Origin of the sequence: Mesorhizobium sp. M0410 (assembly GCF_040321435.1) — a bacterium.
In the GTDB taxonomy this organism is placed as follows: Bacteria; Pseudomonadota; Alphaproteobacteria; order Rhizobiales; family Rhizobiaceae; genus Mesorhizobium.
Genome location: NZ_JAMYRN010000022.1, coordinates 1 through 57,224 on the forward strand (window position 1 = coordinate 1; position 57,224 = coordinate 57,224).

At 60.8% G+C, this 57,224-nt stretch carries 51 protein-coding genes and 4 pseudogenes (1 of these 55 running past the window's edge); 21 read left to right on the forward strand and 34 right to left on the reverse strand.

What is annotated here, in order from left to right; all coding sequences use genetic code 11:
* Positions 1-86: 86 nt before the first annotated feature.
* A pseudogene (locus tag NKI63_RS24865) lies at positions 87-173 on the reverse strand (transposase); the annotation flags it as partial.
* Positions 174-350: 177 nt separating this feature from the next.
* Between NKI63_RS24865 and NKI63_RS24870 the strand changes: the two are divergent.
* Positions 351-557, forward strand: a pseudogene (locus NKI63_RS24870) (type II toxin-antitoxin system VapC family toxin); the annotation flags it as partial.
* 40 nt (positions 558-597) lie between these two features.
* Here the strand turns inward: NKI63_RS24870 and NKI63_RS24875 are convergent.
* The 14 genes and pseudogenes from NKI63_RS24875 to NKI63_RS24940 all read right to left on the reverse strand — a co-directional run bounded on the left by NKI63_RS24875 (position 598) and on the right by NKI63_RS24940 (position 18,491).
* Positions 598-1,428: a BtpA/SgcQ family protein gene (locus NKI63_RS24875; RefSeq protein WP_352823730.1), complete on the reverse strand. Its 831-nt coding sequence runs from the start codon at positions 1,426-1,428 to the stop codon at positions 598-600.
* Complete coding sequence (locus NKI63_RS24880) at positions 1,425-2,333, reverse strand: ribokinase (protein ID WP_352739420.1); 909 nt, start codon at positions 2,331-2,333, stop codon at positions 1,425-1,427. Before NKI63_RS24880 ends, NKI63_RS24875 begins: the two co-directional genes overlap by 4 nt.
* Before the next feature lie 3 nt (positions 2,334-2,336).
* Positions 2,337-3,107 (reverse strand): glutamine amidotransferase, encoded by a 771-nt coding sequence (locus tag NKI63_RS24885; protein ID WP_352823732.1) that lies wholly within the window; start codon positions 3,105-3,107, stop codon positions 2,337-2,339.
* A 27-nt stretch (positions 3,108-3,134) separates the two neighbouring features.
* Positions 3,135-4,222 (reverse strand): annotated as a pseudogene (locus tag NKI63_RS24890) (phosphotriesterase family protein).
* 4 nt (positions 4,223-4,226) lie between these two features.
* Positions 4,227-5,231 carry an ABC transporter permease gene (locus NKI63_RS24895; RefSeq protein ID WP_254819827.1) on the reverse strand — a complete coding sequence of 335 codons (1,005 nt, stop codon included), beginning with the start codon at positions 5,229-5,231 and terminating at the stop codon, positions 4,227-4,229.
* A complete protein-coding gene (locus tag NKI63_RS24900; RefSeq protein ID WP_352778857.1) occupies positions 5,228-6,025 on the reverse strand; it encodes an ATP-binding cassette domain-containing protein in 798 nt (265 codons plus the stop codon). Before NKI63_RS24900 ends, NKI63_RS24895 begins: the two co-directional genes overlap by 4 nt.
* A 74-nt stretch (positions 6,026-6,099) precedes the next feature.
* Positions 6,100-7,038: an ABC transporter substrate-binding protein gene (locus NKI63_RS24905; protein WP_352483917.1), complete on the reverse strand. Its 939-nt coding sequence runs from the start codon at positions 7,036-7,038 to the stop codon at positions 6,100-6,102.
* 116 nt (positions 7,039-7,154) lie between these two features.
* Complete coding sequence (locus tag NKI63_RS24910) at positions 7,155-7,766, reverse strand: cupin domain-containing protein (protein ID WP_352778856.1); 612 nt, start codon at positions 7,764-7,766, stop codon at positions 7,155-7,157.
* A 1,379-nt stretch (positions 7,767-9,145) separates the two neighbouring features.
* The gene (locus NKI63_RS24915) at positions 9,146-12,349 is read right to left on the reverse strand and encodes an efflux RND transporter permease subunit (RefSeq protein ID WP_352823737.1); all 3,204 of its coding nucleotides are present in this window, start codon (positions 12,347-12,349) and stop codon (positions 9,146-9,148) included.
* On the reverse strand, positions 12,346-13,449 hold the full coding sequence (locus tag NKI63_RS24920) for an efflux RND transporter periplasmic adaptor subunit (RefSeq protein WP_352650761.1): 1,104 nt from the start codon (positions 13,447-13,449) through the stop codon (positions 12,346-12,348). Before NKI63_RS24920 ends, NKI63_RS24915 begins: the two co-directional genes overlap by 4 nt.
* A 475-nt stretch (positions 13,450-13,924) precedes the next feature.
* A complete protein-coding gene (locus tag NKI63_RS24925; protein ID WP_352778852.1) occupies positions 13,925-15,124 on the reverse strand; it encodes a mandelate racemase/muconate lactonizing enzyme family protein in 1,200 nt (399 codons plus the stop codon).
* A gap of 17 nt (positions 15,125-15,141) precedes the next feature.
* Positions 15,142-16,503: a mandelate racemase/muconate lactonizing enzyme family protein gene (locus tag NKI63_RS24930; RefSeq protein ID WP_352778850.1), complete on the reverse strand. Its 1,362-nt coding sequence runs from the start codon at positions 16,501-16,503 to the stop codon at positions 15,142-15,144.
* A gap of 55 nt (positions 16,504-16,558) precedes the next feature.
* Positions 16,559-17,725, reverse strand: coding sequence for a mandelate racemase/muconate lactonizing enzyme family protein (locus NKI63_RS24935; RefSeq protein WP_352706358.1), 1,167 nt, complete (start codon positions 17,723-17,725; stop codon positions 16,559-16,561).
* A 55-nt stretch (positions 17,726-17,780) separates the two neighbouring features.
* Positions 17,781-18,491 carry a GntR family transcriptional regulator gene (locus tag NKI63_RS24940; RefSeq protein ID WP_352509048.1) on the reverse strand — a complete coding sequence of 237 codons (711 nt, stop codon included), beginning with the start codon at positions 18,489-18,491 and terminating at the stop codon, positions 17,781-17,783.
* A gap of 208 nt (positions 18,492-18,699) precedes the next feature.
* On the opposite strand from NKI63_RS24940, the gene NKI63_RS24945 reads away from it, so the two are divergent.
* The 6 genes from NKI63_RS24945 (at position 18,700) to NKI63_RS24970 (ending at position 25,168) form a co-directional block, all read left to right on the forward strand.
* Entirely contained in the window at positions 18,700-20,178 is a 1,479-nt protein-coding gene (locus NKI63_RS24945) for an ABC transporter substrate-binding protein (protein WP_254819841.1), read from the forward strand.
* Positions 20,179-20,244: 66 nt separating this feature from the next.
* Positions 20,245-21,204: a carbohydrate ABC transporter permease gene (locus NKI63_RS24950; protein ID WP_352509049.1), complete on the forward strand. Its 960-nt coding sequence runs from the start codon at positions 20,245-20,247 to the stop codon at positions 21,202-21,204.
* Complete coding sequence (locus NKI63_RS24955; RefSeq protein ID WP_352509050.1) at positions 21,201-22,091, forward strand: carbohydrate ABC transporter permease; 891 nt, start codon at positions 21,201-21,203, stop codon at positions 22,089-22,091. Before NKI63_RS24950 ends, NKI63_RS24955 begins: the two co-directional genes overlap by 4 nt.
* Positions 22,092-22,101: 10 nt before the next feature.
* Complete coding sequence (locus NKI63_RS24960) at positions 22,102-23,199, forward strand: ABC transporter ATP-binding protein (RefSeq protein ID WP_352509051.1); 1,098 nt, start codon at positions 22,102-22,104, stop codon at positions 23,197-23,199.
* A 33-nt stretch (positions 23,200-23,232) separates the two neighbouring features.
* Entirely contained in the window at positions 23,233-24,396 is a 1,164-nt protein-coding gene (locus tag NKI63_RS24965) for a mandelate racemase/muconate lactonizing enzyme family protein (protein WP_352509052.1), read from the forward strand.
* Positions 24,397-24,418: 22 nt separating this feature from the next.
* Positions 24,419-25,168 (forward strand): ribonuclease activity regulator RraA, encoded by a 750-nt coding sequence (locus NKI63_RS24970; RefSeq protein WP_352509053.1) that lies wholly within the window; start codon positions 24,419-24,421, stop codon positions 25,166-25,168.
* Here the strand turns inward: NKI63_RS24970 and NKI63_RS24975 are convergent, their stop codons facing one another.
* Genes NKI63_RS24975 through NKI63_RS24985 form a run of 3 tightly spaced genes read right to left on the reverse strand, consistent with a single transcriptional unit; the run spans position 25,169 to position 28,731 of the window.
* Positions 25,169-25,990 carry an alpha/beta hydrolase gene (locus NKI63_RS24975; protein ID WP_352706352.1) on the reverse strand — a complete coding sequence of 274 codons (822 nt, stop codon included), beginning with the start codon at positions 25,988-25,990 and terminating at the stop codon, positions 25,169-25,171.
* 8 nt (positions 25,991-25,998) lie between these two features.
* A complete protein-coding gene (locus NKI63_RS24980; RefSeq protein WP_352778848.1) occupies positions 25,999-27,486 on the reverse strand; it encodes an NAD-dependent succinate-semialdehyde dehydrogenase in 1,488 nt (495 codons plus the stop codon).
* Between the two features lie 18 nt (positions 27,487-27,504).
* Positions 27,505-28,731, reverse strand: coding sequence for an iron-containing alcohol dehydrogenase (locus tag NKI63_RS24985; protein WP_352778846.1), 1,227 nt, complete (start codon positions 28,729-28,731; stop codon positions 27,505-27,507).
* A 187-nt stretch (positions 28,732-28,918) separates the two neighbouring features.
* On the opposite strand from NKI63_RS24985, the gene NKI63_RS24990 reads away from it, so the two are divergent.
* The 4 genes from NKI63_RS24990 to NKI63_RS25005 all read left to right on the forward strand — a co-directional run bounded on the left by NKI63_RS24990 (position 28,919) and on the right by NKI63_RS25005 (position 31,330).
* Positions 28,919-29,620 (forward strand): GntR family transcriptional regulator, encoded by a 702-nt coding sequence (locus NKI63_RS24990; protein WP_352739437.1) that lies wholly within the window; start codon positions 28,919-28,921, stop codon positions 29,618-29,620.
* A gap of 153 nt (positions 29,621-29,773) precedes the next feature.
* Positions 29,774-30,367, forward strand: coding sequence for a DJ-1/PfpI family protein (locus NKI63_RS24995; protein WP_254819857.1), 594 nt, complete (start codon positions 29,774-29,776; stop codon positions 30,365-30,367).
* Between the two features lie 301 nt (positions 30,368-30,668).
* Complete coding sequence (locus tag NKI63_RS25000) at positions 30,669-30,896, forward strand: CopG family transcriptional regulator (protein WP_352479447.1); 228 nt, start codon at positions 30,669-30,671, stop codon at positions 30,894-30,896.
* Complete coding sequence (locus NKI63_RS25005; RefSeq protein ID WP_352706342.1) at positions 30,893-31,330, forward strand: TA system VapC family ribonuclease toxin; 438 nt, start codon at positions 30,893-30,895, stop codon at positions 31,328-31,330. The genes NKI63_RS25000 and NKI63_RS25005 overlap by 4 nt, the downstream gene beginning before the upstream one ends.
* 712 nt (positions 31,331-32,042) lie before the next feature.
* On the opposite strand, the gene NKI63_RS25010 is transcribed toward NKI63_RS25005, so the two are convergent.
* The 4 genes from NKI63_RS25010 to NKI63_RS25025 all read right to left on the reverse strand — a co-directional run bounded on the left by NKI63_RS25010 (position 32,043) and on the right by NKI63_RS25025 (position 35,344).
* A complete protein-coding gene (locus tag NKI63_RS25010; RefSeq protein ID WP_352823746.1) occupies positions 32,043-32,498 on the reverse strand; it encodes a type II toxin-antitoxin system VapC family toxin in 456 nt (151 codons plus the stop codon).
* Positions 32,479-32,721: a type II toxin-antitoxin system Phd/YefM family antitoxin gene (locus NKI63_RS25015; RefSeq protein ID WP_292653697.1), complete on the reverse strand. Its 243-nt coding sequence runs from the start codon at positions 32,719-32,721 to the stop codon at positions 32,479-32,481. Before NKI63_RS25015 ends, NKI63_RS25010 begins: the two co-directional genes overlap by 20 nt.
* A 430-nt stretch (positions 32,722-33,151) precedes the next feature.
* Entirely contained in the window at positions 33,152-34,279 is a 1,128-nt protein-coding gene (locus NKI63_RS25020) for an NAD(P)/FAD-dependent oxidoreductase (RefSeq protein WP_352509061.1), read from the reverse strand.
* 63 nt (positions 34,280-34,342) lie between these two features.
* Positions 34,343-35,344 (reverse strand): SIS domain-containing protein, encoded by a 1,002-nt coding sequence (locus NKI63_RS25025; RefSeq protein WP_352823749.1) that lies wholly within the window; start codon positions 35,342-35,344, stop codon positions 34,343-34,345.
* Positions 35,345-35,446: 102 nt separating this feature from the next.
* On the opposite strand from NKI63_RS25025, the gene NKI63_RS25030 reads away from it, so the two are divergent.
* From NKI63_RS25030 to NKI63_RS25050, 5 genes and pseudogenes are all read left to right on the forward strand, one after another.
* Positions 35,447-36,313, forward strand: coding sequence for a PfkB family carbohydrate kinase (locus NKI63_RS25030; protein WP_352823752.1), 867 nt, complete (start codon positions 35,447-35,449; stop codon positions 36,311-36,313).
* Between the two features lie 157 nt (positions 36,314-36,470).
* Positions 36,471-37,307: an ABC transporter substrate-binding protein gene (locus NKI63_RS25035; RefSeq protein WP_352753134.1), complete on the forward strand. Its 837-nt coding sequence runs from the start codon at positions 36,471-36,473 to the stop codon at positions 37,305-37,307.
* Positions 37,308-37,383: 76 nt separating this feature from the next.
* Positions 37,384-38,913 carry an amino acid ABC transporter permease/ATP-binding protein gene (locus NKI63_RS25040; RefSeq protein ID WP_352753132.1) on the forward strand — a complete coding sequence of 510 codons (1,530 nt, stop codon included), beginning with the start codon at positions 37,384-37,386 and terminating at the stop codon, positions 38,911-38,913.
* A 78-nt stretch (positions 38,914-38,991) separates the two neighbouring features.
* Entirely contained in the window at positions 38,992-40,131 is a 1,140-nt protein-coding gene (locus NKI63_RS25045; RefSeq protein ID WP_352823756.1) for a LacI family DNA-binding transcriptional regulator, read from the forward strand.
* 390 nt (positions 40,132-40,521) lie between these two features.
* Positions 40,522-41,723 (forward strand): annotated as a pseudogene (locus NKI63_RS25050) (IS256 family transposase).
* 989 nt (positions 41,724-42,712) lie between these two features.
* On the opposite strand, the gene NKI63_RS25055 reads toward NKI63_RS25050, so the two are convergent.
* The 12 genes from NKI63_RS25055 to NKI63_RS25110 all read right to left on the reverse strand — a co-directional run bounded on the left by NKI63_RS25055 (position 42,713) and on the right by NKI63_RS25110 (position 52,303).
* Complete coding sequence (locus tag NKI63_RS25055) at positions 42,713-43,006, reverse strand: hypothetical protein (protein ID WP_352823759.1); 294 nt, start codon at positions 43,004-43,006, stop codon at positions 42,713-42,715.
* A gap of 339 nt (positions 43,007-43,345) precedes the next feature.
* Positions 43,346-43,981, reverse strand: coding sequence for a ribbon-helix-helix domain-containing protein (locus NKI63_RS25060; protein ID WP_502900508.1), 636 nt, complete (start codon positions 43,979-43,981; stop codon positions 43,346-43,348).
* 214 nt (positions 43,982-44,195) lie between these two features.
* The gene (locus NKI63_RS25065; RefSeq protein ID WP_352508007.1) at positions 44,196-44,789 is read right to left on the reverse strand and encodes a hypothetical protein; all 594 of its coding nucleotides are present in this window, start codon (positions 44,787-44,789) and stop codon (positions 44,196-44,198) included.
* Positions 44,786-45,367: a L,D-transpeptidase gene (locus NKI63_RS25070; protein ID WP_352508005.1), complete on the reverse strand. Its 582-nt coding sequence runs from the start codon at positions 45,365-45,367 to the stop codon at positions 44,786-44,788. The genes NKI63_RS25065 and NKI63_RS25070 overlap by 4 nt, the downstream gene beginning before the upstream one ends.
* Positions 45,351-46,514, reverse strand: a complete 1,164-nt coding sequence (locus NKI63_RS25075) for a CpaE/TadZ family protein (RefSeq protein ID WP_352823764.1) — start codon at positions 46,512-46,514, stop codon at positions 45,351-45,353. The genes NKI63_RS25070 and NKI63_RS25075 overlap by 17 nt, the downstream gene beginning before the upstream one ends.
* On the reverse strand, positions 46,511-47,146 hold the full coding sequence (locus tag NKI63_RS25080) for a TadE/TadG family type IV pilus assembly protein (protein ID WP_352823766.1): 636 nt from the start codon (positions 47,144-47,146) through the stop codon (positions 46,511-46,513). The genes NKI63_RS25075 and NKI63_RS25080 overlap by 4 nt, the downstream gene beginning before the upstream one ends.
* Before the next feature lie 2 nt (positions 47,147-47,148).
* Entirely contained in the window at positions 47,149-47,682 is a 534-nt protein-coding gene (locus tag NKI63_RS25085; RefSeq protein WP_352685437.1) for a TadE/TadG family type IV pilus assembly protein, read from the reverse strand.
* Positions 47,682-49,166, reverse strand: a complete 1,485-nt coding sequence (locus NKI63_RS25090) for a TadE/TadG family type IV pilus assembly protein (protein WP_352823769.1) — start codon at positions 49,164-49,166, stop codon at positions 47,682-47,684. The genes NKI63_RS25085 and NKI63_RS25090 overlap by 1 nt, the downstream gene beginning before the upstream one ends.
* Positions 49,167-49,229: 63 nt before the next feature.
* Positions 49,230-49,496, reverse strand: coding sequence for a hypothetical protein (locus tag NKI63_RS25095; RefSeq protein WP_352508001.1), 267 nt, complete (start codon positions 49,494-49,496; stop codon positions 49,230-49,232).
* 10 nt (positions 49,497-49,506) lie between these two features.
* On the reverse strand, positions 49,507-50,952 hold the full coding sequence (locus NKI63_RS25100; RefSeq protein ID WP_352823773.1) for a type II and III secretion system protein family protein: 1,446 nt from the start codon (positions 50,950-50,952) through the stop codon (positions 49,507-49,509).
* Between the two features lie 55 nt (positions 50,953-51,007).
* Positions 51,008-52,045 (reverse strand): Flp pilus assembly protein CpaB, encoded by a 1,038-nt coding sequence (gene cpaB, locus NKI63_RS25105; RefSeq protein WP_352823776.1) that lies wholly within the window; start codon positions 52,043-52,045, stop codon positions 51,008-51,010.
* Positions 52,046-52,129: 84 nt separating this feature from the next.
* The gene (locus NKI63_RS25110) at positions 52,130-52,303 is read right to left on the reverse strand and encodes a Flp family type IVb pilin (RefSeq protein WP_352507998.1); all 174 of its coding nucleotides are present in this window, start codon (positions 52,301-52,303) and stop codon (positions 52,130-52,132) included.
* Positions 52,304-52,846: 543 nt separating this feature from the next.
* On the opposite strand from NKI63_RS25110, the gene NKI63_RS25115 reads away from it, so the two are divergent.
* The 5 genes in view from NKI63_RS25115 to NKI63_RS25135 are tightly spaced (at most 54 nt apart) and all read left to right on the forward strand, a layout consistent with a single transcriptional unit that may run on beyond the window.
* Positions 52,847-54,229, forward strand: coding sequence for a TadA family conjugal transfer-associated ATPase (locus tag NKI63_RS25115; protein WP_352823779.1), 1,383 nt, complete (start codon positions 52,847-52,849; stop codon positions 54,227-54,229).
* On the forward strand, positions 54,229-55,200 hold the full coding sequence (locus tag NKI63_RS25120) for a type II secretion system F family protein (protein ID WP_352542681.1): 972 nt from the start codon (positions 54,229-54,231) through the stop codon (positions 55,198-55,200). Before NKI63_RS25115 ends, NKI63_RS25120 begins: the two co-directional genes overlap by 1 nt.
* 21 nt (positions 55,201-55,221) lie before the next feature.
* Positions 55,222-56,163: a type II secretion system F family protein gene (locus NKI63_RS25125; protein ID WP_502899860.1), complete on the forward strand. Its 942-nt coding sequence runs from the start codon at positions 55,222-55,224 to the stop codon at positions 56,161-56,163.
* 54 nt (positions 56,164-56,217) lie between these two features.
* Complete coding sequence (locus NKI63_RS25130) at positions 56,218-56,769, forward strand: tetratricopeptide repeat protein (RefSeq protein WP_502896167.1); 552 nt, start codon at positions 56,218-56,220, stop codon at positions 56,767-56,769.
* 9 nt (positions 56,770-56,778) lie between these two features.
* On the forward strand, positions 56,779-57,224 hold the 5' portion of the coding sequence (locus NKI63_RS25135; protein ID WP_352823784.1) for a prepilin peptidase. Its footprint extends 61 nt past the window's final position; the window shows 446 of its 507 coding nt (coding positions 1-446); the start codon lies at positions 56,779-56,781; its stop codon lies beyond the right edge, outside the window.

Consider the following 57,224-nt stretch of genomic DNA (forward strand, 5'->3'; position numbering starts at 1 on the left):
GACTATATCGCCACCTGGACGGCCAAAAGATCCGGCGCGTTGCCGGCCTAGTAGCCGCTCGACCATCATCGATCGAGCCGGGCGAAGCCGCCCGGCACGATCACGTGCAGGTGCGGACGGTGGGTCATCGCGGAGCCTTGCCTGTGAAGGACGGCGGTGATGCCGATACGGGGCGCCGAGAGCGTAGGCCTCGACGCCCCAGTTTTCAGGCATTGCCCATTTCAATCGCCTCGACTGCGCCATTGGCCTGCGCCCAGCGCGAAGATCGGCCACGGCTTTTGGTCGAGGGAATGGGCAATTGGATCCCATCCTATCGGCGGAGAGATAGACACTCGAAGATCGGGCCCATTAGACTAAGTTTTATGGGCCTGATAGACAATGGTTATCATGAGCTGCCAATGACCGGCGAGCATGCCATTGCGGTGGAGGGGCTTCCACCCATCCACAAGGACCCCTTCGATCGGATCCTGATTGCTCAATCGATTGTGGAAGGCATCCGATTGCTGACCGTCGACGATCTGGTCGCGCAGTATCCTGGGCCTGTCCGTCGTCTCTGACGGAGGGGGCCGGAGCGGTGGGCTAGGCGGTTGAAGTCAGCTATCGCTTCAGACCACCCATGAACGCCTTTACCCGAGCAGAGTCGACCTGGTTCCACCAGACGCCGTCGTGCTTCAGCGCGCTGGCGATGATGACCCCGTCGACAATGGCGAGGATATCGTTGGCATTGTCCGGCGTCACGCCGCTTCCGACCAGCGTCGGCAGGCCGGCGGCCTGCTTGATCATGCTTATGTAGCCTAAATCCGCGGCGTGGCCGGTGCGCTGGCCGGTGGCGATGATGGCATCGGCATCGAAGAAGACCAGGTCCTTGACCAGTTCCTCCACCGGACGGTCGGCGACGATGGCATGTGCGCCGTGTTTGACATGGGCATCGGCGAAGATGCGGATGCCGTTGGCGCGCAGCCTGGCGCGGTAGCGCGCTGCGCGGCCCGACTCGCCCTCGACAAAACCCTCATTGGCGACATAGGCGTTCGCCCATTGATTGACGCGGACGAAACCGGCGCCGGCAGCGCTGGCGATCGCCAAGGCCGGGATCGCGGCATTGGCCAGCACGTTGATGCCGACCGGCCTGCCGAGCTCGCGGCGGATGCGGTCGGAAACGACCCCCATATAGGCCGCCGTCTCCGGCCCGATATCATCAGGCTTGGCGAAAGGGATGTCGCCATGGTTCTCGACGATGACGCCGTCGCAGCCGCCGTCGAGATAGGCTTTGGCGTCATCGAGCCCACGCTGGTAGATCACCTCCACTGCCTCGCCGTCATAGCGCGGCGCGCCGGGCAGGGGCGCCAGGTGAACGACGCCGATCACTACCTTGGTGCGGCCGAAAAGGTGCAAGAGTGCGTCGCCGCCGGATTGGCCGATCTGGGTCATGAGAGCTCCATTTGATCGATGAGCACCGCCATCTCGGAGGCGGAAGGACAGGATGCCAGCGTGCCCGGCCGTGTCACGGCAATTGCGGCGGCCGCCAGCGCAAGCTCCAGCGCCGAGGTGACCAACATGCCCCGCGCAAGCCCGCCGGCGAGACAGCCGCAGAACACATCGCCGGCGCCGCTGGTGTCGAGCGCCTCGACCTGCGGCGCCGGCAAACGAAGCGGCTCTTCCTGACCCGGGCCAAGCACGAGACAGCCTGCGGCGCCGAGCGTGATGATGACGGTGCCTGCACCTTTGGCCACCAGCGCGCCGGCGGCTGCTGTCATGTCATCGCGGCCGGTCAGGGTTTTCGCCTCGGATTGGTTGACAACCAAAAACTCCGCCAGGCCAAGATCGGGAACGGATGCCGCATCGATCGGGCTGGCGTTGAGAACGGTGCGTGCGCCGTTTTCCTTTGCTGCTCTGAGGCTGGCATCGGTCGCGGCGGCACGCAAATTTCCCTGGCAGACGAGGATGTCGCCGGGAGCGATCCAGCGGACAAGTGCTGTTTGCGCCACCGGATCGAACGCTTCGCTGCAGGCAACGCCGCTGACAATGAAATTCTCGCCGCCTCGATCGACGACGATGGTCGAGCGGTCGCTCGGCAGCTCGAATTCGCTGACCTCGAGGTCTGACAGTTCGCTGTTGAGGCGGCTCCTGATCCATGTGCCTTCGCGGTCCTTGCCGAGCGCCGTCCAGAACGTCACCTCTGCACCAGTCCGCGTTGCTGCGACCGCTTGGTTGGCACCCTTGCCGCCGAGCCCGTCGGCATAGCTCACGGCATTCAAAGTCTCGCCCGCGGCAGGGAGGCGGCCGACGCGAAACATGGTATCGATGCAGGCATTGCCGACGACGTGGACATGCATGGCTCAGCTCTCGCCGGTCGCCCAACCCAGCATCTGTTCGAACAGGGTCTTGTAGCCTGGCCAGGCGATGAACTGCGGCGGCAGCCAATGCGGCCCGACATCGGATGTCCAGGCCACGGTGCGGCCCTTGCCGTAATGGCCGGTGACAAGCAGCGGCAGCGAACCATAATCCGACGATACGCTGGCCAGAACTTCCACCTCGTCCTTCAGTGTCACCTCGTTGAAGCCGAGCAGGATCGGCCAGTCCGAACCGAGGCCCCTGAGGATAGGATGTGTCGACCCTGGTTTCGGCACCGGGGCAAAGCCTTCGGGAACCTCGACGCGGTCGTCGTAGGCCAGGCAGTTCACCGGCAGCACGTCCTCGATCGGCGTCTTGCGGTAGCGCGCGCCGCCATTGATGCCCTGGAAGCTGTAATAACCGCCGAACATCAACAGACCGCCGCCGTCGCTGACGTAATCGCGGAGCAGGCGCAGGCGGTTCGGCGTCGGCTTGGAGTGGACCCAGGTGTCGGGATGCAGCAGCAGGGTGTTGGCGCCAATGTCGGAGAGCACGACCGCGTCATAGGCCGACAGCGCCTCCATCGTCTGAGGAAAGCCACGCTGCGCCTCATGCGCCGGCATGAAGGTGACGTCGAAATCGGTCGCCTTGAGCGCGCCCAGCAATTCGTCGGCGCCGGTGTGATAGGTGACAGTCGGGAACTGGTCGAAACCCTTGATGTGGGTCGCGGTCGACACCCAGGATTCGCCGGCAAGCAGGATCTTCTTCTTGGACATTTGAACTCCCGTGTAGTTCCAGGCCGCTTAGAGCCGCGCGAACACGCTCTTCGGATTGGCGATCAGCATGCGGTCGATGGCCGCCTGCTCGACGCCGTGGCGTTTCAGACGCGGTATGAAATGCTTCAGGATATAGCCATAGCCGAAGCCGCCGAAGCGCGTCAGCATGATCTTGAGGAACACATCCTGCGACAATAGCAGGCGGTCGCCGAAGCGGCCTCGACAAGGGCGGCGATGGCGCGTGCGTTCTCCTCGTCGGAGGGCGATTGCGCGTCCGGGTCGGCATAATAATAGTCCATGCCGATCATGTCGTATTCGAGGAACGCGCCGCGCCGGGCGAGGCTTTTCTGGTAATCGGGATCGTCGTGGCTCGGGTTCATGTGGCAGAGCACGGTGTGGCGGAGATCGGCGCCCTCGGCCTCGACGATATCGAGCACGTCGTGCGCCAGCCGCTCCCAGCCAGGCAGATGGATCGACAGCGGCACGCCGGTGATGCGCGAAGCGCGCGCCGAAGCTCGCAGCGACTTGCGTTCCTCGGAGCTGAAATCCCCGCTGACGCCGACCTCGCCGATCAGCCCGGCCATGATCGGCGGCTGCGTCTCGCCGCCGCCGACATCGTTGACGATGAACTCGGTCACGGCGTCGACATCCATGGCCTTCAGCCATTCGGGATGGGTATGCTCGAGATAGAAACCGGTGCCCATGACGATCTTGAGGCCGGACATGCGGCTGATGCGGGCGAGCTTTTCGGGGTCACGGCCGATGCCGATATTGGTGGCGTCGACGACGGTGTGGCCGCCCAGCGCGCGATAGCGCTGCAGTTCCGACAGCGCCAGGTCGGCGTCGTCGAGCGAGACATTGTCGCGGTTGACGTAAGGGTTCATGCGCAATTCGCCGATGATCTCGATGTTCACCGGCTGCTCGGCGATCGCCATGTCATCGGGATGGCAGGGGCATTTCCAGCTGCGCGCGCCGTCGAGCAATATGTGCTCGTGCATCAGCGTTATCCCCATCTCCTCGACCGGAACCGGGCCGAGCACGGTCATCACTTGGCCGGTTTCGACCCCGATTGGCAACCGCTGCCTGGGCGCTGCGTCATCGAACAGACCACTCATCGGCTCAACGGCTCCGCACGGCGCCGCGGAACAGGCGGAAGTTCAGCCAGATGGCGATCAGGATGATCGTTCCGGTGACGATCGGCGTCAGGAAGGGCGACAGATGCGCCAGGATCAGGCCGTTGCCGATGACGGCGACGGTCAGCGCGCCGAGCACCGTGCCGATGATCGTTCCACGGCCGCCGAACAGGCTGGTGCCGCCGAGCACGACGGCGGCGATGACTTCCAGCTCGAAACCCTGTCCGGCATTTGAAGATCCCGATCCGAGCCGGGCAGCAATGATGATGCCGGCAAGGGCCGCCGCGGTGGCGGAAATCACATAGACGAAGAGCGTCGTCTGCCGCGTGTTGACGCCGGCACGCCGCACCGCCTCGGCGTTGGCGCCGATGCCGGTGACATAGCGGCCGAACGGCGTCTCGTTGAAGGCGAGATAGGCGATCGCCAGGATCGCCAGCGCGATCAGCGCCGGCACCGGCACGCCAAGGAACCAGGCGCGGCCCAGCACGGTGAAAGCGCTTCCGGGCTCGATCGGGATGGAATAGCCGCCGGTGATCAGCAGCGCCACGCCCCGGATCACCGAAAGCCCGGCAAGCGTGACGATGAAGGACGGGATGCCCTCATAGGCGACGAAATAGCCCTGCACCGCGCCAAGCAGGGCACCGAGCGCGAGCATGACGAGGATAACGACTGGCCACGGCAGGCCAAACTGCAAAAGTGTCGCCGACAGCGTCGCCACCAGCGCCAGCACGGAGCCGACCGAAAGATCGATGCCGCCGGTGGTGATGACGAAAGTCATTGCCGCGGCAACGATCAGCAGCGGCGCCGACTGCCGCAGGATGTTCAACAGATTGGGCGATGTCAGAAACGCGTCGGTCGCAACCGAGAAGATGATGCAGACGACCAGAAAGAACAGCGCGATCGAGACGACACTGCCATTGGCGAGGAGCGCATCGCGCCAGGTGCCCTTGCGTACACGTGAGGGCTGGGCGGCGTGGATCGCGTCGCTCATGCCGGCGCTCCACCGCGGTAGCCGTTGGTGGCGGAACGCGCATTGAACTTGCGGCCGACGATCAGATTGACCACGTCCTCGATGTTGGTCTCGCCGATCAGCCGCTCGGCTACGTTGCGCCCTTCGTACATGACCTGGATGCGGTCGCAGACGAGGAACAGATCCTGGAGCCGGTGGGTGATCAGGATGACGCTGACACCGCGCGCACTGACCGCGCGGATCAGTTCGAGCACCGCTTCGACTTCGGCCACGGCAAGCGCTGCCGTCGGCTCGTCCATGATCAGCACGGCCGGCTCGAACGAGGCGGCACGGCCGATCGCGATCGACTGGCGCTGCCCGCCGGAGAGGTTTTCGACCTTGAGTCGCGTGTCGGCAATGACGATGCCGAGCCGATCGAGCATCTGGCGCGTCTCGTCATGCATGCGCTTTTTGTCGAGAAAGGAAATGCCTGCGATGCGGCGGCGCGGCTCGCGGCCGAGAAACAGATTGCCGGCGACGTCGACCGTGTCGCACAGCGACAGGTCCTGGTAGACCATCTCGACGCGCGCCGCACGTGCGTCCGCCGGCGAGCTGAAGATCACCGGCTTGCCGTCGATTTCGATGGTGCCGGCGTCGGGAACCACTGCCCCCGACAGCACCTTGCTCAATGTCGACTTGCCGGCGCCATTGTCGCCGACCAGCCCCAGCACCTCGCCCGGCTTCAGCGTCAGCGATACGTCATCGAGCGTCTGGATGGCGTTGTAGCGCTTTGAGATGCCGCTCATCCGCACCCGATAGGTCTGGCCACTGCTCATCTGGGATTCCACGCGATTGCAAGGTGCCCGCGGCGCAGCCCCAGGCGGCGCCGCGGCCCGGTCGCCGACGCAGTTTACTTGAACATCGCGCGGTATTGGTCGACATTCTTCTTGGTCACGATCGTCACCGGGATATTGATGATCGGATCGATTTTCTCGCCCTTCTTGAGCTTGCCCAGCGCTTCGACCGCAGCCTTGCCTTCGCCGGCTGGATCCTGCTGCACGACCGCGACCACCCAGCCGTCGTCGATGCCCTGAACGGCCTGCTTGGTCAGATCCCAGCCGAACACCTTGACGTCGCCGGTGCGGCCCTGGCTGGTCACGGCCGAAACTGCGCCGAGCAAGGCCGGCTCTCCGGTTGCATAGAGCGAGTTCATGTCCGGATTGGCGGTCATCAGGTTTTCCGAAGCGCTCAACGCGGTCTCCTGAACGTTCTGGCCGTCGACCGTGTCGAGGAAGGTGACGGCCTGGCCGCTTTCGGTCACCGCCTTCTTGAAGCCGTCGAGCCGCTGGTTCTGGATGAATGAATTGAGTGCGCCGACGATACCGATCTTGGCCTTGCCGCCCATCTCGGTCTTCACATAGTCGGCGTAGAATTTGCCGATGTCCTCGCCGGCCTTGGTGTTGTCGACGCCGATGAACGAAACATTGTCGCCGTCGGGGATCTGCGCGTCGATGGCTATGACGGGAATGCCGGCCGCCTTGGCTGCGGTGATCGCAGGCTTGACGCCGTTGACGTCGATGGCGACTAGAATGATGCCATCGACTTTCTGCGTGATGTAGTTCTCGATCGCGTCGTTCTGCGCGCTCGGCACATTATTGGCGTTGAAAATGACCAGCTTGGCGCCAGCGGCGTCGGCTGCCTTTTGCGCGCCCTCGTTGATCTGGTTGAAGAACAGGGCCTGCTGGTTGATGTTGACGAGAGCGAACGTATCGGCAAGCGCCGAGCCCATGGCTGCCGAGCCCATGGCAATGGCGGCGGCACAGCCGGCGAGAAGTTTGAACAGACGCATTTCGGTTCCCCTTGCTTGCGGACCAGACCTCGGCTGGTCCCGTTGGTGCTACAGGCACGAGGCAACCATTCAAGAGACTTGAATATTTGTCAATCCAAATGAACGCCGAGCGTTGCTCAGAAAGTCGCCGGCGTATTGACCCAGAAAATGCTGGCGCGTTCCTCGCCGATGTTGCGGTAATGATGCGGCAGCTCCGACCTGAACACGAAGGCATCACCCGTGGCGAGAGCATGGCTCTTGCCGTCGACGATCAACTCGATCCGGCCGGCGAGCACATAACCAACTTCCTCGCCGGAATGCTGGATCGGACCTTCGCTCGAGCCCTCCGCCTCGATGTGATGAATGTTGCATTGTAAGAGGTGGCCAGGCGAATATGGAATGATGCGTTCGAGCGAAATGCCTTCGCCGCGCCGTAGCGCGTCGAGCGCAATCAAAGGCCTTGCGCCCGCCCGGAATACGATCGCCTCGTCGTCGTCGACTTGCTCGAACATCCAGCCGATGTTGGTGTCGAGAACCTCGACCAGACGGTGAAGCATGGGCAGGGACGGCGAAGCCTTACCGTTCTCGATCTTGGACAGCAGGCTTTCCGAGCAATTCGCAGCCGCGGCCAGCGTCTTCAGCGTCATGCCGTGTGTTTGGCGGGCGAGGCGCAGCCGAGTTCCAAGTCTCGCGGCATTTGCGGTGGCGTCCGTTTCTGACTCTGGCCGCCGTCGATCGATCTTGTTCATCTGTTCGCCAACCATTCAACGGTCAAGGGCAACTATCGCGCGAGCAAAAGACCTCGGCTGACGATTTGCAAGTGCTGATGCGTCAAATTCGAGACTTCAGCCGCAGCTGCCGCATCCGGCGAATGCCGCTCCCGCATGAACCGTGCTGATGATCCCGCGCCAGTTATCCCCTGTCGCTTGGCTGTCCCTCGTGGTCGAAATCGCCAGCCGTTACCGCGTTTGCGTCACGTGGCGAGTGGACTTGGAACGACAATGCGGCAAGGCGGGCCACGTAGCCAATCTACACAACCACGGCCGCGCCGACACGATAAAATCTGGACTGTCCGAATTCGCGGAGTCGCCAGAAGTCACCCGCGGCCGGGCCCAATAGAGTTACACCCAGGGCGGGCAGGCTCTCGATAGCCGCGGCGTAGTCATAAAATCCCTGGGGCAGTCGCGCACGGCTTGAGCTTCGACAATTTTGAAGAAAGTCCAACAGAATTAATGGACTAACACCTTGCGGAAGTGAATTGCGGAAGCGGCGACCGATTAATGCTTTAGAAGTATAGATACATCTACACGAGGTGCGAAGAAGCAACGCCAATACAGCTGATTGGTTACAGCATATTTATTTTCGCATATGTGGTATTGACCGTCCGGGGATTCCTGAACACGGTCCCGTGGGATGGTGAAATTATGCGGCAAATAAGTGTACCCGCCGTCTACCCTGGACCGCACCGAAGACCGAGGTATGGCGCGGCAATCTGAACCGCCGCAGCACTTGAATTTGGTCTGCGGGTCAATCTTGTCTTCGTACCAATCATGGGCGTTAGCGGCTGTTGCGGCGGCGATACACATCGCCGTGAAGATGAGCCTTCGCATGGCATTCCTCAAGTATCTGGCAGGCGCTGCTCGTTGGGGTTTCCATGTATATTAGCGTTCCATTGAAAATACCATTGGCCGCCGACCGACTTAACGCAGCTCCAGCCAGCGGCGCTCGCAACGGAAGACCGCGTTGCGTCACGTCAGGACGACACTTGCGCCGAACAAAGGTCTGCTCTTGTCGCTCCGGGTTTGAAAGCCGACCGTCTGCTCTGCGCCGCAATCTCGGCCGCAGAGATCAGCTTCTCCGCCTCCTGAAAACAGACATCGCAAGCGAGGACTCCGGAGGTCGCGGTTGCGCCCTTAAGCCCCGCCTGGCCGACCAGAAGATCGCACTGGCCTCGCCGCCCGGCATCGTCTCGCTGAACTAGATGCGGCTGTTGGGCTGGATTGCTGGCTCAGACCGAGCAGGGTCTCCGCCGCACCTCGACGCCGAGGTCGCGCAGATCGTGGCCGTTGCCGCGCCGCGCCGATTTTTTTGAGTGATAAGCCGCGCCCGACGCGGCGAATTCGTAACCCTACTCGGCGGCCGTCTCCGCTGGCGCCCCTGCCGGCCGCGAAGGCTCGGCCTCGGCACGGGGCTTGCGCCGCGAAAACAGCGACCTGAGCGTGACGTAGAACACCGGCGTCAGGAAAAGGCCGACGAAGGTGACGCCGAGCATGCCGGAGAATACCGCGGTGCCGAGCGACTGGCGCATTTCTGCGCCCGGGCCCGTTGCGATCATCAGCGGCACGACGCCGAGGATGAACGAGAAGGCGGTCATCAGGATCGGCCGCAGCCTGAGCCGGCAGGCTTCGACGGCAGCTTCGGCGGCGGACAGCCCGCGTTCCTGCGCCTGCCGCGCGAATTCGACGATCAGGATCGCGTTCTTGGCGGCAAGCCCGATTAGCACGATGAGGCCGATCTGCACGAGGATGTTGTTGTCCAGCCCTCGGAACGACACGCCGAGCAACGCCGCGAGCACGCCGAGCGGCACCACCAGCACAATGGCGAACGGCAGCACCAAGCTTTCATATTGCGCCGCCAGCGCCAGGAACACGAACAGCACCGAAAGTCCGAAGATATAGAGTGCGGCATTGCCGGTGTTGCGCTCCTGATAGGCGAGCTCGGTCCATTCATAGGAGGTACCGGCCGGCAGCGTCTTTGCCGTGATCCCTTCCATCAATGCCAGCGCGTCGCCTGTGGAAACGCCGGGCGCGGCGTTGCCCTGCAGCGGCACCGAGACGTACATGTTGTAGCGCTGGACCAGCGCCGGGCCGGTGGCGTCGCGGATCTCGACCAACGTGCCGAGCGGAACCAGCGCGCCGGTCGCCGAGCGCACCTTCAGTTTCAAGATGTCGGCGCGATCTAGGCGGAACGCCTGGTCGGCCTGCGCCCGCACCTGGTAGACGCGCCCGAAAGCGTTGAAGTCGTTGACGTAGGCGGTGCCCAAATTGATCGACAGCGTCTCGAAGATGTTGGGGATCGGCACGTTCAGGATGCGCGCCTTGTCGCGATCGATCGCCAGGAAGAATTGCGGGCTCGACACGGAGAAGGTGGTGAACACGCCCGTCAGCCCCGGCGTCTTGTTGGCCTTGCCGGCGATTTCGTAGGCAAGCGCCAGGATCTGCCGCATATCGGCGCTGTTGCGCTCCTGGATCTGCAGCTTGAAGCCGCCGGCATTTCCGACGCCGCGGATCGGCGGCGGCGGCAGTGCGATAATGAAGGCTTCCTTGATGCTTTGCAGGCTGCCGAACAGATTGCCGATGACCTGGGTCGCCGACTGGTTGACTTTCAGTCGCTCGTCAAACGGCTTGAACCTGGCGAAGATCACGCCCGCATTGCTGGCGTTGGTGAAGGTCGCGCCGGAGAAGCCGGCGAAGGCGACTGCGTAGTCGACGCCGGGCGTTTTCTGGATGATCTGCGACGCCTGCTGGATGACCGCATCGGTCCTCGACAACGAAGCGCCGTCCGGCAACTGGACGACGACGATCGCATAGCCCTGGTCAAGCGACGGAATGAAACCGCGCGGCACCGCCTGCACCATGTAGACCGTGGCGTAGATGAGGCCCGCGAAAACGGCCAGCATGGCGGCGATCGTTATCCACGAGCCGATCAGCACGCGGATGATGCTCGAATACCAGTGGGCGACCCTGTCGAAGCCGCGATTGAAGCCGTCGGCGAGCGCCCGTCCGAACCGCGCCAGGAAAAAGCGCGGCGGCGCCGCCGCGGCGTGGTGCGGCTTGAACAGCAGTGCGGCCAGCGCCGGCGAAAGCGTCAGCGAATTGAATGCCGAGATCGCCGTCGACACCGCGATGGTGATCGCAAACTGCAAGTAGAACTGCCCAGAAATGCCGGGGATGAAGGCTGTCGGTACGAACACGGCTATCAGCACCAGCGAGATCGCGATGACCGCGGTTCCGACTTCGTCCATGGTCAGGTGCGACGCCGGATTGGGCGCCAGCCCTCTGGCGATATTGCGCTCGACGTTCTCGACCACGACGATCGCATCGTCGACGACGATGCCGATCGCCAGAACGAGGCCGAACAGCGTCAGCATGTTGAGCGAGAAGCCGGCGGCGTAAAGCACCGCCAGCGTGCCGATCAGCGACACGGGGATCGCCACGATCGGCACGATCGCCATGCGCCACGATTGCAGGAAGACGATGATGACGATGATGACCAGCAGCATCGCCTCCAGGATTGTCTTGTAGACCTCCCGGATCGACTCGGCGACGAACTCGGTCGGATTGTAGACGATGTCGTAGCTCAACCCCTTCGGGAAGTCGCGGGAAAGCTCCTTCATCTTGTCCTGGATTTCCGCCGCTGCGGCAAGCGCATTGGTGCCCGGCCGCTGGAAGATGGCGAGCGCCACCGCCGGTTTGCCGTTGAGATAGGAGTTGGTGACGTAATCCTTGGCGCCGAGCTCGATGCGCGCCACGTCCTGCAGCGAGATCAGGCGGCCGTCGTCGGTCGATTTGACGATCACGTATCGGAAGTCGCGTGCGTCGTTGAAGCGGCCTTGCGTGGTGACCGTGTACTGGAACGCCGTGCCGGTGCTGGTCGGCGGCGCGCCGATCGCGCCACCCGACACCTGGACGTTCTGGTCGCGCAGCGCCTGCACCACATCGCCCGAGGTCATCCCCAGGGCGGACAGTTTTTCCGGATCGAGCCAAATGCGCAGCGAATATTCGCGTTCGCCGAAGATGATGAGGTCGCCGACGCCGTCGAGTCTGAGCAGTATGTCGCGCACCCGCGAGCGGGCGTAGTTCGAGACGTAGAGCTGGTCGTAGGTATTGTCGGGCGACAGCATGTGCACGACCATCATCAGGTCGGGCGAGCTCTTGGTGGTCGTTATGCCGAGGCGGCGGACTTCTTCGGGCAGGCGCGGCTCGGCGACCGATACGCGGTTCTGCACCAGCACCTGCGCCTGGTCGAGATCGGTGCCCAGCTTGAATGTGATGGTCAGCGCCATCGCCCCGTCGCCCGACGAATAGGACGACATGTAGAGCATGCCCTCGACGCCGTTGATCTCCTGCTCGATCGGCGTTGCCACCGTCGCTGCGACCGTCTCGGCGTCGGCGCCCGGATACTGCGCGCGAACGACGATGGTCGGCGGCGCGATCTCGGGATATTGCGCGACCGGCAGCTGGGTATAAGCAATCCCGCCGAGGATCAGCAGGATGACCGAAACGACCGATGCGAAGATCGGACGGTCGACGAAGAAATGTGCGAACCTCATTGCTGCAACTCGGCGATCTCGGCCTTGGGCGGCAACGTCACCATCTCGACCTTCACCTTGGTGCCGGGCCTGGCGTGCATCAGCCCGTTGACGATGATCGTCTCGTTGCCGGTCAGGCCCCCGCGGATCACCCGGTAGCCGTCGAGAAGCGGGCCGGTGCGCACGGGCTTCGCCGACACCATCCCGGCCTCATCCACCAGGAACACGATGCGGCGATCCTGATCGGCGCCGATCGCCTCGTCGGGCACCAGCACGCCGCTATGCGGCAGCGACCCCGGCACGTTGATGCGCCCGAACATGCCTGGCTGGAGAATGCCGTCGGTGTTGGGAAACCTTGCACGCACCCGCATGGTGCCGGTCGCGTTGTCGATCCGGTTCTCGGCAAAATCGAGCTTGCCTTTGAATACCGCCTCCGTGCGGTCGGCGACGCGAACCACTACCTCGAGCCCGCCGGCGCCTTCCTGCATGCTGCCGCCGCGCTCCTTCGCGTCGCGGGCGTAGCTGAAATACAGGCGCTCATCGACGTCGAAATAGAAGTCAATCGGATCGCGCGTAACGATGGTCGTCAGCAAGGTGGAATCCGGCTGCACGAGATTGCCGACCGACACCAGCCGGCGGTCGATGCGGCCGGACAAGGGCGCCTTGATCTCGGTGAATTCCATGTTCAGGCTGGCCGTCGTCAGAGCAGCCGTCGCGCCCTGCATCTGCGCCTGCGCCGAAAGGTATTCCCGCCGGCGGTCGTCGAGCGTCGCGGTTGAGATGTTGCCGGTCTTGGCGAGTTCGTCGGCGCGATCCAGCTGCATCTTGGAGAATTCGAGCAGACTCTTGGCGACGTCCACTTGCGACTTGGCGGCATCATAAGCCGCCTGGTACGGACGCTGGTCGATGGTGAAGAGCAGGTCTCCCTTGTTGACCAGTGCGCCGTCCTGGAAGCTGACCTTGTCCAGATAGCCGCTGACGCGCGAACGGATGGCGACCTGGTCGACGGCTTCGAAGCGCCCGACGAACTCGTCGTCTTCGACGATTTCACGGACCACTGGCTTGGCCGCCGTCACCACGGGTAGCTGCTGGTCCTGCGCAAACGCAGTGCTGAAAGCCATGCCGAGCAGGAATGTCGCCGATACGGCGGCGCGGGCAAGCCAGTCGGCCGATCGACGGGGTCGCCCGCCCGCGTCGCCATGCAATTGCCCATTCTCTAGGGTGTCCATTTGCGTCCCCGCTCGCTGGACCCGGAGGCCGGTTGATCCGCTTCTACGTTCAGGCTACTCGTCGAAATCAGAGCACTGCAGTGTTGTGCATGGCAAGATGATCATTTTCCATGTGGGCTGAAATGTCCACCCTGTGGCTGCTCCGCCACCCGCGACTGGCGACGCAGATCCACCGGGCGATCCGGGATGCCATTGAGACGGGGAGCGGCTAGACCTAGGAGCAACTTTGGTGCCGTCGGGCTGAACGTCTGCAATCGGTCTTCAAACGTTAAAGCCGCCATTCCGCTATCGGGCCCCGAAACGGTCATTCCGGATGACAGGCTGCGTGAAGCGGTCCGCGCGGTGCAGGGTGGCGCAAGAACATGGTTCAGTCGAAGAAGCCCGCATCCTCTTCCCGGAGATGCTTCCTGGCTGCTTCGGCGTCGATGTCGAGGCCCAGCCCCGGCGCTTCCAGCAGGTCCACCATGCTGTCCTTCACGATCTGCGACGGCAGGCCGATTACGAGGTCCTCCCACCACGGGTCGGAGGCGCTCGGGTATTCAAACGCGATGTAGTTGGCGGGCAGGGTGGCGCAGACATTGATCAGCGCGCCGAGGCCTAGAAGGCCGTTCGCGGTGCCGTGCGGTGCCATCAGGATCGAGTGCATATAGGCGTGCTCGGCGACCCATTTGAGCTCGGCAATGCCGCCAATATCGGCCGGATCGGGACCGATGACGCGCACCGCCTGAGTTTCGATCAGCTCCTTGAAATTGTGCCGCAGATAGATCTGCTCGCCGGTATGAATTGGCGTCGAGGTGGAGGTGGTCAGCTCCCGATAGGCCTGCGGATTGACCCACGGCACATAGTCGCCGGTCAGCATGTCCTCGAGCCACATCAAATTGTACTTCTCGACCGCGCGAGCGAACTTGATCGCATCGGGCAGCATCCAGCCAGGGCCGCAGTCGAGCGCCAGGCTGACCTTGTCGCCCATCACTTCCTTCATCGCGATCACGCAGTCGAGCATGTGGTTGAAACCGCGCTCGCTGATCACGCCCTGATCCATGGCACCGTGATAGCCAGCCTTCTTCTGCGTCACGCCGTAATGGAAGCCCTCGACGGTGTCCTTCATGTTGGAGTGGAACGAGATCCCTTGCTTGATCATGAAGAAGTTCTGCGGCTGCTCCATCATCCATTTCACGTCAGCGGCGTAATCCTCCGGCCGGTCCCCCGTTCGCTTTTGGCGGATCGAGCCGTTATAGACGCGCACCTTGTCGCGCACCTTGCCGCCGAGCAGTTTGTAGGCCGGCACGCCTGCGGCCTTGCCGGCTATGTCCCACAGCGCATGCTCGATAGCGCTTACCGCCGCGCCATAGGGCTTGAAAGAGCCGCGTTGGCGGATCTTCAGCATCACCCGCTCGACGTCGGTCGGGTCCTCGCCGATCAGCGCCTCGCGGAAATGCAGCACCCAGGGTTTGAGGTAGGTCTTGGTAAACTCGACTTCGCCAAGGCCATAGAGGCCCTCGTCGGTAACGATGCGGACGATGGGATGTTTGCCGATGACGGCGCAGCGGAGGTCGGTGATCTTCATCTTCGGTTCTTTTCGCCTCAGCTCCAGGTGCGGTCCCAGGAATACTCGTTATCCCAGTGATCCGTGGGCTGCCAGATGCCGGTGACACCTGGCTGCAGATGCTGCGAGATTACCTCGTCGACGACGTCGTCAATCCCCAGGCCAGGTTTGTCCGGAACAGTGACAAAGCCGTCCTTCACGAGCGGCCTGGGAACGCCGGTGACGATATCGTCCCACCAGTCGACATCGGCAGAGTGGTATTCGAGCGCCATGAAGTTTTCGGTCGCGGTCGCCACATGTGCCGCCGCCATTGCGGCGATGGGACTTTCGGCCATATGGATGGCCATCGCGACGCCGTGGTCCTGGGCCATGTCGCCGGTCTTCTTGGTCTCGAGGATGCCTCCGCTGGTGAGCAGGTCCGGGTGGACGACCGAGACACCGCCAGTCTTGAGCAAAGGTTCGAAACCCTCCTTGAGGTAAATGTCCTCGCCCGTGCAGATCGGCACCGTGGTCGCGGCCTGCAGTTGCCGGTACTGCTCGGTGTACTGCCATGGGATCACATCCTCGAGCCAGGCCGGCACGTATTTTTCAATCCGCCTGGCGAGCCGAATTCCGTTCTGCAGCGAGATGTGGCCGACATGGTCAATGGCGAGCGGAATATCCATGCCGATCACATCGCGAACCTCGGCAATGTACTGCTCAAGCAGGTCGAGGCCCTTGTCGGAAAAGTGGAGGCCGGTAAACGGATGGGGGACGTTGTGCAAATCGTAGGCGGCATTGCGGGCGCGTCGCTCCTCAAGGGTCTTGACGGGGCCGCGGCCGGGATGAACGCGGTACCCTTCAAGTGAGCCGGCAGGGGACACGACCGCACCGGGTACATCCGCGATCTGCATCAGCCCCAGATCCATCTTGAGGAAGGTGAAGCCGAGCGCCATGCGCTGCTTGAGGCGCTTGCCGGTCTCGGTGCCGCTCGGCACGGTAGCGTCGGTGTCGCAATAGACGCGCACCTTCTCCCGAAACCGGCCGCCGAGCATCTGGTAGACGGGCACGCCGTAGGCCTTGCCGGCGAGATCCCACAACGCAATTTCGACCGCCGAGACGCCGCCGCCTTGCCGGCCGTGCCCACCAAACTGCTTGATCCGGCGAAACAGGCGGTCGATGTCACAAGGGTTCTCGCCAAGCAGCCGGCTCTTCAGCATCAGCGCGTAGGTGGCGCTGGCGCCGTCGCGCACCTCGCCAAGCCCGACGATGCCCTGGTTGGTGTAAATCTTGAGCAGGGTTGAGGTGAACGGCGCGCCGACGATTTCGGCTATCCGCATGTCGGTGATGCGAAGCTGGGATGGCTTGGAGTTCGCGTTCACCCGATTGAGCGCTTCGTCGGCGCCAGCTGTCTTTGCCATGACTTATCCTCGTTTCGGCTTGTCGCCCCGCACCCTGCGCCGGCACAGAGTGTTGCTAGCCCAGCTCGATCTCGTGGGCCTGCAGGTAGTCGCGGTCCATCTCAATGCCGAGACCAGGCTTCGACGTCAGCTTGAGGCTGCCGTTCGAAATGTCGAGTGGTCTGTCGATCAGGTGATCGTATTTGCCCAGGTTCCACTCCGACGTTTCGAGTTTGTAGAAGTTGGGAACAGTCATCATCACCTGCGCTCCCGCAACCACGTTGATTGGTCCCGCGGCGTCATGTGGCGAGACCGGCACGTAGTAGGCTTCGCACAGCGCAGAAATTTTCTTGAGTTCGGTAATGCCGCCGGTCCAGGTAACGTCGGGCATGATGTAGTCGGCGAGCCTGTTCTCAAGTACCGGCACGAAATCCCATTTCGTGTGGCCGCGCTCGCCCCATGAGATAGCGGTATTGACCTTCTCACGCACCTGCTTGAGGGCGTTAAGGCTCTCGGGCGGGCAGGGCTCCTCAAACCAGTCGATCTGGCCGGCCTCTTCGAGACTCCGACAGAGGCGAATGGCGGTGGGGACGTCGAAGCGGCCATGCGCATCGATGAGAATGTCGATATCGGGTCCTGCCGTTTCGCGGATCAGAGCCGTGAGCTCGGCGGCTTCGCGCTCGTCCTTGCGGGTCATGCTGCCGTCGAGGTAGCCGTCCCGCTGTTCGCGGGGCAGGCCATCGGCGCTGCGGCCCTGGTGGGGGTAGGGATCGAACTTGAGCGCAGTGTGTCCGGACTCGACAATGTCTAGAATTTCGCGGACCACAGCCTCCTTGCTGGTGAATTTGGCCTGGTTGGGATGGGTGTAGAGCGCGATCTCATCGCGTACCGGCCCGCCCAGCAGCTCGTAAATCGGCTTGCCGAGGACTTTGCCCCTGATGTCCCAGAGGGCTATGTCGATAGCGCTCACGCATTCGACGGCGGCGCCGCGGCTTCCCATGTAGGTGAAGCTGCGGAAGATCTTGTGCCAGAGATGCTCGATGCGCGCCGGATCCTCGCCTGTCACGGCGACGCCGATCTGCCGCAGGATCGTGCAGAGAGCGCGGTTGGCGAGCCTTGTCGTGGTGGTGATCTCTCCCCAGCCACTCACTCCCTCGTCGGTCGTCACTTCGACGAACAGGAACTCTCCCCAGTAAGAAGCATCGGACTTGATCAGCCACGGCCGAATGCTCGTGATTTTCATCTCAACTACCTTTGCCTGAAAATAGTCAGCTAACGATGGTTTTGGACTGGACATTCTATCCGGCCCGAGCCGCGTTGCGCGCTCGCATCTGTTCCAGAATATGCCTGCCCGAACCCTCGACATGGCGGGAAACGAGTTCGGCCGCCTTGTCGGCCTCTCCCGCCTTGACAAGCGCGATGAGTTCGCGGTGCTCGCGCATGATCGCGGCACGTCGCGCCAGCGTGAAATTGAAACGACGGCTCACGGCTCGCAGCACTTCGCGATGCTTCCACCAAAGCTCGGCGGCGTGGCGGTTGTAGTGCCGTTGGTACATCACGGTGTGGAAAGCGGTATCCAGCTCACTATGCCTGAATGTGTCGGCGAAGTTGTTCTCTTCGATCAGGCCCTGGAGACGTTCGAGTTCGGCGATGTCCTCGCCGGTAGCCATGTTCACAAACCATCGTGTCAGGGCTGGCTCGATCAGAACACCGATCTCGTAGATATCCCGGACAAAATCCTGATCTATGGGTCGGACGCGCGCCCCGCGGTTGGCGACAAAGGTGACAAACCCTTCGCCGCGCAACAGCTGCAGGGCTTCGCGCACAGGATTGGTCGAGGTGCCGTGACGCCGGGCGAGATCGGTGACGACAAGCCGTTCGTTGGGGGCGAGCCGTCCCTCGATGATGTCTTCCCGGATCAATTCATAAAGCGAGGCGCCCTCGCTGGAGGCTCCGATGGGATCGGTCCCCACCGGTGGCATCGCTTTGAAATCGCTTGTTTCGGCCAAGGCCGGCTCCCCATTTTAATACATACCTTGCCCGATATCACACACGGCTTTCGCAAACAATGTACGATTCTGCGCGTTGACAGGCAATCCATGATCTGAAAACGTACCAAGCGATCGACCGGATACACTGATCTGAAAGAAGCATCCTCGCGATCGAAACGAGCAAGGACCGCTTTAGGGCGGCATGGGAGAACCAGGGAGGATACCTATGACGAGAATTGCCCTCGGCAGTGCCGTCCTGCGCGGCACTGTCGCCACTGCTTTGATCGCATCCCTGACGTCTACATCGGCGCTGGGTGCACCGCCGGTCGACCTGAGCAAGTGGTCGCCGGAATATGTGCGCTCCATTGCGGGCACACAGGATTTTGACACGGCGGCCGATTGCGCCAAGGTCACCCCGCTCGATTACAAGGGGCGACTGACTTTCTGGTATCAGGGCGTGTTCGAGGGCGACCCCGACCTCCTGCGCCAGTACTACAAGGATTTCTTCGAGACCTTCCGCAAAACCTATCCGAACATCCAGCTCGAGGAACAAGCCCTTACCTATAACGATCTTCTCGACAAGTTCCGCACCGCGCTCCTGGGCAATGCCGCGCCGATGGCGGTTCGCCTGCAAATCCTGGGTGGCACCGAGTTCGCCTCAAAGGGCTATCTGCAGCCGCTCAAGCCAGAGGATGTGGGGTATTCGACCGAGGATTTCTGGCCCGGCGCCATGAAGGCCGTGACCTGGGAGGGCGTGACCTACGGCATTCCGACCAACAACGAGACGATGGCGTTCATCTGGAACGCCGACATCTTCAAGCGTGCCGGCCTCGATCCGAACAAGCCGCCCGCAACGTGGGACGACGTGGTCAAGTATTCCAAGCAGATCCACGATAAGCTCGGCATTGCCGGATATGGCCTCGTGGCTCGCAAGAATGCCGGCAATACGCCGTACCGCTTCATGCCGCAGCTATGGGCCTATGGCGGCGGCGTCTTCGACGAAGCGACGCCGAATCCAACCTATGAGCAGGTCCAGCTCGATAGCCCGCAGAGCAAGGCAGCGCTGCAAGCCTCCTACGACATGTATGTTCGCGACAAGTCGGTTCCGGTTTCGGCACTCACCAACCAGCAGGCCGATAATCAGCCCCTGTTCGTCGCCGGCCAGCTCGGCATGATGATCTCGCACCCGTCCGATTACAACGTGATGCTCGACCTGCAGAAAAAGGCGACGGGCACCGACAAGGACAAGGCGCAGACGGTCATCGACAACATGCGCTACGGCCTGATCCCGACCGGCCCCGACGGCAAGCGCGCCGTCGTGTTCGGCGGCTCGAACATTCACATCCTGAAGCCCGAATATGTCGAGGGCGGCAAGGTGGACGAGCCGGCTGCAAAGGCCATCATCTGCATGTGGACGAGCCCCGAATGGTCGCTGAAGATGGCCTACGCCGGCTCGAATCCGGGCAACCTCAACGGCTTCAAGACCAAGTGGATGAAGGAACGTCTGGACAACATCAAGTTCCTCGATGTCACGACGTCGATGCTGCCATACGGCATCCCGTTCCCAGCGCTGCCGCAGGCCCCCGAGATCATGAACATCATCATCCCGGACATGCTGCAGAACGCCCTGACCGGAGCGATGACCGTCGACCAGGCAGCGGACGACGCAGCCAAGAGGGTGAGAGAGCTGATGGGCGGACTCTAGCCCAGACCTGACCGGCTTGGCCGATGGTCCAGCCGGTTCGTTCCGAAGAATAAGGGCACGCCACAAGTGACGATCGTGACCGGCAAGGCCGAGGCTCGCCGAAGATTGCAACCCGGTACCGCCGGCGCGCTGCGGAAGATCTGGCAGCATCGCGCGGACTACGCGTACGTGCTCCCGGCGATCGCCGTGATGCTCATCGTCATCGCCTATCCGATCTACTACACGGTCGAGCTGTCGTTCTTTAAGACACCGCCTGGCCTGCAGCTCCGCGATAAGACCTTCATCGGCTTCGACAACTACACGACCATCCTCACCAGTCAGGTGTTCTGGAAAGTCACCTGGAACACTTTGATCTGGACACTGGGGTCAACTTTCATCTCCTTTGTTCTGGGGTTTGCCACAGCGCTGGCGCTCCACCGCGACTTCATCGGCCGTGGCGTCTTGCGCGCTGTCCTGATCATCCCTTGGGTCATCAGTGCCGTCGCCGCCTCCTACATCTGGAAGTGGATCTACCATTCGGACTTCGGAATCATCGGCGCGGTGCTGGTTGGCCTCGGATTGGCCGACCAGCCGCCGAATTTCATCGACAATGTCAGCACGGTGCTGCCCTCCCTGATCGTCGTCAATATCTGGCGCGAGTTTCCGTTCGCCATGATCATGATGATGGCCGGCCTGCAGACAGTCCCCGACCAGTTGCTGCGCGCCGCAAAAGTCGACGGTGCCAATGCATGGCAGCGCTTTTGGCACGTCACCTTCCCGCACTTGCGCAACGTCTCGGTGGTGACGATGCTGCTGCTCGCGGTGGCCAACTTCAATTCCTTCATCATCCCCTGGATCATGACCGGCGGCGGGCCGTCGAATGCATCGCATATCTGGATAACCCATATTTATGAGCTCGCCTTCGGACGGCAGCGCTGGGGCGTGGCATCGGCCTATTCGGTGCTCCTGTTCCTCACACTGATGACGCTGGGCTACTTCTACGTCCGTGCGTTAAGCGGCAACGAACGGAAAGAGGGGAGCGCATGAGCACGATTGCCGAGACAGCCCCTCGAGCCCAGGCCCGTCGCCGCATGCGCGTCGACGGATGGCGGTGGGCCGGGCGCATATTCCTCGTGTTCATGCTGCTTTATACCGCGTTGCCGATGATCTGGATGCTGATCACCTCGATCAAGTCCGGATTCGCGGCGACACAATTCCCGCCGCAATGGTGGCCGGACGAACCTACCCTCGCCAGCTACCAGAAACTGCTCGATCCGCAGAACAGCGTCGGCCAGGACTTCCTCCGCTTCTTCTGGAACAGCCTTTTCGTGTCGACCGTCACGACAATTCTTTCGGTGATCGTGGCTGTCCCTGCGGCCTACGCGTTTTCGCGCTTCAGTTTCCCCGGCCGGAATTTCCTGTTCTTTGCCGTGCTGCTGCGCAATATGTTCCCGGCGGTGATCTTTCTCGTGCCACTCTTCATCCTGATGCGCGCCATCGGTCTGATAAACACGCACGGCTCGCTGATCCTCACCTATCTCACCTTCGGCCTGCCGCTGGCGATCTGGCTGCTCAAGGGCTTTTACGACAACATCCCGGTGCAGCTTGAGCAGGCGGCGCGCATTGATGGCGCCACACGGTTCCAGGCCTTCATCATGATCGTGATGCCGCTCTCGACGCCGGGGATTATCGCCACCGCAATCTATTCCTTCATCGGCGCGTGGAACGAGTACATCTACGCCTACACCTTCCTCTCCAAGAACGAGCAGTTGACGCTGCCGGTCGGCATCCAACGCTTCTTCTCGGAAAATACGACGGACTTTCCGGGCCTGATGGCGGCGAGCTTCATGATGAGCGTGCCCGTCGTGGTGCTGTTCCTGGTCCTGCAACGATACTTTGTACGCGCCCTTACAGAAGGCGCGGTCAAGCACTAGGGAGTTGCCGATGGCCCACGTGGTCCTCCAAGATCTCGTCAAGAGCTATGGCAGCTTCAAAGCTGTCAACCACGTCTCACTGACGGTCAATGACGGCGAGTTCGTTGCGCTCGTCGGCCCTTCAGGCTGCGGCAAGACAACCACGCTCAATCTCGTCGCCGGGCTGACCCCGATCTCATCGGGCGACATCATCATCGGCGAGCGGGTGGTCAACGACCTCGACCCCAAGGACCGGGACATCGCAATGGTGTTCCAGAACTACGCGCTCTACCCGCAGAAATCGGTCTACAAGAACCTGGCGTTCCCGCTTCAAATGCGCAAACTCCCCAGGGACGAGATCGACAAGAAGGTCAAGGAAGCGGCGCGAGTGCTCGACATGACGCATCTGCTCGAGCGCAAGCCGCGCGAACTTTCGGGCGGACAGCAGCAGCGTGTGGCCCTTGGCCGTGCCCTCGTTCGCGACCCCGCCGTGTTCCTCATGGACGAGCCACTGTCTAACCTCGATGCCAAACTGCGCGTGCAGATGCGGTCGGAGATCAAGCGTTTCCACCAGGACCTCAAGGCGACGATCATCTATGTGACGCACGACCAGCTCGAAGCCGTGACCATGGCTGACAAGATGGCGGTGATGAATGGCGGCTACCTGCAGCAATACGATTCACCGGCGCAGGTCTTTGCCCATCCGGTGAACATGTTCGTGGCCAGCTTCATCGGCAGCCCGGCGATGAGCCTTATTCCGCTAGAGGCCTCGATGGCAAACGGCAACACGGTGTTGACCGGCGCCGAGGGCTGGCGCCTTGAGCTCTCAGCGCGCAATGCCCAGAAGGTGGCGAAAGCGACGACCCGGAAAGTCGTGCTCGGCGCACGTCACTCGACGATCAAGCTCCACAAGAGTGCGGTACCAGGCAGCGTCCCTGCCAAGGCCTATACGGTGGAGCCGACCGGCGACGTCACCTTTGTTCAGGCGTTCCTGTCCGGCGCCATCGTCAACGTCAGCGTGCCGCCGAACATTGCCGTCGCGCCCGACGAGCAGATCTGGCTCGAGTTCGACCAGGAGCGGATGCATCTGTTCGACGGCGAAACTGAAATGGCCCTCAAGGCCAACTGAGATAGCGCGAATGCGCGTGAAACGTGGGCGTGGATGACTGAGAAGCTTAAGATCACCGCGATCAAGCCCTATCCGGTGTGGGTGGGAACCCGCAATCAGATGCTCGTCAAGATCGAGACCGACCAAGGCATCTTCGGCTGGGGCGAGAGCGGCTTGAGCGGTCGCGAGAGGGCCGTGGCCGGCGCGGTCGAGCACTATCGCGAGTTTCTCATCGGCCGCGACCCGATGCAGATCGGGCGGATCTGGCAGGAGGTTTACCGCAGCCAGTACTTCGAAGGCGGGCGAGTCCTTCAGGCGGCGATTTCCGCCATCGACATCGCCCTTCACGACATCAAGGGCAAGGCGCTGGGCGTGCCGGTCTATGAGCTGCTGGGCGGCAAGCAGCGCGACCGCATCCCCACCTTCGCCTCGACCGGCGACGAGGCCGAAGGCGATGTTGCCATCGAACGGGCGCGCGAGCTTCGCGCACAGGGGTGGCAGGCAATCCGCTTCTTCCCTTTCGGGCAAAACAGCAAGGACATCTTCGAGCCGCGCGAGTCCATCGGCGCTACCGCGAGTATGCTGAACAAGGCGCGCGAGGCGCTGGGCGGCGACGTGGTCCTCGGTCTCGACTATCATCATCGGCTGTCGGTGGCAGAGGCGGCGAGCTTCTGCAACAAGCTCGGCCGCGGCGTGCTTGATTTCCTCGAGGAGCCGATACGGGCTGAGACGCCGGAGGCCTATGAATCACTGCGCACGATGACCGACATCCCCTTTGCCATCGGCGAGGAATTTGCCAGCAAGTGGCAGTTCCTGCCCTACATCGAGCGCGGCATCCATCAGTTCAACCGGATCGATGTCTGCAATGTCGGCGGGCTCACCGAGGCGATGAAAATCGCTGGCTGGAGCGAGGCGCATTATGTGGACCTGATGCCGCACAATCCGCTTGGTCCAGTGTGCACGGCCGCGACCGTGCATCTCGCTGCAGCGGTACCCAACTTCGCGTGGCTCGAGACCAGGGCGCCCGAAACGAAGCTGGGCTTCGACAATTCCGACTTCTTCCCCGTGCAACCACGGCTCGACGGGACCGATTACCCGGTCGGCGATCTGCCGGGGCTCGGCGTCGAGGTCAACGAAGTTGCGGTCCAGGCGCAAAGTCTGCGTTTCTGGGAAGCGCCTCACCTTAGGCGCCGCGACGGTTCTGTTACGAACTGGTAGTTCCATTCAATCGGAGTCCACAATGACGCATACTTCCGACATCATGCGGCCGCCTAAAGACCTGATCGACGCGCTAAGGGAGATCGGCGCCGCGACGGTGGCCGGCACGCTTGGCCACATGGGCTTCCGCAATCCGCACATGGTCGGTCCGGTGGCGCAAAACCACGGGAAATCGATCGTCGGGCCGGCGTTGACGCTGCAGTTCCTGCCGCAGCGGCCGGACCTCTTCACCGAGGGAGAATATGCCGATCCGGAGACGCAACTGCACCGGCACGTGCTCTATCACGCGCAGGAGGGCGATGTGGTCGTGGTCGACGCGCGCGGCGACATGAGCTCGGGCGTCTTCGGCGATATGATGTCGACCTATTTCAAGGGCAGGGGTGGGGCGGGTATCGTCATCGACGGATGCATGCGCGACCGGCCCAATGTCGAAAAGCTCGACCTGCCCCTATGGCTGCGCGGCTGGACGCCAAACTATCATGTGCAGACCAGCATCTATCCCAATGCCGTCAACGTCCCGATTGCCTGCGGCGGTGTCACGGTGATCCCCGGCGACATCATCGTCGCCGACGACGACGGCGTGGTGGTGCTTCCCGTCGTAATGGCCCCGAAGGTGATCGAAGAATCACAGAAGCATCACGATTGGGAGGAGTTCTCGCGAGCGAAGCTCATGGAGGGCGGGCCGTTGCAACGCTACTATCCGTTGCATGACGATGCCCGCGGGGAGTACGAGGAGTGGCGCAAAACAAACCGCCCCGAGAACCCGAGTTAGTCAGCAGGCCTTGGCGATCAGTTTTGCCAGGCAATCGGCAGCCTCAGTCCCCGGCACGCCAAGATCTCTGACACTGTCCATGTGGTTGCGGTTCGGGAGCACATGCGACGTTACTAGCGATCCCTGCCGCAGCAAGCTTGCTTTGAATCGATCGGCTTGCTGATGGAAGGGTGGCGTCTCATTGGCTCCGACCAGAACCGCCGTCTTGGTTTGAGGATCATGCCGACAAGCGAGAGGTGTGAACATGGCGACTTCCTCGTCGGTGATTCCAATCTCGTTGGCGAGAAAGGAATCCTGGAGCGGCTTCAAATCATAGAGCCCGCTCAACAGAAGGGCTGCCCTCACATTCGAGGGGGTATGCTCTCCCTCGAACAGAAACGTTGCAAGATGTGCTCCTGCCGAATGACCACTGACAGTCAGGGCCATCGGGTTTCCACCATGATCGGCGATGTTGGCCAGGACCCACTGCTTGGCGCGGCGCACCTGGTCGACGATCCTCGCCATTCTGACCTTGGGCATCAGAGCGTAATCAAGGATGACGGCAATGGCCCCGGCCTGGGTAATCGTCGTCGCCATATATGAATAATCGCGCTTGGAGAACATTCTCCAGTAGCCGCCGTGGACAAAGACGTGCACTGGCAGGGCCGTTCTTTTGCCTGCGGGGAAGAACAGGTCCATGGTTTCGGTCGGATCCGGTCCGTAGGCCACGTCCGCGGTCATCGCAATAGTGGCGCGGGCGGCCTTGCTGCGATCAACGAAGTCCTGCACGATTTCGTCAAATTCCGCGACGTGGTCGCGGATGCGAAAGGGGTCGCCTTGCATTCTTCTGCTCACATGCTGATGGCGAGGTATTTCGCCTCCATGAATTCCGCAATGCCGTGATGCTGCCCTCCCTCGCGGCCGAGCCCGCTCTGCTTGACGCCGCCGAAGGGGGCAGCCGGATCGGACATCAGCCCGCGGTTGAGAGCAATCATCCCGGCCTCGATCCGGGAGGCCACCCGCATCCCGCCCGCCAGATCGCGCGTGTAGATGTAGGCAGCAAGCCCATATTCAGTGTCATTGGCGCGCGCGATGACCTCGGCCTCGGTTTCGAAGCTGGAGATTGGCGCCACCGGCCCGAATATCTCCTCATGCGCCATCTTTGCGTCGCCTGGCACGTCGCGAAGCACTGTCGGAGGGTAGAAGAAGCCACGTCCGGGCAGGACTGAGCCGCCGCACATGACCCGCGCGCCGCGTGCGACCGCGTCGGTGACAAGGCGGTCTATCTTCTCGACCGCCTTTTTCGTAATCATTGGCCCGCATTCCGTGTCCGGATCAGTGCCGGGGCCGACCTTGAGCGACGACATCCGCTTCTCGAGGCCATCCGAAAAGGCTTCGTAGATGCCGGATTGCACGTAGAGGCGGTTCGCGGCGGTGCAGGCCTCGCCGGCGTTGCGCATCTTGGCCACCATTGCGCCATCGAGCGCCGCTTCGAGATCGGCGTCGTCGAACACGATAAAAGGGGCATTGCCTCCGAGCTCCATCGAACACGAAACCACATGCCTGGCAGCTTCTGCCAGCAGAGCGCGACCCACACCCGTCGAGCCGGTGAAGGAGAGTTTGCGCACTCGCGGATCGGCCAGCATGGCGGCTGTCAAAGGCCCGGGACTGGAAGTTGTCAGGACGTTGACCACCCCCGGTGGAACGCCTGCGTCCTGGTAGAGCGCAGCCAGCGCGTAGGCGGTAAGCGGGGTCTCACTGGCCGGCTTCAGGATCACCGTGCATCCAGCGGCAAGTGCCGGCGCGATCTTGCGCGTCGCCATTGCGGCAGGAAAATTCCAGGGCGTGATCAGGACGCAGATGCCGATCGGTTCGTAGTCGACCACGATGCGGTTGGTGCCGGAAGGCGCAGTACCGAATTCACCGGTAATGCGAACCGCCTCCTCGGCATTCCAACGGAAAAACTCCGCTGCGTAAGCGATCTCGCCTCGGGCATCCCGCAGGGCCTTGCCATTTTCCAATGCGATGAGAGTAGCCAGCGCTTCCGATCGTTCCGTCATCAGTTCAAAGCAGCGTCGGAGGATCTCGGAGCGCTTTCGCGGCGACGTTGTCCGCCAGCCATGGGCTGCCTTGGCAGCGGCGGCAACGGCGGCGGCCGCGTCCTCCAAGGTCGCATCGGGTACGGCAGCGATGATGGCTTCCGTCGAGGGATCGATAACCGGAATTACCTTGCCATCCGCGGACTGCCGCCATTGGCCGTCAATATAGAGCCCGTGCGAAATTGTGTGGAAGTCGCTGACGCCCTGATCATCCGACAGAACCTGTGAAAACGTGTTCATCTCGATATTCCCGATTGTTTACACGGCGCAGCTGGCGAGGTCGCCATCAAAGGCGGCCTGGACCAGGCGTCGCATGGACCTCAAATCGAATGGCCGCGGATTGTTCTTGATGAGGCGCTCGATACCGATCGCTTGTTCCGCCGTCCAATCGAGCTTGTCGGCGGGCAGCCCTAGCTCGGCCAACGAGGGGGTGATCCCGATTGCCCCAAACAGGCGACTGACCTCGCCAATGGTCGCGTCGGCCAACTCGTCCGGCGTCCGGCCCTTTCCATCGAGGCAGAGCGCGCTGGCGATCTCGGCCATCTCGGTCGCTGCGGCTGTTCTGTTGTACTTCATGACATACGGCAACATGGTGGCGACACCCAATCCGTGAGCGGTGTGGGTTATCGCGCCGACCGGATATTGTACGGCGTGCGCTGCCGCCGTGCCGGCCGTTCCGAACGCGCAGCCGGCTGCAAGTGCGCCCATCATCACGTCGGCCCGAGCGTCCTCGTCAGAGGGCCGGCGGTATGCCGTTTCAAGGCTTCGGCCAAGCAGCTTGATCGCCAGCAGGGCGAAATGGTCGGTCAAGGCGGTTTTGCCGATAAAGACATGTTTCTGCGGAAGGCCGGGATCGGTTCCGCGCCTGGCGGCGGTGAAGGCCTCGATTGCATGCGTCAGCGCATCGGCGCCTGCGATCGCCGTCAATCCCGGCGGGCATGTCATCGTCAGTTCAGGGTCGCATATGGCTGCGGCCGCGATCAGATAAGGGCTGGAGATGCCGACCTTCAGTGTGCGATCCGGATCTGAGATCACGGCAACCGGGGTCACTTCAGAGCCGGTCCCGGCTGTCGTCGGCACCGCGATCAACGGCAGCGTTGGACCGGGCACCTTGAACTCGCCGTAGTAATCCTGGAGCTGACCGCCGTGGCTGATGAGCAACGCGGCGCATTTGGCCATGTCGAGACAACTGCCGCCGCCAATGCCGATCACCATGTCGGGCGCGAACTTCCGCGCCTCCTTAACGCAGACGGCAACCGTGTCTCGGGGAACGTCGGGTAGTACTCGGTCATGCACCAGCACATCTATCGCGGCGGCTCGCAGCGCCGCGACAATCTCTGCGAACGAGCCCGTTGCGGCAAAACGTTCATCGGTGCAGACGAGCGCGCGACGCCCGAGCCTGGCCGCGACAACCGGAATGACGTGGCGTTGGCCCTTCCCGAAGAGGATTTCGCGCGGCAGCCTTATGGCAGCGAAAAGGGTCATGACCTGCGTCCTATGATGATGTCTGGAAAGGCTGCGGGCGCGGCACGCTGCTCCCGCAGAACCACCGCTAGCGCCATTGCTTCGTCTCGTAACCGCGGCAAATGATATCCCTATAAAATCGTATAGGATATAGGATTGCATTGGCCGGAGCATCGTGTTAGCAACTCAATGTGTCAAGAGGCAAAACATGCAGGCCATTAACTTGCTCAATGCAGACGATACGAACCTCGGCGGCGGGCGTATCCAGCGCTCCAGCAGCCTGGTTGAGGACGTCTACGAGGCGATTTTTGCGCAACTCATGTCGCTGAAGATTGCGCCGGGCTCGCGCATCACGGTCGACAGCCTGGTCAAGGAATTCAACGTCTCCCACACGCCGATCCGCGAGGCGCTCGGCCGGCTCGAGGGCGAAGGCCTGGTGCTGAAGACGCATCTGATCGGTTACCGCGCTGCGCCGCAGATCACGAAACGGCGGTTCGACGAACTCTACGAGCTTCGCCTGCTGCTGGAGCCTCATGGTGCAGCAAAGGCAGCGGTGCTCATGGATGAGGTAAAGCTCGCACAACTTCAGAAATCCGCCGGCGTCATGGCGCGCCATGAGGGCAAGGACGAGCGCCTGCGGTATTCCAACTTCGCCCGCCAGGATGCCATTTTCCATGACAAGGTCATGGAATTCGCCAACAACGAACTCGTGCGCGAGACACTGGCTCACCAGCATACCCACTTCCACATATTTCGCCTGATGTTCCATTCGCGCGTCACCGAGGAGGCGCTTGACGAGCATGAGGCCATTCTGGCCGCTTTCGCTGCGGCCGATCCTGCTGCTGCCGAGCAGGCGATGCGTCGCCATATTGAGCATTCCCGCGACCGTTTGTTGTTGGCGTTCGACTGAGACTGTCCCGATGTCCCCGTACCCGCCATCGACGATCATCACGCAGGCCAGTGCCAACGAAGACTACTTCCCCGATTCAGCCTTCTAGAAACTCAAGCTTACCGGGCGAGTACAGGTCTCGCCCGGCCCCGTTCTCACAGGAAAGGAAGTACCATGCCAGGCAAAAAGATCCTGATGCTGACCGGTGAATTCACCGAGGAATACGAAATCTTCGTCTACCAGCAGGCTATGGAAGCGGTGGGCCACACCGTTCACGTCGTGTGCCCAGACAAAAGCGCCGGAGACCTGATCAAAACGTCGCTGCACGATTTCGAGGGCGATCAGACCTACACCGAAAAGCTCGGTCACTATGCCCTGATCAACAAGACCTTCTCCGACGCCGAGAAGCAGCTGGAGCAATACCACGCTGTTTACTGCGCTGGCGGTCGTGGGCCCGAATACATCCGCACGGACAAGCGCGTGCAGGCGATGGTGCGTCACTTCCACGAAAGCAAGAAGCCGATTTTCACGATCTGCCACGGCGTGCAGATCCTGATCGCGGTAGATGGCGTCGTGCGTGGCAAGAAGGTCGGTGCACTGGCGGCATGCGAGCCGGAGGTGACGCTTGCGGGCGGAACCTATATCGACCTGTCTCCAACGGAGGCATATGTGGATGGGACGATGGTTTCGGCAAAAGGTTGGACGGCGCTTGCTGCGTTCATCCGCGAATGCCTGAAGGTGCTGGGAACCGAAATCCGCCACGCGTAGACCTTTGCTCCGACGCATCTCAAAGGGGGTGCGTCGGTCCTTGCTGCAGCCTCCGTAGCTTCTGCCGATAGTCTCCCGAGCTGATAAGCTTCCGGAAGGCACGTCCCTTAGGTAGCGCGGCCATAACGGTCCTTTCGGCCCTGCGCAACTTTGTCGGGAGTCAAAGTATGAGGGAATCCGGACAACTCATCTGCTTACGACGCTACGAAGTCGCACCGCTGTCGGAAGTCGCACAGCTTGAGTATCCGACGTCGCTATTCTATATGATGCGTGATGTTTGATGCGCACCAAGGAGGGCGATATGAGAACCACACTTGCGATCGATGACGATGTCCTGGTCGCGGCCAAGGCCATCGCCCAGCAGCAGGATCGCAGCCTCGGCGAGGTCATCACCGATCTCGCACGGCGCTCGCTGCGCCGGCCTCAAGCCGGCGGCGAGCGTAACGGGATTCCTCTTCTGTCGCCTCGGCCGGACGCACCTCCTGTCACGCTTGAGACGGTCAACGCCTTGCGAGACGAACTGCCTTGACGTTCCTGCTCGACGTCAATGTGCTGGTCGCGCTGATCGATCCTGGCCACGTCGCCCATGACGACGCGCATGGCTGGTTCGAAGTGACCGGTAACGCCGCATGGGCTACGTGTCCCATCACCGAAAACGGCGTCCTGCGCATCGTCGGCAACCAAAGATATCCCAATTGTCCCGGCTCGCCCGCCGTCGTTGCGCAAATCGTTAGCAAGTTGCGGACTCTGCACGGGCACAGCTTCTGGCCCGACGATGTGAGCCTGGTTGGCTCTGGCAACATAGATGCAGCGAAAATCCTGACCTCGGCACAGGTCACCGACACCTATCTTCTCGCGCTCGCCAAGGCGCGTGGCGGCCAGCTTGCAAGCTTTGACCGCAAGCTGTCGGCGGCGGCCGTGAAGGGCGGGAAGTCTGCACTCCACCTGATTCCCACAAGGTAGACCACCGGGGTCTTTGTGTCTGTTCCCGCAGTTGAGATAGGCGTAGCCGCGCAGCACCATCAGGCTGTTGCGCTCAGGCGCAAACGCGCGACCGTTGCTCGAAGGCCCGATTGTCTCGATATGCCGCCTCTCATCGAAAGCGGTTGTTCTTGGGCTCCAGAAAGCCCGGCTCGGATTCTACACCGCGGCCACGATCCAAGGTCGCCTCAGCGTCGTTGGCCGGCTCGCGCTTCTTTCTGTTCCGGCCGCTTTTCCGGCGCCGGCCGTTTCGATGCTGCGCTCGCCGACAGTTGGATACGTGTGGATCGTCCCGACGCGGCTTGTGTCTGCCACGCGACTGCTTTGTCGCCGATGGTCCAATGGGTCGGCTTTACCACGCCGGCCTCGTCGAAGTGATGAGGCGGCATGCCAGCAGCATCTGGCCCCCCAGCATTGCAGCCACCCTTGGCCCGCATATCGGCGCGTTATCGAACTGCCAAGGTCGCTTGTGCCCGTTTCTTTCCGCAAATAGGATTTTAACCGGTTTTCCGGGCCGACCGGCGGTCAAGCGCCTCTGGGCACAAAATGCCTTCCTAGCCAGATGGGGCAGGTTCCCAGGGCGCGGGCGTCGTCGGTCAAAGTTCGGCCAGAAACTTGCGGCGATCCAAGGGCAGCACGGAAACGAGAGACTTTGGCACGTCGAACAACATTGGCAGGTGGTCGAGCGAAGAGGTCAGTTGCCATTCGCGAGCGGCCCCAGAATTCGGACTCCCTGGCCGCGCGCGGCAAATGCGAGCTTACGATCGAGGGTGGCCAGGGGCAACTCGGTTTCGATTGCCAGCGCAAGATAGGCGGCGTCATAGACGCTGAGCCCGTGCGAAGCCGCTAGGCTCAGCACCGCGCCGTCCGACCCGCCGCCCGCGTCCTCTAGCGGCAATCGGCGCAGCCGTGCCATGGTGGTGGCAGCTTCGCCCGCCGCGATGCGGCCACACCGCTCGGCAATCAGTACGACGTTCCGCGCCTCGTGCCAGAACAGAGAAGGGACAGGCGCCCTTGTTCCCGGCAATCGTCGCATCAGGGCGGCCGCCGCCTCGCTGTCTTCATCAGGAACAATCCAGGCAGCCGCCATGGAAAGGTCGACAACGAAAGGCATCACACGATGATCGCCATCAAGCGCGGCGCCCTTCATCGCGCCAGGCCCGAATTTCGTCCTGCGTCACGGGCTTGGCGCGGGCCCGGGCAGCGCTGATCTCTTCGATCACGGCTTCGACATCGTTGCGCCGTTGAATCCGCGACAGTTTAGCGATGGGATCGTTGCCGCGCGAAATAATCACCTCCTCGCCTGCTTCGACTCTTGAAAGCAGTTCCGAGAGATGCGTCTTGGCCTCGCCAACTTTCACCGTGATGGGCATTTTCTGTCCTTGTACACGTCGGGGCCCCTCGCGGCGAGCCGTGTTCATTGCCGTTGAGCTGAGTGTGGATTGCCCGACAATCGCTGTACACAACAATAGGCGCAATGCTGACGCTTGGTCAATGCTTGGTCAAGTCACTAGGCCTGGACATTGCCGACCCCTCGCAGACCGCAAGGCGGGCCGTCTCTCAACAAGGTGAAGTTGTTCGTTCTGGTGGAACGGGGCTTCTGATCGTGCGCGGTTATCTGGTTTTCGAAGATGCGGAGGCTTGCAACTTGTCGCGGTCAGCGCACTCCAATGGATCGCGAGTGGCCATCTGACCATAAGACGACGACCTGATCACGCGATCCTGTCACCCCTCTCTCGGTAAGGGCAAGATTCCCCAGGCCCGCGGCCCATCTGGACGGTTCGGCCTTGCCCAATTGCCCTTTCAGTTGAAACGATTAGGGCGGAACGTTGCAAGCATGGGATGCGGATTGCCTGAGGCGATTTCTTTGGCAAGCAATTCGCCGACGATCAATCCAAGCGTGGCGCCGCTGTGGCTAAAGGCGACGTGAAGCCCGGCAACGGTCTCGACGGAGCCAAGCACTGGCTCGCCATCGCCGGGGATCGGCTTCGGGCCAACTGCATAGGTAGCGAGTTGGAGCCGCGGATTGCCCTCGAGCACCGCACTAGCCTCCTCGAGCAGTCCTTTGACGGTCTTGTCGTGCACGGTGTAGGTTCCGTCGGAGTTCACCATGACTTCTTCCTCCGACCACGCCGAATCCAAAACAAGTGCGCCATCCGGCGTCGGGCGCACCGCCACGCGGGGCGTATTCAGCACGGCACGGAGCTCGGTCTTGATCGGCTTGGTTTTCAAGAGAAGTGAAATCGGGGTGGCGTCGGGGACATGAACTCCGACCGTCGCGAGCATGGCGGGCGTCGCTGGCCCAACGGCAAGGACCACCGCATCCGCCTTTAACGGCATACCGTCGGCAGTGACGACGCCACGCGCGCGACCATCTGTGGCATCTATCCGCACGCGTCCAGCGTTCTGCACGAGTTTGCCGCCGCGGGAGCGGAACTCATTGAGCAGCAGATCGATCAGGCAGGGCAGGTCAACCCATCCTTCGCCAGGATTGAAGATGGCACCCTGCGGGGTGATGGCGCTGGCGTTGACGCCGGGCGCCACTGCGCCGACTTCGGCAGGGCCGAGCAGAAGCGCGTCATACCCGATATCCTGCTCCAGCTGGCAGATGGACGCGATCTGGTTCGCCTCGTCATCCGCATCCCAGGTGAGGCCGCCGTCAAAGCGAAGCCAGGCCGCCGTTTCCGGCCTTGTGGCGGCCAGGGTCCGATAACGGTCGATGCCTGCAAGCCTCAGGCGGTGGTAGGCAGTGTCCGCACGTCGTGCTGAGTTCAGCCAGGAAAGTGAACGGCTGGATGCGCCATTGGCGGGCGCGCCGTCGTTGACAATGGTTACATCAACGCCAAGACGAGCGAGGTGCAACGCGGAAGAGATGCCGAAGATGCCCGCGCCGATAACAACGACATGGCGCGGCTTTGGGAATGCAGTCATAGAGAAATCCTTCTTCGCAGAAGACGGGCTGGAGTTGTTAGATCGCTGCAGAGCGCGGCGGAACTAGTAGTCCGTTAGCTTCTTCATGTAGCGCCGGCCCTCGAGCATCGGCCGGCCGCGCAGACCGGCCAGCTCGTAGGCAAAACGCCACAGAGTGTCGAAGAAGACCAAGGGCACGAGATAGGGTTTGATGCGATTGGACATACCGCTGAGGTCGAGTTCCGCTCCATCGAGCACCAGGGTGTTTTCCCGGCTGCCGTACTTGACAAGGAAGTCGCGGGCGCGTTCCGTGAGGCGCCTCGTTTCGTCCAAGCCCAACATCACGACGAAGCCGGCATCCTTGTCCACCACCTCAAAGGGGCCATGGAAAAACTCGTTGGCGTGTATGGCCTGCGAGTCGTACCATTGCATCTCCATCAACACGCAGATGGCGTAGGAATAGGCCGCGCCATAGCTGGCACCGCTGGCAAGTGTGTAGATCCCCTTGCGCGGCGCGAAACGGGGTGCAAAGGCCCGAAACCGGTCGGCATAGATCCGGTGCGCACGTTCGATGGCCGGCTGAAGATGGCTCAGGCTCATCAGCAGGTCGGCGGTTAGCTTGGCATCCTCCCGAGCATCGATCAGGCCAGCGAGCAACATATAGAGCACGCCGTAATTGCTGTAGGCCGCATCGATTGCTTTGCCCGTCGTGTAGGATGCCTGGTAGGCTACCGGGTGGTCGACCGCCCGCGCGAGGGGCGATGTTTGGTCGAGCGTCATACCGATTGTCGTTGCGCCTCGGTGTTTTGCGTGATTGGCCGCCCGCACGGTCTCCGTGGTGGTTCCTGTCTGCGAGCAAAGGACAACGAGCGTGTCAGGTCCCAACCGTCGCGGATCTCGGCAGACGAACTCATCCGCGTTGTAGATGTCGCAGGCGAATGTGCCGCTGTGACGGTCGACGAAGTATTTGCCTGCCATCATGATCGAGAGCGAGCCGCCGCACGCCACGAGGAATAGGTGCGAAAATCGCTTGCCCGCCGTAGCGGTCAGGGCGCGTTCCACGTCGGCGGGCAGGGCGGAAATCATGGGCTTTCTCGTCTGGCTGGCAGAACTAGGGGCCGGCGCACAATTGACAGGTGGCAGCCATTGTGCGAACGTTATCACATCCTTTAAACCGAAAGTCCTGCAATGGTCAAGATTGCCGCGATAGGCGATAATGTGGTCGATTGTTATCTTGCTCGCGACGAGATGTATCCTGGCGGAAATTGCCTCAATGTCTCGGTCTATGTCAGCCGCTTCGGCGGACGATCGGCCTATGTCGGAGCGATCGGCAAAGACCGGGCAGGGGACCTGATCCGCACTGCATTGACGTCGGAGCGCGTGGACGTTAGCCGATTACGGCGCCTCAAGGGGCCTACCGCTTACTGCCTCATAGGTCACCGCAACGCCGATCGGATTTTCCTGGACTTCGATCTCGGAGTTTCGGTGTTTACGCCGACGCAAAAAGATCTGGATTTTCTCTCGGGCTTTCAGGCCGTCCACATCGGCCAATCCAGCGGGTTAGACCCGTGGGTTGCCGCGGTATCGAGCAAATCCCTGTTATCTTACGATTTTTCTACACGGCGGGAGCCGGGACACCGGCGCGAGATTGGGCGCTATTGCTATCTGGCCTCCGTCTCGGGCGACGGTCTCAACGACGATAAATTGGCTGCAATCGTATCCGAACTGCTTGCATGTGGTTCAAAATGGGTTCTGGTGACTCGAGGTCGAGCTGGCGCGGTGCTTCACAGCGACACCGTCTCCTACAGCACCCCGGCGCGGCTGGTCGAACCCGTCGACACCTTGGGCGCGGGCGACACCTTCATCGCCAGAACGCTATTCGGCCTGCTCAGGGAAGAGGCGCCTCAGGGCATCCTCGGTCATGCCGCGGAGGCAGCGGCCGCTACCTGCCGATACTACGGGGCGATTGGCCATGCGACAGCAATCGACATAGGGAAGATGACGCCGGAGATCCTCCGCGGAACTCTGCACGTGCAAGACGGAAAAACCGTCTAGGCGCGAAATTCTCCGGAACAATTGACGCGACAAATGGACAATGCTAAATGAAATGATAACGTTCTCATTCATACTGAGCGCCGCCTAAGAGCGTTTTGATGGATGAGACGTCGAGTGGGATCACAGGCCGGTTTGGCCAATCGTAAGAGGAGAAGACATGCAAACGAATTCGAGCAGGCGCCAACTGGTGAAATCCGGTCTGGCGCTGACGATCGCGCTGTTGACAGGACTTGGCACGTTGGCCTCGTCAACGCAGGCAAACGCGGCCGACAACCCCTACAACCTCATCGACCCGACGGTGATCAGCGTCGGAACCATGGGCGATGCGAAACCCTACGTCTTCACCGACGCCAACGGTAATTTCACGGGCTTCGACGCTGAACTCTTCCGCGACGTAGCGCGCCGGCTCGGGTTCAAGGAAGAGCAGGTCGTTTTCACCGGGCAGGAATTCTCGGCGCTGCTGCCATCCGTGGCCAACGGCCGCTTCGACGTCGCTGTCGCCGCCATTGGCACGACCGCGGAGCGCAAGAAGACCGTGGATTTTGGCGACGGCTATCTCGCCGGCTACCTGTCGATCATTTCGGCTGATCCGGCACTGACGAGCAATGAGAGCACCGCCGGAAAGCGCATCGGCGTGATCCAGGGAACGCTGCAGGAAATCTATGCCGAGAAGAATCTGAAGGGCGACATTGTCAAATTCCCCGACAACAACACTGCGGTGGCGGCGCTGAATAACGGGACGATCGATGGCCACTTCACTGATTATGAGTCGGCCAAGCAGTATGTGGAGCGCTATAAGAACCTGAAGATAACAATGAACGTGCCGTCCTTCGATGCGCCGGCCGGGTTCGTGGTCAAGAAAGGCAACGATGCCTTCCGCGAGGCGCTCAACAAGGCGCTGCGCGAGGCCATGGACGATGGCACCTGGAAACGGCTGCATGAGAAGTGGTTCCCGGGCACTCCGATGCCCGATCAATATCTGCCCAAGAAGTAAATTCGCGCGTATTCATTTTCGTTTCCGGCCGGGCCCGTGAGCAACGGTGCCCGGCCGAGTTATAGATGGACTTGATATGAGCTGGTTCGATACCTTCGCCCGCAGCTTCCTTGATTTCCAGGCGATGGCAGAAGTTCTGCCAAACATGGTGATGGTCGGCCTCAAGAACACTTTGATCCTGGCCCTTGCCTCGACGTTTTTCGGGACGCTGATCGGTATCGTCCTCGCAGTCATGGGGATTTCGGAGAACCGGCCGCTGAAACTCCTTGCGCGGGTCTACACCGATATCTTCCGCGGGCTTCCTGCTATTGTCACGATCCTGATCATTGGCCAAGGCTTCGCGCGGTTGGGCCGAGATCTGTTCGGTCCATCGCCTTATCCGCTGGGCATTCTGGCGCTCAGCCTGATCGCCGGCGCCTATATCGGAGAGATTTTCCGCGCCGGCATCCAGAGCGTCGAGCGTGGTCAGATCGACGCCACCCGCACTCTCGGTATGACGTACGGCCAAGGCATGCGCCTGGTGGTGATCCCGCAAGGCATCCGCCGCGTCCTGCCCGCACTGGTCAACCAGTTCATCGGTAACGTCAAGGACTCCAGCCTGGTCTATTTCCTTGGCCTTCTCGCCTCCGAACGCGAACTGTTCCGCGTCGGCCAAGACCAGGCCGTGCTGACCGGCAACTTGTCACCGCTGTTGCTGGCCGGCGTGTTCTATCTCGTGATCACGGTGCCGCTGACCCACCTCGTCAATTACATCGACGCGCGCATGCGCGTCGGCAAACGTATCACCGCTGTGCAGAGCGGCCTCAAGGAAGTCGCCGAGCTTGCCGAGGCGGTCGTGCCGGGCGCAGCGAAATTGCCCGCAGCGGCGCCCACCCGCTTCAAGGGCGGCGGCATCGAGGTCAAGAATATCGACATGGCCTATGGCGCCGTCCAGGTGCTCCATGACGTCAGTCTGAAAGTGGAGCCCGGGACTGTCACCTGTCTCATCGGGCCGTCCGGCTCGGGCAAGTCGACCTTGCTGCGTTGCCTCAACCGCCTCGTAGAGTGTCGAGCCGGTGACATTCTACTCGATGGCGAAAGCATCTACAAACAGACCCCTGACCAACTCCGGCGGCGCGTCGGCATGGTTTTCCAGCAGTTCAATCTGTTTCCCGACCGCAGCGCGCTCGCCAACATCACCCTGGCGCTGCGCAAAGTTAAACGCATGTCGCGCGAGGAGGCTGAGGGGGCGGCCTTAGCGAGGCTGCATGAAGTCGGACTGCTGGAGCGCAAAGACCATCGGCCGGCCAATCTCTCGGGCGGGCAACAGCAGCGGGTAGCCATCGCGCGCGCCCTGGCCCTCGAACCCGAAATTATGCTGTTCGACGAAGTCACCAGTGCGCTCGATCCGGAATTGGTCAAAGGTGTCCTGAACTTGATGGCCGACCTCGGACGGGGCGGGATGACGATGGTCGTCGTTACACACGAGATGAACTTCGCTCGCAAGGTCGCGAACCAGGTCGTATTCATGGACGAGGGGCGGATTGTCGAGGCAGGACGACCAGAGGACCTTTTCGACAATCCGCAGAGTCCACGTCTTCGGCGCTTTTTGTCAGAGGTGCTGTGATTGCAATGGTGTGCGCAACGGCGGCTGTTGCGGTGTTCGGCCTTGCGGGGCTGGCTTAACTGCCGCTAGGTCGCCGTCATGCGCGCGCGTGACGGCGGGGTTTGCCGAGTGACTCAAAGATCGTCGAAAAATGCAACTATCATAGAGGTCGCTCGCCGGGCCGGGGTGAGTTCCGCCACCGCCGGGCGTGTCCTTGGTGGCTACGGCTACAGCAGCTCCGAGGTTCAGGAGAAGGTGCGCGCCGCCGCAGCTGCGCTGGGCTATCGCCCCAATCGTCTGGCCAAAGGCCTGATCACCGGTAAGACGCAGACTATCGGAGTTGTGGTTGGCGACATCGAAAGCCCATTCTACGCCAGCGTGCTGCGCGGAATAGGGGATGTCGCGCGCCGTGGCGGCTTCGGGGTAATCGTCACGAATAGTGACGAAAATGCCGAACTCGAGCGAGAGGCGGTGCAGTTGCTGCTGGAAAAGCAGGTCGATGGGTTGATCGTCTCATCGACCTTCGTGGACGAGCCGGATCATCTTCGTGAAGCAGTCGCGGCCCGCTGCCCCGTCGTGCAGTTCGACCGTATAGTGGCGGGCCTGGAAACCGATTCAGTCGTGGTCGACAACGTTTCTGTAACGCGTAACAGCATCGCGGCCATGATCGCCGCCGGACACAGCCGCATCGGAATACTGGCGGAACTCGGGCCGGGCCACCGCGATGATGTTGGCTCCTTTGTGGCGAACGTTGATCTCTCCAGCTTCGATGTTCGCTACCATCATCCAAGCTGGCAACGATTGTTGGGTTATCTCGAAGCCCATCGTGCCGCGGGTATCGAGCCGGATCTACAGTTGATCCGCCGCGTAGCGGTCTATTCTAGCGAGGCAGCTCGCAAGGAGGCGCTCGATCTGCTGACAATGCGCAATACGCCGTCCGCTCTATTTACCGCCGATGGTGTGATGTCGACAGGCGTTCTGGAGGCGACTTCCGCACTAAGACTTGCGATTCCAGGAGACGTTTCGCTGCTTTGCTTCGACGATCTCGATTGGATGCAATTCGTGGCCCACGGCATCACAGCCATCGCGCAGCCAGCGCAATTGATCGGAGCGGCGGCAGCGGAGCTTCTCTTGAGGAGGTTAGGGGAGGCCAGTTTGCCTTTCGAGCACCGTGTGCTGGCGGCCCGCTTGGTGGAGCGTAATTCAATTGCGGTTCACCGCAACCGCGAGGCCGTCTGATCTCCGGCCGCGACGGTCTGGCTGGAGCTGAATTGCAGCGCGTCTATGCCGAGGTTGAGGCCATGCACGGATATTGACGTGTCGTATGTCTCTTCGCTTGCCTACAACAACATCGGCCATCGGGATCGGCTCGGCTGAATGACAGCCCAGGCGGACTGCTGGGCACGACTACTACTGCTTGCGATGCCTCGGCGTAAGCTGCGCAAGAAAACGGGTGAGAACATCCGGGTTCCGATTGCGGATCTCGATGTCGCTCTTGCGCCGGATTGCGCCGCGTACAAGTCTGGCGCCGAGATAGCGGAACGGCTCTGGAGGCAATGCCAGCCGCCGGTGGGACTGTCAGGAATTCTGTCCGCGAGGCCATGATGATGGAAAGGAGAGAATCATCACATGGCGATTGAGAAGGAACTTCTGGACCAACTGCTTGCGGGCCGCGATCCGAATGAGGTTTTCGCCAGAGACGGGCTGCTCGACGATCTGAAGAAGGCGCTTTCGGAGCGGATTCTGAACGCCGAACTGGACGAGCACCTCGATGAAGAGCAGGCCGACGGCAACGCCAATCGCCGCAATGGCCATTCGCGGAAATCGGTGCTGACGGGCACATCGAAGATGACGCTGACGATCCCGCGCGACCGTGCCGGAATCTTCGATCCGAAGCTGATCGCCAAATATCAGCGCCGCTTCCCAGACTTCGACGAGAAGATCATCTCCATGTATGCGCGCGGCATGACGGTGCGCGAGATCCGCGGCCACCTGGAGGAGCTCTACGGCATAGACGTGTCGCCGGACCTGATCTCGGCCGTCACCGACGCTGTCCTGGAGGAAGTGGCGGAGTGGCAGAATCGCTCGCTGGATGTGGTCTATCCGCTCGTCTTCTTCGATGCCATCCGGGTCAAGATCAGGGACGAGGGCTTCGTCAGGAACAAGGCCGTCTACATCGCGCTCGGCATCCTGCCGGATGGCACGAAGGAGATCCTCGGCATCTGGATCGAGCAGACCGAGGGCGCCAAGTTCTGGCTGCGCGTCATGAACGAGTTGAAGAGTCGTGGCGTCGCCGACGTCTTGATCGCCGTCGTCGATGGCCTAAAGGGTTTTCCCGAGGCGATCAACGCCGTCTTCCCCCAAACCGTGGTTCAAACCTGCATCGTGCACCTGATCCGCCATTCCCTGGAGTTCGTGTCATGGAAGGACCGCAAGCCCGTCGTGCCGGCGCTGCGTGCGATCTACCGGGCCAAGGACGCCGAAGCCGGCATGAAGGCCCTGGAGGAATTCGAGGCCGGCTACTGGGGCCAGCGATATCCCGCGATCACTCAGAGCTGGCGGCGCAACTGGCAGCACGTCGTGCCGTTCTTCGCCTTCCCAGAAAGCGTGCGCCGGATCATCTACACGACGAATGCAATTGAGGCGTTGAACTCCAAGCTGCGCCGCGCCGTCCGCACCCGCGGACACTTCCCGAGTGACGACGCGGCGATGAAACTGCTATATCTGGTCCTGAACCATGCGGCTGAGGAATGGAAACGACCGCCGCGCGAATGGTTCGAGGCCAAGACCAGTTCGCCGTTGTCTTCGGCGAGAGGTTCGTCAGCCAATGACGAGACCGGCCTCGCGCACAGAATTCCTGACAGTCCCGCCGCCGGTCGATGCCGACAAGACCGCTGGCGCTCCGCCGGTCCTTGCGCTGAGCACCAGACTGGCGAGCACGCGGCCGCCGATGGGCGTCTGTGCAATGCCGGTTCCGTTGAAGCCCATGTCATAGAAGATGCGGGATGACCGCGCAGATGATCGAAGACGGGAACATGCTCGGGCGCGAGCTAAAGCGATCTTAGCTATGCCTCAGAGTCCTGTCGGATCCGCCAACAATTCGCAAAGTGTTCGGGGTTCCAGTCGGGAGACCGCCAGCGGCTAATCACCCAATCGAGGGATATAGCTGCGGTGCCTACAGCACGAGATCCTTTTTCAAATGCACCAGTTCATTTTTTTGCAAAATTCGCGTGAAACAGCCGCTGTCGCCAGACAGAACAGCCCAAGCGAGCCGGCCCCACGCCGCGCGGGGAGCGTTCAAGCCGTTTCCTGTAACGGAGCATCGCGCGCAAAGCTTCGCCGCAGCCAATCGAGAACAGCATAGAGACCGAACTTGTATGCGTGCGAACCCAAGGTGCGGCGAACATCAAAGCTGCGGCATCTTGATGGAAATGGGACCCAATGGCCCGTCTGCAGGGTAGCCAATAACTTGCCAAGGCTGCGCTGTTGACGGGCTCAGGTCTCGTATCGAAAGAGCCACCTGGATTTTACGCCGATTTTCTGTTCGGCGACGGTATGGTGATCAGGTGATCAGGTGATCAGCCCATTTGCGCGAGCGGATATCCAGGAGCGCTTCGGCTATTCCAACACGGCAAGCGTTGACAGCAGAGAGAGTGAGTTTGAAAACGCAGACTTCTCGTCGCAATGTCGTCGGGGTTCAACGCTCAATCGACCACGCTCAGCAGTGAAATTGCGGCAAGTGGTCTCAAGACAGTTCCACTGTCAGTGGCAGGCCGGGTGTCAAGATCGCCTTCTGAGTCATCGGACGAGGCAACACTCGCTAATTCGAATTGGCGAGCGCGGAGGAATACTGGTTTTTGCCCGTTGCCCTTGCTCGGCCCCTGCCAGTGCGATCATTCAGGCCGTCGGCAGGTTCAGCCGACAATTCGCCGCTAGTCAGTGCGGCGACAAGTAAAGAGCAGTCGAGTTCCTCAACGAGCGGAACCTTCAGGTCACTTTGAGCTGCCATCCGAAGCGATCTCAATCTTGCTGTTTTTTCGGTACGTTCGGCGTGCTCAGCCTCGGCAATGACCTTCGCGGATCGAGGAAGCTTACTATTTTCCAGCCAACACATGTGTTTCGATCCTGCGAAATTTCTTCTTGCAGCTTGCGTAGCTTTTCCACGGGGATTTGCCCGATGATCACCCGAGCTTGGATCCAATTCCGTTTTTCCGCTCGCTAAGCCTTCCCTGGCGCCAGTACGTCGTCATGCCCTCTCTCTTCGAGGTTGTCGCCCTTCATTGTAATGAATTCGGTTTATTGGCGATGACAGAATCCGCTCCTGCGGCGTGGGCCGTCGAGCTGGCCATAGCGGTCGGGTCGAAGCGAAGGCGCGCAGACAGTTCCTATTCGCCCGAAATGACACGAAGCATCTTCAACCCGGATTGAGCCTCGCTCCCCGGAGGCCGCAACTCTAGCCGTTGACGAACGCCATCAGCAACTCCGGTTCGGGTACGGGCGCGCGTACTATATTCAATTGACCTCGATGCCGACGTTCGCCGACCCCGATTACAAAGCCGCTGGCGATCGGTATTTCGCCAGCGTCGAGTTGGGCAAAGATGTCGGCGACATTAAGATCGAGCGCCAGCTTGAGATTTAGTCGTGCATCATTGCTTGCTCCGATCGGCAACTGACGCTTGACCAACTGCTGGAACGAAGCATTGAAAGTCAGGATCTTCTTCGATGAGGCCAAGGCAAAAGCGGGCGAGGGGCAGGCAAGCAATATGGCATTGATTGTCCTGATCGATGCAAGCTTCCGCAGGACGATGTTTTCATCCGCGAGCCCGTTTATGCAAGCCACCCGTATCGCCGATGTCAGGTTACCAGTGTTGGTCGCACTTTCGGCGATTTCCTCAATCAGCATGCCGATCGTGCATTTCCTACTTTCAGCCATCTGCTTCAGAGATATCCAGAAAGCCTTTTCCAGACGGATGCCGCGGCGTATGCCGCCACGCGCGACCACCCGGAATTCCAGCCCGAAATCCTCTTTCGTGATCGTTAGAAGCAGCCGATCACGATTGGTGCGAGGAGAAATGGCGATAGCGCTCACTTATGATCTCCTGACGCCTTGATGGTCGGCTTCAAAAGGTAACTTAGAGTCGTATTGCGGCCGTCTCGGTGTCGACTGAGCACATCATGCCCCGGATGACCAACTAAGTCCTGCCTCCATTTCGAGCGTCGAATCGTCTGTCGCGACACGCGCGACGCCAAAAGCGGCGGACGATCTTCTCTGGCAAGCATTCCCTACGCTCCCGTATCCCGCTCTAATCGATCTTGCGATAATACACCTTGCCGTCAGGCTGCTCTATGCGCCGGTAGGAGGAGCTTGGGGCAGGAGGCACCGGTGCTGCACTGCTCCTTTTGGGCGGGCGTGGTGCTTCGACGATACTGCGTTCGGTCGCTTCTTCACCATCGAGATCGCTGAGCGGCTCCGCCGTGGCGCTGGTCATCTCAACAAGAGGCTCCGCCACGGTAGAAACGTCGTCGTGGACCACCGGTAAGTTCTGTTCAATTCGGGCAATGCTGTCGTTGATCTGGCTGAAGCTACCCTGCAGTTGATTGTCCAGTTTTTCGAACCGGCTTTGAAAACCGTTGTTGACCGTATCGAGGCGGGCCGCAATCCGTTGCTCGAACAATCCGAGCTGTTCCAGCCTCCCTTCGACAGAGCGCAGATCGTTGATGCTGCGGAAGAGATAGGCGGCGGCTGTTAAATTTGCTCCCGTGATCAGCAAGGCGCCTGCGGCGACAACGCCGATCATCCTGGCATTGCTCGGTTTCCCAGCGACAGCTTGTTCGAATGCTTGGGTCGCCGGCCCAATGTCGATCGCCGGCATGTCCGGGTCGCTAATCATCGTCATTGGACCACCACCTTTGCACCGACCGAAACGCGCTTGAAAAGATCGATCACATCGGTATTGGTAAGACGAAAGCATCCCGATGTGCCGTCGAAGCCAACCCCTGAAGGGTCGTTGGTGCCGTGTATGCGATAAAGCGTGTCGTGCCCGTCTCGGGATAAGTAGAGCGCCCGTGCGCCGAGCGGATTGTAGGGACCGGCCGGCACCATCTCCGGCAGCTCCGGCTGGCGCGCGCGCATTTCTTTCGGTGGGCGCCATTCCGGCCATTCGGTTTTCGCCCTCACTTCCACGGTGCCGCTCCAGCCAAATCCGTCACGCCCGACGCTGATCTGATAGCGCAGCGCCTCACCCTCTCGGGTCACAAGATAAAGCGCCTTCTCGTGCTTGCGGATAATGATCGTGCCCGGCTGTTCCGCGGTCTGGAAAGCAACGAACTTGCGCAGGCTGGGGCCCATGGCTGGCAGCGGCCGCTGGTCCGATAGCGCGGAGCGGGCATGGGCGCAGTCCCAGGCCGATACCAGGCCCATGATGCACGCGCCTGCAAGCAGCGGAAGGAAGCGGTATCTACCGGGCAGGGTCATCGAGCCTCTCTTTGAAAATCCGCTTCAGATCCCTGTTGAAGCGTGCCCGCCCGTCCACTTCGGAAGGCATGATGGCTCGGTTCAGCGCATCGGTCAGCAGCGCATTGTCCAGGGCAACCGATTTGATGTGCGGTGCCTTGAATATCTTCTCGAGTTCGCTGCGCGAAAAATGGTTGCCGAACCATTTGCGCTTGTGCTTGTTGGCGACCAGCGTGATGTTCACCGAATTGCCGCGCAAATCGCGGATCTTCTTGTAGAGCCGCTTGCCCTGCCGCAGCGACGCGACGTTGAGCTCGAACACGATGAAGATCGCGTCGCTCGTGGAAAGCACAGGATTCTGCCAGGGAGTTTCGATGTTGGGCAGGTCGATGACGATGTCGTCGAAGCGATAGGCAACAAGGTCCAGCAGCCGGAACACGAAATCCGCGCCCTGCGGCTCGAATGGCAGTTGCGGCCTTTCGAAGGCGTACAGCGTCAGGCCGGACGGGCGCGAGAGCTTGATAACGTCCATCAGTTCGACATCGAGCCTTTCCGGCTGGCCGATGATGCCGGCAAGGTCGAACTGGTTGAAGAGGTTGAGATAGGCGCCACAATTGGCACTTTGGAAATCGAGGTCGACGAGGCAGGTTGAAGCTGCACGTTCGGTGGATTTTGAGGCCAGGAAGTCCGCGGCCGACAAAGCGAGCGTCGTGGCGCCGGCCCCGCCGCTAGCGCTGATGAAGGTGATGATGCGGCTCTTGGTGCCCTGGTTGCCGGTGTCATGGAAGGTGACCGCATTCAGAAGCTCCTTGGCATCGACTGGTTTGTGCAGCCAGTCCGAGGCGTTCATCCGCACCAGGATGCGCGTCTGTTCAGAGGTCAGCTCGTCTGAAACCGCAATCAGCGGCACGGCCGCCCACAGGGCGCGCCCCTCGACAATGCCGGGCTTGCCAAGCAGCTCGCCATTGGCAAGGTCGAGGATTACGATGCCCGGCCGCGTGTCGGGGGTCGGGCCTTTGAGAAAGTCATCCGTTTCGGAAATCCGGACGTCATAAATAGCCAGCGCGTCGAGCCGCGTCGCCACCTCGTGCTTGAACTGTGAATCCGACGAGAACAGGGCGACCTGCTTTCGTTTGGTTGGGAGAACCTTGGTGTTGATGGCGTTCATGGTGATGTGCTCTTCAGGTCTTCGCCCGTAACCGTGCTTAGCATGGACGGCATGGTGACGTTGGCAAAGCCCATCAGCCCTTGCAGAAAGAAGAACTGAAAGGTCACGTTTTGAAGACTTACGGTGATTGTTGGCACCGGTCCCCCCAGCCGGGTCTGATAGCCCAAGCCAGTGGCGCTGTAGGTGACCACCACATTGTCGCGGCGCAAGCGCGGAAAGAAATGGCACATCCCGGGCCGTTGATTTGCTGCAAGTGGGGGACAGGCATCATCGTTGGTGTTTGCCGTGTCCCCGCGAAAGACACGGCTGAAGTTGGCGGCATTGAATGTGCCGCCGTTGGTGCAAGCCCCTGTGCCAGCCGTATATGTGCAGACAAAGGGGCCATATGCCGCGGCAACGACTGGCGCACCCGGTGTCGTCGTCGGCGCCGCAGTCGCAAGGGCCGTCGCAATGGGGTCTGAAATCGAGGCCAGCCGGGCGCCGAGTTGGACCGCCTTGGTAGCAGCGTTCCATTGGTAGAAGGCGTGACCGAAATCGATGAAACCCAGGACAAGGGCAAACAGCAGCGTCGAAACGATCGTCATTTCGACCATCGCCGCGCCGTCGTCCGAATCCGCAAAACGCTTGAACATGGTCAGAACCGGATCAGCCGCTCCTCGTGAGAGCCGTTCAACGTGATCGGGCCGATGCCGATGATCGATAGCATGCCGACCCCGCCGTACGCCAAGGTACCCGCAGCCCTGACGATACAGACCTGCGCGGTGGTTGATCGATATTGCGCGACGCCGGCAACCACAGCGTCATGGCAGGAACCGGAGGCGGCGATTGTCACCGTCACATTCGATTTCTGCCAGCCGCTGACGCGTGCACTGCCTGTTCCCGCGGCATTGCCGAACACAGCGATGTTTGCAGCGATGTCGGCGCAGTTGATCGCCGCAAGCCCGGCTTGCGTATACAATTGGCTGTTGCAGCGCGCGGCGAACCGGCTTGCATCTGAAAGTCCGGCCTCCATCAAGAGTTTTTCGTGAATCAGATTGCCGAACTCGAACACGCCACCCGCCAAAATCAGCATCAGCGGCGTGATCAGCGTCATTTCGATGAGCACTGCACCGCGTTGATCGCATCGAAATCTATCGAGATGACGCAATAGCATTCCAATCATCGCCATCACCGGTAAAGCTGAGCTTCGTCGCGGAGGAAATTGTCTAGCGTGCCCTGGCCGCCACCCCCAGTAACGTCTACCAATTCAACCATCACGGATGCGTCTTCCGATGGCGACGCAACCGGTTCAGTCAGTAAAAAGCTTCCAAAAGCTTCCACCGGCAGATCCGTGCTGTGGCCGGACAGATCGCTGCCGGCAGCGTGGAGTGCATTGCAGTTCAGGATCGCACCGTAAATCAACCGACGGTCAACCGTCGTGACAGGAGGTTGGCAAGTTGCCGACGGGGTTCCGATCTCTCCACCAGTCGACGCCATGCCTACCAACCCGGCTGATATCTCGTAACGGTAGACCTGATAGCGCGTCGGCTTGGTCGTATTCCATGAAGATGGGTAGGCAGCGGAACCAAAGTTGGTGCTCCAGTAACCAGAGAAATTCCAATTTCCATCGCCCATTCGGCCGCCGAGGTATGGAGTGGTCGCGTCGCGTGGAAGGCCCATTGTTCCAGCTTGGGTGAATGAAAGTTGGTTCATGGAAGGACATTGGTTTGCGCTTCCTCGGGTCTTGATTGCCCCTTTGCGGACGTTCGCGGCTGGACCGTATTCAGCACTATTGAAATGGTTGCCGCTGGATGCAATGCCGAAACGAACATTGAAGGCGTCTTGCACTGGGCCGGCGTTCTGGCCAGTTTTCGTGCTAACGTTGGCGGAACTGTAGCAACCAATCGGCCTTGATGTTGCAATCGTCTGAGCGAGGGCTTGAGCACCGTTCCCCACACCGGCCGGAGGTTCGAGGAAGCCGAAGTTACCAGGGCCAGCGGCAGCCCCATTTCCGACCTTCCTCAGTTCGATCAGTCGACGATGTACAGCCGGGTTGGAGACGGCCTGCTCAAGTGTGAATCCGCCCGCTGCATTCGTCCCGTTCACCGTCTCGTAAGGGTTGCACATAAAAACCGGCGTGAAATCGCACACGCCGGAAGTGAAGCCCGCCACAGCGACTGCGCCGACATTGAAATTGTTGCTGGCGCTGGATGACAAGAAGGAAGCCGGGAAGATTGCAGCAAACCCGACCGGGGCTACAGTGACTTCAACAAAACGGGCAAGTTTGGCGTCATTCAGCTCGTCGGTGATCACATTGGCCGGCACAATCGGGAGATTGTCGGTGGCCGGCAATGAGCGAAGATATCGGCGTGTTACTCCGGCGGAAGCGAGCGTTTGAGGAGGGCCGGCGGTCGAGAAGGTGTATCGATTGCGTACCAGCGTAGCGATCGCCCTATCAGCACGGCTGATAGAGCCCGACGTCCCGTCCAGCTCAGCCGCGCCTGCCAGGGCAAACGCATCAGCACCCTTCTGCAGATCGTTATGCAGATTGTTGAGCCGGCTCATGTCGATCACCAGCAGAGAAAATCCGATGATCGCCGGCAGCATGACGCTGACCAGTATCAGCGCTATTCCCCTCTGATCGTGCCAGAACGCGCGAATAATACGCAGCATGGCCTTGCTCTTTGCTCCTTGACGCCAGGATTCCTTGTTTACCTGACGCGCTGATCCTTCTGTTCAATCCGCCGTGTCTTTCGGCGTCCCGACATTGACCGTGATGGCCGGCGGCGGCGGTGGTGGCGGTGGAAACTTGTAACTCTGGGCAAGAGCAGCAGCGCGCGCGCCATCCCCTTCAATGGCGGTCTTTTTCGACGCCGGATTGAGCGGATCGACCGTCTGCAGAAGCGAATTGTATTTCTGGGTGTCGCCTGCGGCCAGTGTCACCGTGTCGTAGCGGTTTAGATAGTCGGCGCAGCCCGCCAACCCGCTGGCACACAAAAGCATGATCAACACCCTATTTCTTGACATAGGTCATCTTGTCCTTGGATTTCAGGTCGAGCATGTGGCCATAGGGGCCGACGACGCCTTCGCCCAGTTCATATTTGCGCACCATGTCCTTGGTTACTTCCAGTTGGCCGAGCACGAAAAACTCCGGGTCGTTGGCCGGCCGTGTCTTGTCGAATGGGGTCGCCAGTTGCTCGCCGGGTTTCGCCGGGCGCACGATATGCGGGGTGACGATGACGACCAGTTCGGTCTCTTCCTTCTGATTGCTTGAATTGTGGAACAGCGCGCCGACGATCGGCACTTGGCCCAGCCATGGCACCTGCCTCTGGATTTTGGTATTCTTGCTGGACAAGAGCCCGCCGACGGCGAAACTCTGGCCGTCGCGCAACTCGACGACGGTCGCCAGCTTGCGGGTGGTGAAGATCGGGTCGCCAGCCGGCGTGAAGCCGTTCAGGTCGCTTACCTCCGGCGCTAGCTTGATATGGATCTTGTCGTCGTTGAGCACGATCGGCGTGAACTGCAGATTCACGCCGAACTGCTTGTACACAATGTTGATCTGGCCGTCGCTGTCGAGGCTGCGGATGGGCACTTCACCGCCGGCGTTGAAGCTGGCCGGCTCGCCGGAAAGCGTGGTGAGATTGGGCTCGGCCAACATGCGCACGACACCCTTTGCCTCAAGCGCCTCGATGATCAGATCGACCTTGATGTTGCTGTCGATGACGCGAGTGATCAGCGCCGCGAACGGATTGGTGTTCGAGAGCAGGCCAGTGAGCAGACCGCCCGGTCCGAGCACCACGTTATCTTCATCGACGGCGGCAATGCCCGTTCCAGTTCGGGTCGTTCCGCTGTTGTTCGTGCTCCTGATCGACACACCAAGGTCGCGACCGGCATTGCGCTTGGCCTCGAGCACGCGCACTTCCAGATTCACTTGCTGGCTGTCATCAACGGTAACGGCATTGATAATCGCGTCGGGACCGTATTGCTGGGCCACTTCCAGGATCGACGCCAGCGTCGCGCCGTCTTTCACATGCCCGCCGAGCCGGACCTTGCCATTGACCGAGCCGATATCGATCCGCGATCTGGGCGCTACCTGCCGAATTGCCTGCGCCATATCGTTGACGTCGACGCCGACCTCGATCTGGATTACGCCAAGCGAGCGCTTGTCTTCGGAAAAGAGATTGACGGTTGTGGTACCGGCCCCCTTGGCAATGACGTAGAGCGTCTTGTCCGTCATCGGCTGGGCATCTGCGATCTTCTCGTCGGCGACGACGATATCGCCAAGAGTGGCATTCACCTCAATCGTCAGCGATTGCGACATGGGCAGGAAGACACGATGGACCTTGGGGTTCGACACGTCGATACGGCGATCGGCTGCCGTAGCCTCAAGGCCGATCGGCAGTAATATCACCGAACAGGCCAGCGCGGCGGCTGCCAGTGTTTCCCGGACCGTTCGCATCTACATTCCCCCCTTTGGCGGCTCTTCGGACGCTCTTTATCTCAACATACCAGAGTTATCTTTGTCGCGGTACGTCATATTTTTCGAGCTTCACGCCCCGAAAAACGCCGATAGTCGCACGGGCTGACGGCTCCGGCTGCACATATTTGATCACTTCCTTGACGGCCTCTTGCGCTTCGGGTGCCGAGGTCACGGCCGGAGCAGGCTTTGCTTTGCTCAAGTCGTCGAGCCGGTTTCCGACCTGTTCGACGGCCCGAGTCAGGCCATTGATCTTGTCGTCCGCGCGCTTGCGCTCGGCTGCCGCAGCAGCATCGGCCGTCGCCTGCCTGGCGAGTTCGGCCTGCCTGGCTGCGACATCGGCCGGCGTTTCGCCGGTCAGGTCGGAAAGCGTGATGCGTTGGGTGATCTCGTCCTTGCCGGCGGCTGCCTGGCGAAGCGCGAGCGACAACTGGCCGGCGCCGGCGGCCAGCGTCAGCTTCTGGGCGTCCTTGGTGCTAGCCTCGACAGTCACCGATTTCACCACCGTCGGGCTGTCGGTGCTTTCATCGGCGACCTGGTCGACGGCGAGCACCTTCATGCTCTGCAACAGCACGTCGACGAAACTCTGGTCTGCATCTCCAGGGTTGCGCACGGTGCGGGTCAAGAGCACATCGACCCGATCACCTGGGAAAACGAATCCTGCGACCCCGAGCACATCGTTGACTCTGATGGAAACAGCTTTCATGCCTTCGCCGAGCACCGCCGAAAGAGTGGCGCGCTGGCCGGGACCGGTAATCTTGGTGGCAAGAACGGGTTCATTGGCGCCGATCGCCTGCAGCGCCTGCTTTGTGCCTTCACCAGCCAGTAAATCCTTTGTCGTCTTGAAAGCACCGGCCGGAACCGCGCCCGCCGGCCATACGATTTCACGCAGCTTGTCGGCCGACAGCGTGTCGCCGAATTTCAAGGATACGGCCGCGACCACGATGGTGTCGCGCGGCACGTCAGTCTTCGCCATAGCACTGCGTTGACTGGTCAGCCAGATATTGGCGAGAACCACCGCGAGCACGCCGAATACGCCGGCGAGAACGATCATGATGACAGTATTTGCACGCACTTTCTTTCCCCGCCAGACTCCGTTCACCCATCGCCTGGATCGACGCCGGGAGAGCCCCCGGCGTCGTTGGTAGGACTAAAGCGATCACGGCAACAGCGCGTAAAGCCCCGTCCATTGGCCGGCAACCCAGCCACCGACAAGAATGATGGTGGCGATCACTGCGACAGTGATGATGCCGAGCAGGATGGTATATTCGACCATGGCAGCGCCGTGTTCGTCGTCGCGAAACTGCCGGGTCATCGTCATGAGCTTTTTCATGCCAAATTTCTCCCTTTGGAGGTTCAAACCCTGACGAGACGAGCCAAGGATGAAATCGCATACCTGAGCATCCTCCGTCGACTTAATCCTAGGGGCCGATAAAAAGCAGAGTCAAACAAGTTAAGAGGTTCTTTAACTTCTTTATACCTGTGCTGTGCCTGAAATGGTATTAACGTTTCGAGGTTCTGTCTGCAGCAAGACATTGAATCTGCCTGCTTTTCGCCTGTCTTTTAACCATCCGTTCACAATTTCGCCGCTTCTATGGCAGAAGCGAGGCGATATTAGCGGATAGGCATATTCCATTATATCCAAGGGCTTGCCGGAGCCCGAAAGGGGCCATCGTGGCCAAAAAGACGCGAGGCGGTGTTTTGGCAGCCCCTTGTATATTTGCGGCCGGACGCCTCGTTCGATTAGATGAGATGTTTTTTCAACCTGGATGTTAAATATGCAAGAAGTATTGAGTTCGGGAACGTGCTCGGTGCCTGCCGTCTTCGGGATTAACGTTTACTACCCCCGAAGGCGAGTCCAAGGGGGTAGCGCAAAATGCTGGGCCGGTTCACCAAAGGGTCAAGCGAGCCGCGGGTCGAGCCGAAGCTCGATCCGATCGTGCCGGCAGTCCCCGTACTGTCCCGTTCTGCGGAATTCGAATCGCCGGGGGATGATTTCCTTACGCTCAAGGTCGAGCTCCACCGCCACTTGATTGATCGCTTCAACCTGACGGCCCTTGAAAGTGCGTCCAAGGAGGAAATCCTGAACGAGATCCGCCCCATAGTGCGGGAATTCGTTCGTGCTCGCAACGTGCCGCTTAACGCCCGCGAACTTGACCAATTGACCAGCGACACCGCTGACGAGATGCTCGGGCTGGGTCCGATCGAGCCTTTGCTCAAGGATGATTCGATTTCCGATATTCTGATCAACACCCACAAGCGAGTCTTCATCGAGCGGCGGGGAGTCATAGAGGAGACGGCGATCCGCTTTCGCGATGAAGCCCATCTGCTACGTGTCATCAACAAGATCGTCTCGGCTATCGGCCGGCGCGTCGATGAATCGGCGCCAATGGTCGATGCGCGGCTGGAAGATGGGTCGCGAGTCAATATAGCTGTGCGGCCGATCTCGGTGGATGGCCCGCTGGTCTCGATTCGCAAGTTCTCCAAGAACCCCTATTCGCTCGAACGTCTGATGGCGTTTAATTCGATCCGGCAACCGATGGTCGACCTGTTGCGCATTGCCGTGCAGGCCCGCAAGTCGATCCTGGTTTCGGGCGGCACAGGCAGCGGCAAGACGACCCTGCTCAATGCCCTGTCGAGCTACATCCCAGCCAGGGAGCGCCTGATCACCATCGAGGACGCAGCGGAACTGCAACTGCAGCAGCCGCATGTGGGCCGTCTCGAGACGCGTCCGCCCAATGTTGAGGGAAAGGGCGAAGTTCGCCAGCGCGAATTGCTAAAAAATGCGCTTCGCATGCGGCCGGACCGCATCATCGTCGGTGAGGTGCGAGGCGAGGAAGCCTTCGACATGCTGCAGGCTATGAACACCGGCCATGAAGGTTCAATGACCACCATTCATGCCAACACGCCCCGAGATGCGATATCGCGATTGGAACAGATGGTCGGTATGGCCGGCATGCCGATGAGCCACGATTCAATACGGGCTCAGATTGCCTCGGCCATCGACATCATTGTGCAGACGCAACGGCTTTCCGATGGTGGAAGGCGGGTTGTTTCCATATCAGAACTCACCGGTATGGAAGGCAATGTCGTACAGGTTCAGGAACTTTACCATTTCGTCCGCCGCGATGTGACTGCCGAGGGCCAGATCGTTGGTGAATTTCGGGCGACCGGCATTCGTCCGCGCTTTGCCCAGGAAGCGGCGACCCTTGGCCATCAGTTCGCCAGGGACGCGTTCAACCCACAGGTCCCGCTCTAATGTTGACCGGCCAGACATTGCTCTACTTCATCTATGTACTGGCGGCTGCCTCGCTCATCCTCGCGGCCGAGGCTCTGTATGTGACTTACTCCAAGCGGCGCTCAACGGTCAGCACGATCAACCGTCGACTGAAGCGGCTCGCCGACGACGCTCCGGCCGAACAGACCTTGCAGCGATTGCTGCAAGAACGTGGGCTTACCAGCTCGGGCGACTTTCTTTTCAATGCGGTCGGCCTGAACAGGCTGTACACGCAATCCGGCGTTACCGGAAATCCGCTGTCGTTCGTCGCGACATTTGCTCTCGGTGGACTGGCCCTGGCACTGGTATTTGCGTTCCTGCTGCACTTCTCCGCCGTGTTTTCGTTTATCATCTTTCTGCTCATCGTATTCCTCCTGCCGTTTCTGGTTCTCCGCCGCGCGCGCGCCAGGCGAATCCAGAAATTCGCGAAGCAATTGCCGGATGCCCTTGAGATGATCGTGCGTTCGCTGCGTGCCGGTCATCCGACTTCCGTGGCTATAAGCCTTGTCGCACGAGAAATGCCTGATCCGCTGGGCACCGAATTCGGCATTGTTTCCGACGAGATCACCTTTGGCCTCAGCCTTGAAAACGCGGTGCGAAAACTCTCGCAGCGCGTCGGTTTCGAAGGTCTGCATTTGCTGTCGGTGTCGCTGTCGATTCAGGCCAAGACCGGCGGCAACCTTACCGAAATTCTGTCGAATCTCTCAGTGGTGCTGCGCGAAAGGCAGAAACTCAGGTTGAAGATTAGGGCGCTCTCTGCCGAGGGGCGAATGTCCGCGTGGATCATTTCCCTGTTTCCTCTTTTGATGCTCGCCATCCTCACGGGCCTAGCCCCCAGCTACTACGGTGATGTATGGGGCAGCCCCTTGATCATGCCTGTATTCTTGGTTTTCGGGTTCTGGGCGCTGCTCGGCGACTTCATCATGTACCGTATGGTCAATTTCGATTTTTGAGCGATCGGAGCTATAGAAGTTGTGACCCAGGATCTGAGCCTTCTGGTGTCCATCGCCGTCTTCCTGGCGGCCGTAGCGCTGTTTCTGGTGGGCGCGCTCGTCGTCTTGCCGGCGCTGCAGACGAGGAAACTGGTTGCGCAAAGCCTGCTGGCAGAGGGCATTCCCAACCGCCGCTCGCTTTTGGGCCAGGAAGAACTGGCCAAGATTTCAGCACAGCGGCCGGTCGACGCCTATTTCAGATCGATCGAAAAAGAACGCGACCAGCCCAGCGCGCTGGACGCAAAGCTCTTTCGCGCCGGCTTCTATCAGTCAAGCGCGCCAATGATCTATACTCTGTCGCGTCTTGGTGCGGTCTGTCTTGGCTTTTCCGTGACGTTTGCGCTCCTGTCGCGGATATTGCCACCCGGACTTCCCGGTCTTGTCACCTTTGCAGGCTCTGCCCTGCTTGGGCTGGGATGCATCGTCATTCCGAGCATTGCTCTCGATCGATTCGAAAAGGGACAAAAGCAGATTTATCGTCGCGGCTTTCCGGATTTCATGGACATGATGATCACCTGCGCCGATGCCGGCATGAGCCTCGAGGCGGCTGTCGAGCGTGTCGGCAGCGAACTGGCTGGCACCCACAGATGGCTCGGTATCCAACTCGCGATCATGAATCTTCAGTTGCGCGCGGGCAAGCCGTTGCGCGAGGCCCTGCGCGAACTATCCGACCGCGTTGGACTGGAGGAGGCGCGCGCGCTGGCTGTGCTGTTCCGTCAATCCGAAGAGCTCGGCACCAGTTTGACGGACGCCTTGCGCGTCTACAGCGACGAAATGCGGGGACAAAGAATTCTCTTCGCCGAGGAACGCGCCAACGCTTTGCCTGTCAAGATGATGATACCACTGGGGCTATGCATCTTTCCTGTTGTGATGATGGTTGTGATGCTTCCAGTGATCATTCGAATGAAGGGCATTTTCTTCTAGACCGGGATGTGCTTTGGTCAGGGGACGGGATCGGAAAGATCCCTGGGGGATAAAATGAAAAGGCCAATGTGCCTCGTTGCCGCTGCCAGTTTGCTGGTAGTCGTGCTTTCCGGATGTCAGTCGAATGCGACGGATCCAACGGGAGTCGTCCGCACTAACGAGCCGGCGAAAGTGGAGCTTACTGCCTTCGGCGATACCTTCGACGGACTGAAGACGGTCAGCGACGTCGAATATTATGCCTCCGACCAAGCCGTTGCCGAAGCCAAGAACCAGTTCCGCTCGGAAAATTATGGCAATGCGGGCGCCCTGTTCTACAAGGCAACGCAACTTGCCCCCAACGATGGTGTCGCATGGCTGGGCCTCGCCGCCTGCAGCGACCGCATCCACCGCTTCGATCTCGCCGACAGGGCTTATGGCCAGGCCTTCCGGCTGATTGGGCCTACGCCCGAATATTACAATAACGTCGGCTATTCCTATCTGCTGCGCGGCAAGCTGCAGGACGCGCGCAGCAATTTCCTTAAAGCGTACGAACTGGCTCCCAACGATCCGACCGTCGCCAACAATTTGCGACTCCTGTCATCCAGCGTGAAGAACCTCGAACGGTAAGGCGCTAGCATGTTGCTTGCCGGAGCGCTGCTGATGAAAGGGCTGGCGGTTGCTTTGCTGGCAAGGGTTGCATGGCTCGACTTCACCACCCAAAAAATATCTAACCGCGACGTGCTGCTGCTTTTGTGCCTTGGGGTGGGTTCGCTGCAGTTTGTGTCGATCCTCACCGGGTCGTGGTGGGACATGGGCCTGAGCGCGCTTGCCGGCCTTCTGCTGTTCGTTGCGCTTTTCCCGTTCTGGGCCATCCGCAAGGTCGGCGCCGGCGATGTCAAGCTGATGGCGGTGATTTCGTTTCTGATCGGCGGCAGCGGGCTCCTGGTGTTTTCCGTGCTGTTGCTGGTCTTCGCGCTTGCGACCGCGTTAGTCGTGAAGAACCCCTTGATGCTGCCCGAAGGCGCCTTCCGCCTCTACGTTCAGCATCTGGATCGCAAAGGCGTCGTCCCTTTCGGTGTGCC

Excerpts from the sequence above, each read along its gene's own strand:
- NKI63_RS24875 (WP_352823730.1), bottom strand. The coding sequence starts at position 1,428 with ATGACCCAGATCGGCCAATCCGGCGGCGACGCACTCTTGCACCTTTTC.
- NKI63_RS24880 (WP_352739420.1), bottom strand. The coding sequence starts at position 2,333 with ATGCATGTCCACGTCGTCGGCAATGCCTGCATCGATACCATGTTTCGC.
- NKI63_RS24885 (WP_352823732.1), bottom strand. The coding sequence starts at position 3,107 with ATGTCCAAGAAGAAGATCCTGCTTGCCGGCGAATCCTGGGTGTCGACC.
- NKI63_RS24895 (WP_254819827.1), bottom strand. The coding sequence starts at position 5,231 with ATGAGCGACGCGATCCACGCCGCCCAGCCCTCACGTGTACGCAAGGGC.
- NKI63_RS24900 (WP_352778857.1), bottom strand. The coding sequence starts at position 6,025 with ATGAGCAGTGGCCAGACCTATCGGGTGCGGATGAGCGGCATCTCAAAG.
- NKI63_RS24905 (WP_352483917.1), bottom strand. The coding sequence starts at position 7,038 with ATGCGTCTGTTCAAACTTCTCGCCGGCTGTGCCGCCGCCATTGCCATG.
- NKI63_RS24910 (WP_352778856.1), bottom strand. The coding sequence starts at position 7,766 with ATGAACAAGATCGATCGACGGCGGCCAGAGTCAGAAACGGACGCCACC.
- NKI63_RS24915 (WP_352823737.1), bottom strand. The coding sequence starts at position 12,349 with ATGAGGTTCGCACATTTCTTCGTCGACCGTCCGATCTTCGCATCGGTC.
- NKI63_RS24920 (WP_352650761.1), bottom strand. The coding sequence starts at position 13,449 with ATGGCTTTCAGCACTGCGTTTGCGCAGGACCAGCAGCTACCCGTGGTG.
- NKI63_RS24925 (WP_352778852.1), bottom strand. The coding sequence starts at position 15,124 with ATGAAGATCACCGACCTCCGCTGCGCCGTCATCGGCAAACATCCCATC.
- NKI63_RS24930 (WP_352778850.1), bottom strand. The coding sequence starts at position 16,503 with ATGGCAAAGACAGCTGGCGCCGACGAAGCGCTCAATCGGGTGAACGCG.
- NKI63_RS24935 (WP_352706358.1), bottom strand. The coding sequence starts at position 17,725 with ATGAAAATCACGAGCATTCGGCCGTGGCTGATCAAGTCCGATGCTTCT.
- NKI63_RS24945 (WP_254819841.1), top strand. The coding sequence starts at position 18,700 with ATGACGAGAATTGCCCTCGGCAGTGCCGTCCTGCGCGGCACTGTCGCC.
- NKI63_RS24955 (WP_352509050.1), top strand. The coding sequence starts at position 21,201 with ATGAGCACGATTGCCGAGACAGCCCCTCGAGCCCAGGCCCGTCGCCGC.
- NKI63_RS24960 (WP_352509051.1), top strand. The coding sequence starts at position 22,102 with ATGGCCCACGTGGTCCTCCAAGATCTCGTCAAGAGCTATGGCAGCTTC.
- NKI63_RS24965 (WP_352509052.1), top strand. The coding sequence starts at position 23,233 with ATGACTGAGAAGCTTAAGATCACCGCGATCAAGCCCTATCCGGTGTGG.
- NKI63_RS24970 (WP_352509053.1), top strand. The coding sequence starts at position 24,419 with ATGACGCATACTTCCGACATCATGCGGCCGCCTAAAGACCTGATCGAC.
- NKI63_RS24975 (WP_352706352.1), bottom strand. The coding sequence starts at position 25,990 with ATGCAAGGCGACCCCTTTCGCATCCGCGACCACGTCGCGGAATTTGAC.
- NKI63_RS24980 (WP_352778848.1), bottom strand. The coding sequence starts at position 27,486 with ATGAACACGTTTTCACAGGTTCTGTCGGATGATCAGGGCGTCAGCGAC.
- NKI63_RS24985 (WP_352778846.1), bottom strand. The coding sequence starts at position 28,731 with ATGACCCTTTTCGCTGCCATAAGGCTGCCGCGCGAAATCCTCTTCGGG.
- NKI63_RS24990 (WP_352739437.1), top strand. The coding sequence starts at position 28,919 with ATGCAGGCCATTAACTTGCTCAATGCAGACGATACGAACCTCGGCGGC.
- NKI63_RS24995 (WP_254819857.1), top strand. The coding sequence starts at position 29,774 with ATGCCAGGCAAAAAGATCCTGATGCTGACCGGTGAATTCACCGAGGAA.
- NKI63_RS25000 (WP_352479447.1), top strand. The coding sequence starts at position 30,669 with ATGAGAACCACACTTGCGATCGATGACGATGTCCTGGTCGCGGCCAAG.
- NKI63_RS25010 (WP_352823746.1), bottom strand. The coding sequence starts at position 32,498 with ATGAAGGGCGCCGCGCTTGATGGCGATCATCGTGTGATGCCTTTCGTT.
- NKI63_RS25015 (WP_292653697.1), bottom strand. The coding sequence starts at position 32,721 with ATGCCCATCACGGTGAAAGTTGGCGAGGCCAAGACGCATCTCTCGGAA.
- NKI63_RS25020 (WP_352509061.1), bottom strand. The coding sequence starts at position 34,279 with ATGACTGCATTCCCAAAGCCGCGCCATGTCGTTGTTATCGGCGCGGGC.
- NKI63_RS25025 (WP_352823749.1), bottom strand. The coding sequence starts at position 35,344 with ATGATTTCCGCCCTGCCCGCCGACGTGGAACGCGCCCTGACCGCTACG.
- NKI63_RS25030 (WP_352823752.1), top strand. The coding sequence starts at position 35,447 with ATGGTCAAGATTGCCGCGATAGGCGATAATGTGGTCGATTGTTATCTT.
- NKI63_RS25035 (WP_352753134.1), top strand. The coding sequence starts at position 36,471 with ATGCAAACGAATTCGAGCAGGCGCCAACTGGTGAAATCCGGTCTGGCG.
- NKI63_RS25040 (WP_352753132.1), top strand. The coding sequence starts at position 37,384 with ATGAGCTGGTTCGATACCTTCGCCCGCAGCTTCCTTGATTTCCAGGCG.
- NKI63_RS25045 (WP_352823756.1), top strand. The coding sequence starts at position 38,992 with ATGCGCGCGCGTGACGGCGGGGTTTGCCGAGTGACTCAAAGATCGTCG.
- NKI63_RS25055 (WP_352823759.1), bottom strand. The coding sequence starts at position 43,006 with ATGTGTTGGCTGGAAAATAGTAAGCTTCCTCGATCCGCGAAGGTCATT.
- NKI63_RS25065 (WP_352508007.1), bottom strand. The coding sequence starts at position 44,789 with ATGACGATGATTAGCGACCCGGACATGCCGGCGATCGACATTGGGCCG.
- NKI63_RS25070 (WP_352508005.1), bottom strand. The coding sequence starts at position 45,367 with ATGACCCTGCCCGGTAGATACCGCTTCCTTCCGCTGCTTGCAGGCGCG.
- NKI63_RS25075 (WP_352823764.1), bottom strand. The coding sequence starts at position 46,514 with ATGAACGCCATCAACACCAAGGTTCTCCCAACCAAACGAAAGCAGGTC.
- NKI63_RS25080 (WP_352823766.1), bottom strand. The coding sequence starts at position 47,146 with ATGTTCAAGCGTTTTGCGGATTCGGACGACGGCGCGGCGATGGTCGAA.
- NKI63_RS25085 (WP_352685437.1), bottom strand. The coding sequence starts at position 47,682 with ATGGCGATGATTGGAATGCTATTGCGTCATCTCGATAGATTTCGATGC.
- NKI63_RS25090 (WP_352823769.1), bottom strand. The coding sequence starts at position 49,166 with ATGCTGCGTATTATTCGCGCGTTCTGGCACGATCAGAGGGGAATAGCG.
- NKI63_RS25095 (WP_352508001.1), bottom strand. The coding sequence starts at position 49,496 with ATGCTTTTGTGTGCCAGCGGGTTGGCGGGCTGCGCCGACTATCTAAAC.
- NKI63_RS25100 (WP_352823773.1), bottom strand. The coding sequence starts at position 50,952 with ATGCGAACGGTCCGGGAAACACTGGCAGCCGCCGCGCTGGCCTGTTCG.
- NKI63_RS25110 (WP_352507998.1), bottom strand. The coding sequence starts at position 52,303 with ATGAAAAAGCTCATGACGATGACCCGGCAGTTTCGCGACGACGAACAC.
- NKI63_RS25115 (WP_352823779.1), top strand. The coding sequence starts at position 52,847 with ATGCTGGGCCGGTTCACCAAAGGGTCAAGCGAGCCGCGGGTCGAGCCG.
- NKI63_RS25120 (WP_352542681.1), top strand. The coding sequence starts at position 54,229 with ATGTTGACCGGCCAGACATTGCTCTACTTCATCTATGTACTGGCGGCT.
- NKI63_RS25130 (WP_502896167.1), top strand. The coding sequence starts at position 56,218 with ATGAAAAGGCCAATGTGCCTCGTTGCCGCTGCCAGTTTGCTGGTAGTC.